This window comes from Pseudomonadota bacterium, from assembly GCA_018823285.1.
In the GTDB taxonomy this organism is placed as follows: Bacteria; Desulfobacterota; Desulfobulbia; order Desulfobulbales; family JAGXFP01; genus JAHJIQ01.
Genome location: JAHJIQ010000016.1, coordinates 1 through 56,042 on the forward strand (window position 1 = coordinate 1; position 56,042 = coordinate 56,042).

At 50.3% G+C, this 56,042-nt stretch carries 62 protein-coding genes and 3 tRNA genes (1 of these 65 running past the window's edge); 15 read left to right on the top strand and 50 right to left on the bottom strand.

The features are described from left to right. The 4 genes from KKG35_04880 to KKG35_04895 form a co-directional block, all read left to right on the top strand. Positions 1-585, top strand: a 585-nt coding sequence (locus KKG35_04880; protein ID MBU1737455.1) for a hypothetical protein, incomplete at its 5' end; no start/stop codon positions are given. Positions 586-604: 19 nt separating this feature from the next. After that, the gene (locus KKG35_04885; GenBank protein MBU1737456.1) at positions 605-2,716 is read left to right on the top strand and encodes an adenylate/guanylate cyclase domain-containing protein; all 2,112 of its coding nucleotides are present in this window, start codon (positions 605-607) and stop codon (positions 2,714-2,716) included. Between the two features lie 23 nt (positions 2,717-2,739). After that, on the top strand, positions 2,740-2,943 hold the full coding sequence (locus KKG35_04890; protein ID MBU1737457.1) for a SlyX family protein: 204 nt from the start codon (positions 2,740-2,742) through the stop codon (positions 2,941-2,943). Continuing rightward, complete coding sequence (locus tag KKG35_04895; GenBank protein ID MBU1737458.1) at positions 2,930-4,303, top strand: DEAD/DEAH box helicase; 1,374 nt, start codon at positions 2,930-2,932, stop codon at positions 4,301-4,303. The genes KKG35_04890 and KKG35_04895 overlap by 14 nt, the downstream gene beginning before the upstream one ends. Before the next feature lie 32 nt (positions 4,304-4,335). Here KKG35_04895 and KKG35_04900 read toward each other — a convergent pair whose 3' ends face one another. The 3 genes from KKG35_04900 to KKG35_04910 all read right to left on the bottom strand — a co-directional run bounded on the left by KKG35_04900 (position 4,336) and on the right by KKG35_04910 (position 8,314). After that, positions 4,336-6,879 (bottom strand): protein kinase, encoded by a 2,544-nt coding sequence (locus KKG35_04900; GenBank protein ID MBU1737459.1) that lies wholly within the window; start codon positions 6,877-6,879, stop codon positions 4,336-4,338. Positions 6,880-6,883: 4 nt separating this feature from the next. Next, positions 6,884-7,900 carry a hypothetical protein gene (locus KKG35_04905; GenBank protein MBU1737460.1) on the bottom strand — a complete coding sequence of 339 codons (1,017 nt, stop codon included), beginning with the start codon at positions 7,898-7,900 and terminating at the stop codon, positions 6,884-6,886. A gap of 183 nt (positions 7,901-8,083) precedes the next feature. Beyond that, the gene (locus tag KKG35_04910) at positions 8,084-8,314 is read right to left on the bottom strand and encodes an RNA-binding S4 domain-containing protein (protein MBU1737461.1); all 231 of its coding nucleotides are present in this window, start codon (positions 8,312-8,314) and stop codon (positions 8,084-8,086) included. A gap of 195 nt (positions 8,315-8,509) precedes the next feature. On the opposite strand from KKG35_04910, the gene KKG35_04915 reads away from it, so the two are divergent. Together KKG35_04915 and KKG35_04920 are read left to right on the top strand one after the other, a co-directional pair. Then, on the top strand, positions 8,510-9,343 hold the full coding sequence (locus KKG35_04915) for an alpha/beta hydrolase (protein ID MBU1737462.1): 834 nt from the start codon (positions 8,510-8,512) through the stop codon (positions 9,341-9,343). Between the two features lie 28 nt (positions 9,344-9,371). Further along, positions 9,372-9,590 carry a hypothetical protein gene (locus KKG35_04920; GenBank protein ID MBU1737463.1) on the top strand — a complete coding sequence of 73 codons (219 nt, stop codon included), beginning with the start codon at positions 9,372-9,374 and terminating at the stop codon, positions 9,588-9,590. A 92-nt stretch (positions 9,591-9,682) separates the two neighbouring features. Here KKG35_04920 and KKG35_04925 read toward each other — a convergent pair whose 3' ends face one another. The 13 genes from KKG35_04925 to KKG35_04985 form a co-directional block, all read right to left on the bottom strand. Next, positions 9,683-10,486, bottom strand: a complete 804-nt coding sequence (locus KKG35_04925; GenBank protein MBU1737464.1) for a hypothetical protein — start codon at positions 10,484-10,486, stop codon at positions 9,683-9,685. Next, positions 10,486-10,562: transfer RNA gene (locus KKG35_04930), tRNA-Arg, on the bottom strand. Before KKG35_04930 ends, KKG35_04925 begins: the two co-directional genes overlap by 1 nt. A 110-nt stretch (positions 10,563-10,672) precedes the next feature. Next, positions 10,673-11,194, bottom strand: coding sequence for a hypoxanthine phosphoribosyltransferase (hpt, locus tag KKG35_04935; protein ID MBU1737465.1), 522 nt, complete (start codon positions 11,192-11,194; stop codon positions 10,673-10,675). A 49-nt stretch (positions 11,195-11,243) separates the two neighbouring features. Beyond that, positions 11,244-12,737: an HDOD domain-containing protein gene (locus tag KKG35_04940; GenBank protein MBU1737466.1), complete on the bottom strand. Its 1,494-nt coding sequence runs from the start codon at positions 12,735-12,737 to the stop codon at positions 11,244-11,246. Between the two features lie 153 nt (positions 12,738-12,890). Further along, positions 12,891-14,297, bottom strand: coding sequence for a tRNA uridine-5-carboxymethylaminomethyl(34) synthesis GTPase MnmE (gene mnmE, locus KKG35_04945; GenBank protein ID MBU1737467.1), 1,407 nt, complete (start codon positions 14,295-14,297; stop codon positions 12,891-12,893). A gap of 15 nt (positions 14,298-14,312) precedes the next feature. Then, positions 14,313-15,080: a Jag N-terminal domain-containing protein gene (locus tag KKG35_04950; GenBank protein MBU1737468.1), complete on the bottom strand. Its 768-nt coding sequence runs from the start codon at positions 15,078-15,080 to the stop codon at positions 14,313-14,315. A gap of 77 nt (positions 15,081-15,157) precedes the next feature. Beyond that, positions 15,158-16,831 (bottom strand): membrane protein insertase YidC, encoded by a 1,674-nt coding sequence (gene yidC, locus KKG35_04955; protein ID MBU1737469.1) that lies wholly within the window; start codon positions 16,829-16,831, stop codon positions 15,158-15,160. A gap of 106 nt (positions 16,832-16,937) precedes the next feature. Then, positions 16,938-17,153, bottom strand: coding sequence for a membrane protein insertion efficiency factor YidD (yidD, locus tag KKG35_04960; protein MBU1737470.1), 216 nt, complete (start codon positions 17,151-17,153; stop codon positions 16,938-16,940). A 93-nt stretch (positions 17,154-17,246) separates the two neighbouring features. Beyond that, on the bottom strand, positions 17,247-17,594 hold the full coding sequence (gene rnpA, locus KKG35_04965; protein ID MBU1737471.1) for a ribonuclease P protein component: 348 nt from the start codon (positions 17,592-17,594) through the stop codon (positions 17,247-17,249). 61 nt (positions 17,595-17,655) lie between these two features. Further along, positions 17,656-17,793 carry a 50S ribosomal protein L34 gene (gene rpmH / locus KKG35_04970; GenBank protein ID MBU1737472.1) on the bottom strand — a complete coding sequence of 46 codons (138 nt, stop codon included), beginning with the start codon at positions 17,791-17,793 and terminating at the stop codon, positions 17,656-17,658. A 215-nt stretch (positions 17,794-18,008) separates the two neighbouring features. Continuing rightward, the gene (gene hemA, locus KKG35_04975; protein MBU1737473.1) at positions 18,009-19,307 is read right to left on the bottom strand and encodes a glutamyl-tRNA reductase; all 1,299 of its coding nucleotides are present in this window, start codon (positions 19,305-19,307) and stop codon (positions 18,009-18,011) included. After that, on the bottom strand, positions 19,297-20,115 hold the full coding sequence (gene ccsB, locus KKG35_04980; GenBank protein MBU1737474.1) for a c-type cytochrome biogenesis protein CcsB: 819 nt from the start codon (positions 20,113-20,115) through the stop codon (positions 19,297-19,299). The genes hemA and ccsB overlap by 11 nt, the downstream gene beginning before the upstream one ends. A 63-nt stretch (positions 20,116-20,178) precedes the next feature. Beyond that, complete coding sequence (locus KKG35_04985) at positions 20,179-20,877, bottom strand: bifunctional precorrin-2 dehydrogenase/sirohydrochlorin ferrochelatase (GenBank protein MBU1737475.1); 699 nt, start codon at positions 20,875-20,877, stop codon at positions 20,179-20,181. A 198-nt stretch (positions 20,878-21,075) separates the two neighbouring features. Between KKG35_04985 and KKG35_04990 the strand changes: the two genes are divergently transcribed. Then, positions 21,076-21,471, top strand: coding sequence for a secondary thiamine-phosphate synthase enzyme YjbQ (locus tag KKG35_04990; protein MBU1737476.1), 396 nt, complete (start codon positions 21,076-21,078; stop codon positions 21,469-21,471). 102 nt (positions 21,472-21,573) lie between these two features. On the opposite strand, the gene KKG35_04995 is transcribed toward KKG35_04990, so the two are convergent. Then, positions 21,574-22,305 carry a PilZ domain-containing protein gene (locus KKG35_04995; protein MBU1737477.1) on the bottom strand — a complete coding sequence of 244 codons (732 nt, stop codon included), beginning with the start codon at positions 22,303-22,305 and terminating at the stop codon, positions 21,574-21,576. A gap of 100 nt (positions 22,306-22,405) precedes the next feature. Between KKG35_04995 and KKG35_05000 the strand changes: the two genes are divergently transcribed. The 5 genes from KKG35_05000 to KKG35_05020 all read left to right on the top strand — a co-directional run bounded on the left by KKG35_05000 (position 22,406) and on the right by KKG35_05020 (position 26,286). Further along, entirely contained in the window at positions 22,406-22,675 is a 270-nt protein-coding gene (locus KKG35_05000; protein MBU1737478.1) for a hypothetical protein, read from the top strand. A gap of 61 nt (positions 22,676-22,736) precedes the next feature. Further along, a complete protein-coding gene (locus KKG35_05005) occupies positions 22,737-24,506 on the top strand; it encodes a UbiD family decarboxylase (GenBank protein ID MBU1737479.1) in 1,770 nt (589 codons plus the stop codon). Positions 24,507-24,625: 119 nt separating this feature from the next. Next, positions 24,626-25,066, top strand: a complete 441-nt coding sequence (locus KKG35_05010; protein ID MBU1737480.1) for a hypothetical protein — start codon at positions 24,626-24,628, stop codon at positions 25,064-25,066. A gap of 18 nt (positions 25,067-25,084) precedes the next feature. Further along, on the top strand, positions 25,085-25,792 hold the full coding sequence (locus KKG35_05015) for an rRNA pseudouridine synthase (GenBank protein ID MBU1737481.1): 708 nt from the start codon (positions 25,085-25,087) through the stop codon (positions 25,790-25,792). 212 nt (positions 25,793-26,004) lie between these two features. Continuing rightward, complete coding sequence (locus KKG35_05020) at positions 26,005-26,286, top strand: integration host factor subunit beta (protein MBU1737482.1); 282 nt, start codon at positions 26,005-26,007, stop codon at positions 26,284-26,286. A 17-nt stretch (positions 26,287-26,303) separates the two neighbouring features. Here KKG35_05020 and rimO read toward each other — a convergent pair whose 3' ends face one another. The 15 genes from rimO to KKG35_05095 form a co-directional block, all read right to left on the bottom strand. Then, entirely contained in the window at positions 26,304-27,656 is a 1,353-nt protein-coding gene (rimO, locus tag KKG35_05025) for a 30S ribosomal protein S12 methylthiotransferase RimO (GenBank protein MBU1737483.1), read from the bottom strand. 1 nt (position 27,657) lies between these two features. After that, positions 27,658-28,452, bottom strand: a complete 795-nt coding sequence (locus tag KKG35_05030) for a nucleoside phosphorylase (protein ID MBU1737484.1) — start codon at positions 28,450-28,452, stop codon at positions 27,658-27,660. 16 nt (positions 28,453-28,468) lie between these two features. Then, positions 28,469-28,810, bottom strand: a complete 342-nt coding sequence (atpE, locus tag KKG35_05035) for an ATP synthase F0 subunit C (GenBank protein ID MBU1737485.1) — start codon at positions 28,808-28,810, stop codon at positions 28,469-28,471. An 84-nt stretch (positions 28,811-28,894) separates the two neighbouring features. Then, positions 28,895-29,617: a F0F1 ATP synthase subunit A gene (gene atpB, locus KKG35_05040; GenBank protein ID MBU1737486.1), complete on the bottom strand. Its 723-nt coding sequence runs from the start codon at positions 29,615-29,617 to the stop codon at positions 28,895-28,897. A 6-nt stretch (positions 29,618-29,623) separates the two neighbouring features. Then, complete coding sequence (locus KKG35_05045; GenBank protein MBU1737487.1) at positions 29,624-30,103, bottom strand: ATP synthase subunit I; 480 nt, start codon at positions 30,101-30,103, stop codon at positions 29,624-29,626. Continuing rightward, the gene (locus KKG35_05050; protein MBU1737488.1) at positions 30,016-30,243 is read right to left on the bottom strand and encodes an AtpZ/AtpI family protein; all 228 of its coding nucleotides are present in this window, start codon (positions 30,241-30,243) and stop codon (positions 30,016-30,018) included. The genes KKG35_05045 and KKG35_05050 overlap by 88 nt, the downstream gene beginning before the upstream one ends. Positions 30,244-30,339: 96 nt before the next feature. Beyond that, a complete protein-coding gene (hemL, locus tag KKG35_05055) occupies positions 30,340-31,629 on the bottom strand; it encodes a glutamate-1-semialdehyde 2,1-aminomutase (protein MBU1737489.1) in 1,290 nt (429 codons plus the stop codon). 143 nt (positions 31,630-31,772) lie between these two features. After that, positions 31,773-32,444 carry an HAD hydrolase-like protein gene (locus KKG35_05060; GenBank protein ID MBU1737490.1) on the bottom strand — a complete coding sequence of 224 codons (672 nt, stop codon included), beginning with the start codon at positions 32,442-32,444 and terminating at the stop codon, positions 31,773-31,775. A gap of 15 nt (positions 32,445-32,459) precedes the next feature. Then, positions 32,460-32,711, bottom strand: coding sequence for a DUF1232 domain-containing protein (locus tag KKG35_05065; protein ID MBU1737491.1), 252 nt, complete (start codon positions 32,709-32,711; stop codon positions 32,460-32,462). Positions 32,712-32,722: 11 nt separating this feature from the next. Then, positions 32,723-33,640 carry a dihydroorotate dehydrogenase gene (locus tag KKG35_05070; protein MBU1737492.1) on the bottom strand — a complete coding sequence of 306 codons (918 nt, stop codon included), beginning with the start codon at positions 33,638-33,640 and terminating at the stop codon, positions 32,723-32,725. Then, positions 33,631-34,416: a dihydroorotate dehydrogenase electron transfer subunit gene (locus tag KKG35_05075; protein ID MBU1737493.1), complete on the bottom strand. Its 786-nt coding sequence runs from the start codon at positions 34,414-34,416 to the stop codon at positions 33,631-33,633. The genes KKG35_05070 and KKG35_05075 overlap by 10 nt, the downstream gene beginning before the upstream one ends. A gap of 73 nt (positions 34,417-34,489) precedes the next feature. Beyond that, positions 34,490-35,392, bottom strand: coding sequence for a ParB/RepB/Spo0J family partition protein (locus KKG35_05080; protein MBU1737494.1), 903 nt, complete (start codon positions 35,390-35,392; stop codon positions 34,490-34,492). A gap of 3 nt (positions 35,393-35,395) precedes the next feature. After that, positions 35,396-36,190 carry an AAA family ATPase gene (locus tag KKG35_05085; GenBank protein MBU1737495.1) on the bottom strand — a complete coding sequence of 265 codons (795 nt, stop codon included), beginning with the start codon at positions 36,188-36,190 and terminating at the stop codon, positions 35,396-35,398. Between the two features lie 601 nt (positions 36,191-36,791). After that, positions 36,792-36,867 (bottom strand) — tRNA-Phe (locus KKG35_05090). A 79-nt stretch (positions 36,868-36,946) separates the two neighbouring features. Beyond that, the gene (locus tag KKG35_05095; protein MBU1737496.1) at positions 36,947-38,080 is read right to left on the bottom strand and encodes a hypothetical protein; all 1,134 of its coding nucleotides are present in this window, start codon (positions 38,078-38,080) and stop codon (positions 36,947-36,949) included. 560 nt (positions 38,081-38,640) lie between these two features. On the opposite strand from KKG35_05095, the gene KKG35_05100 reads away from it, so the two are divergent. The 3 genes from KKG35_05100 to KKG35_05110 are packed head-to-tail and all read left to right on the top strand — an operon-like array spanning position 38,641 to position 40,279. Then, complete coding sequence (locus KKG35_05100) at positions 38,641-39,027, top strand: hypothetical protein (protein MBU1737497.1); 387 nt, start codon at positions 38,641-38,643, stop codon at positions 39,025-39,027. Next, complete coding sequence (locus KKG35_05105) at positions 39,024-39,668, top strand: protein-L-isoaspartate(D-aspartate) O-methyltransferase (GenBank protein ID MBU1737498.1); 645 nt, start codon at positions 39,024-39,026, stop codon at positions 39,666-39,668. The genes KKG35_05100 and KKG35_05105 overlap by 4 nt, the downstream gene beginning before the upstream one ends. A gap of 56 nt (positions 39,669-39,724) precedes the next feature. Beyond that, complete coding sequence (locus tag KKG35_05110) at positions 39,725-40,279, top strand: DedA family protein (GenBank protein MBU1737499.1); 555 nt, start codon at positions 39,725-39,727, stop codon at positions 40,277-40,279. Here the strand turns inward: KKG35_05110 and KKG35_05115 are convergent. From KKG35_05115 to KKG35_05200, 18 genes are all read right to left on the bottom strand, one after another. Then, a complete protein-coding gene (locus KKG35_05115; protein ID MBU1737500.1) occupies positions 40,263-41,579 on the bottom strand; it encodes an amidohydrolase in 1,317 nt (438 codons plus the stop codon). The two genes, KKG35_05110 and KKG35_05115, sit on opposite strands and share 17 nt — an antisense overlap. Positions 41,580-41,583: 4 nt before the next feature. Next, a complete protein-coding gene (locus KKG35_05120) occupies positions 41,584-41,898 on the bottom strand; it encodes a Smr/MutS family protein (GenBank protein MBU1737501.1) in 315 nt (104 codons plus the stop codon). Positions 41,899-41,911: 13 nt separating this feature from the next. Beyond that, positions 41,912-43,162, bottom strand: coding sequence for a nucleoside:proton symporter (locus KKG35_05125; protein ID MBU1737502.1), 1,251 nt, complete (start codon positions 43,160-43,162; stop codon positions 41,912-41,914). An 86-nt stretch (positions 43,163-43,248) separates the two neighbouring features. Then, positions 43,249-43,335 (bottom strand) — tRNA-Leu (locus KKG35_05130). Between the two features lie 281 nt (positions 43,336-43,616). Then, positions 43,617-44,264, bottom strand: a complete 648-nt coding sequence (locus tag KKG35_05135) for a lytic transglycosylase domain-containing protein (protein MBU1737503.1) — start codon at positions 44,262-44,264, stop codon at positions 43,617-43,619. A gap of 60 nt (positions 44,265-44,324) precedes the next feature. After that, a complete protein-coding gene (fsa, locus tag KKG35_05140; protein MBU1737504.1) occupies positions 44,325-44,963 on the bottom strand; it encodes a fructose-6-phosphate aldolase in 639 nt (212 codons plus the stop codon). Beyond that, positions 44,960-45,226 carry a TRASH domain protein gene (locus KKG35_05145; protein MBU1737505.1) on the bottom strand — a complete coding sequence of 89 codons (267 nt, stop codon included), beginning with the start codon at positions 45,224-45,226 and terminating at the stop codon, positions 44,960-44,962. Before KKG35_05145 ends, fsa begins: the two co-directional genes overlap by 4 nt. Continuing rightward, positions 45,223-45,762: a 2-amino-4-hydroxy-6-hydroxymethyldihydropteridine diphosphokinase gene (gene folK, locus KKG35_05150; protein ID MBU1737506.1), complete on the bottom strand. Its 540-nt coding sequence runs from the start codon at positions 45,760-45,762 to the stop codon at positions 45,223-45,225. The genes KKG35_05145 and folK overlap by 4 nt, the downstream gene beginning before the upstream one ends. Next, positions 45,762-46,922, bottom strand: a complete 1,161-nt coding sequence (locus tag KKG35_05155) for an LL-diaminopimelate aminotransferase (GenBank protein ID MBU1737507.1) — start codon at positions 46,920-46,922, stop codon at positions 45,762-45,764. The genes folK and KKG35_05155 overlap by 1 nt, the downstream gene beginning before the upstream one ends. A gap of 39 nt (positions 46,923-46,961) precedes the next feature. Next, positions 46,962-47,771, bottom strand: a complete 810-nt coding sequence (gene dapB / locus KKG35_05160; protein MBU1737508.1) for a 4-hydroxy-tetrahydrodipicolinate reductase — start codon at positions 47,769-47,771, stop codon at positions 46,962-46,964. Positions 47,772-47,798: 27 nt separating this feature from the next. After that, the gene (gene dapA / locus KKG35_05165) at positions 47,799-48,680 is read right to left on the bottom strand and encodes a 4-hydroxy-tetrahydrodipicolinate synthase (protein ID MBU1737509.1); all 882 of its coding nucleotides are present in this window, start codon (positions 48,678-48,680) and stop codon (positions 47,799-47,801) included. 116 nt (positions 48,681-48,796) lie between these two features. Continuing rightward, a complete protein-coding gene (dapF, locus tag KKG35_05170; protein ID MBU1737510.1) occupies positions 48,797-49,663 on the bottom strand; it encodes a diaminopimelate epimerase in 867 nt (288 codons plus the stop codon). A 13-nt stretch (positions 49,664-49,676) separates the two neighbouring features. Next, complete coding sequence (gene lysA, locus KKG35_05175) at positions 49,677-50,933, bottom strand: diaminopimelate decarboxylase (GenBank protein MBU1737511.1); 1,257 nt, start codon at positions 50,931-50,933, stop codon at positions 49,677-49,679. After that, complete coding sequence (locus KKG35_05180; GenBank protein MBU1737512.1) at positions 50,920-52,029, bottom strand: hypothetical protein; 1,110 nt, start codon at positions 52,027-52,029, stop codon at positions 50,920-50,922. The genes lysA and KKG35_05180 overlap by 14 nt, the downstream gene beginning before the upstream one ends. An 8-nt stretch (positions 52,030-52,037) precedes the next feature. Beyond that, positions 52,038-53,420 (bottom strand): argininosuccinate lyase, encoded by a 1,383-nt coding sequence (gene argH / locus KKG35_05185; protein ID MBU1737513.1) that lies wholly within the window; start codon positions 53,418-53,420, stop codon positions 52,038-52,040. Positions 53,421-53,423: 3 nt separating this feature from the next. Then, a complete protein-coding gene (locus KKG35_05190; GenBank protein ID MBU1737514.1) occupies positions 53,424-54,635 on the bottom strand; it encodes an argininosuccinate synthase in 1,212 nt (403 codons plus the stop codon). A gap of 25 nt (positions 54,636-54,660) precedes the next feature. After that, positions 54,661-55,572 (bottom strand): ornithine carbamoyltransferase, encoded by a 912-nt coding sequence (gene argF, locus KKG35_05195; GenBank protein ID MBU1737515.1) that lies wholly within the window; start codon positions 55,570-55,572, stop codon positions 54,661-54,663. Positions 55,573-55,880: 308 nt separating this feature from the next. Beyond that, on the bottom strand, positions 55,881-56,042 hold the 3' end of the coding sequence (locus KKG35_05200; GenBank protein MBU1737516.1) for an aspartate aminotransferase family protein. The gene runs 993 nt beyond the window's last position; 162 of the gene's 1,155 nt are visible here — the last part of the coding sequence; the start codon falls outside the window, past its right edge; its stop codon occupies positions 55,881-55,883.

The following is a 56,042-nucleotide window of genomic DNA, read 5'->3' on the forward strand; positions in this document are numbered from 1 at the left end:
CAGCCGTGGCTGATCATTGATGCGCGAGGGTTGGCCGAGAACGAGCAGGTGCAGCCGGCGATGTTCCCCAAAATCAAGAGCGAGACCGGTGAAACGGTGTATGAGCTGTCCCAGGTTGAAGAGGCGGCGCTACTGAATCGGGGCATGATGCGCTATGTGGTTTCCGATGAGCCTTCTTCCTCCCTTCATTCCGATCATCGCCTGATCGACCGGCTGCTTGCCGACGCCGGGATCCTGTTCGGGGTGGGCGAGGCAGGGGCCAGCACGATAGAGAGGTCTCTTTCTGAAATCTCGATCCCCGGGTTTACGCCCACGCCGGTAGAGACGCCGGCGCCTGAAACATCCACGAAACCGAAGATGAGAACGAAAAGAGGGCAATATATGGTGGTCGATGCCACCCAGGTTGAAGGACTGGCCAAGACCAATCTGGTGGTCAGCGCCCAGGATGCCATGGAACTGAAAGAGGAAGATGCCGCCTCCCAGATTTTGAAGAAATGCCGGGTGGTTGTGATCGCTTCAAGCCCCATTGGGGGAATTGAAGGACGGCTCCCCATACGTTTGGCCCTGCTGGAGGGTTCCCGGTGATGGTTTTGCTTTATTCATCATGAACGGAAAAAGACTTCTTCGCTTCCAGGTTCTCCTGACTTTTTTCTGCACCGCTTTGGTGATTGGCGGGGTCATTGCCTGTTACCTCGCAGGTCTGCTGGCCAGAGCCGATAATTTCCTCTATGATCTCAATGTTGTCTGGCGTGGGCCTGTCGCCACCAGCGATCGGGTGGTCCTGGTCCTGATGGATGAGGAGAGCGCGGTCAGGCTGAAACGGCATCGCGGGCAATGGTCCAGAAAAAAGCTGGCCATCGCTCTGGACAATCTTTGTGCAGCCGGAGCGGAGGTTGTCGGGCTCGACATGGTCATGTCCGCCCCGGATCTTGAACCTGATGCGGACGTGATGCTTGCCGCTTCGATTGCCAACTGCAATAACGTGGTCCTCGCCCGGGTCTCTTCCGCCGAGGGGGTCAGGGAAATCGTTCCCCACGCTCCTTTTCAGGAGGCGATGATCGGGGACGGATTCATTGATGTCCCCCTCGATGAAGACGGGGTTCTCCGCAAGATAAGGTTTTTAAATGCCAAACCGATGGCTGACGGGTCACTGCAGTTGCTGCCGTCTTTTGCTCTTGAACTGGCAAGGGTTTTTCTCAATCTTGATTTCAGCTTTGATTTTTCGGCCGGTGACCATTTTCTGATGGGCGCACCGACCGAGAATCAGCTTCGGCTGCCATATCCGGAGCTGCTGATTAATTTTTATGGTGATTTCAACTCTTTCAAGGTGATCTCTTTTGCCGATGCCGTCAACAATACCCTGAAACCGGAGGATGTGCGCGGCAGGATGGTGCTTGTCGGTTCGACCTTGAGCAGCCAGAAGGATTTTTTCACCACTCCTTATTCCCGGTTTCGTCGTGAAGCAGCTGGTCTGTCAGCCAAATTTGCGACCGTTGAGGAGGGGGTGATGGGTTCGGATGAACCGGGAGTCGCCTGCCATGCCCATGCCGTTGAAACCATTCTGAACAAGGCTTTTATCAAGCCGGTAAACGGCTCTCCAATCATCTGGTTTACATTGCTGACTGGTCTGGTGGGGCTTCTCTTTTACATCCCCAGGATCGGATTGCTGATCGAACTGGCCATCCTTTTCCTTTCCCTGGCCGCCATTGTTTTTGTTTCCCACCTGCTGTTCAGCAGGAGTCTGTTGCGGGTCGATAGCGCTTCATTTCTTGCCGTATTTCTCATTCAGTTTGTTACCGGTGTCGCCCTGCAGAGGTCTTTCGGCAAAAAAAAGAATGCGATGATCACTTCACTTTTCGGCAAATACGTCTCATCCGGGGTGGTCAACGAGTTGATCAAGGGCGATATCAGTTCTTCTTTGGAGGGTCACCGTGAAAACCTGACCATGCTTTTTTCCGATCTCCGGAATTTCACAACGCTCTCGGAAAGATTGGGAGCGAAGGATACCGGACTGCTTCTCAATGTCTATTTCGACACCATGATCCCGATTGTCTTTGCCCATCAGGGGACGCTCGATAAGCTGATGGGGGATGCGGTGATGGCTTTTTACGGCGCTCCCCTGCCGGTACCCGATCACCCGGCCCAGGCTGCCGCTACCGCCCTTGAGATGATTGAAAAGCTTGACCGGTTGGTGGAAAAAACAGATCTGCCCGGGATTGAAGGGCTTGCCATAGGAATCGGTCTGAATACCGGAGAAGTGACGGTTGGCAATCTCGGCAGCAATGTGTTCATGGATTATACGATCATCGGTGATGCGGTCAATCTTGCCTCCCGTCTTGAGGGGCTGAACAAGGTCTATGGGACAAGTATTCTGGTGACGGAATTCACGGCCCGTGAGCTTGATGACCGTTTTGTGGTAAGGGATCTGGATATTGTAAAGGTCAAGGGCAAGGAGAAGTCGGTTACAATCTTCGAACTTTGCGGCTGGCGTGACAGATTGAGTCAGGAGCGGTTGGCTGAGCTTGCCGTGTTTGCGGAAGGGGTGAGCGCCTACCGCAGTCAGCAGTGGGATGCGGCGGAGGAGCGATTCCGGGAGGTCTTGAAAATGAATCCCGGCGATGGTCCTGCCAGACTCTATCTTTCCAGAACGTCCGCCATGCGGGACAACCCTCCGCCCCCTGACTGGAACGGGGTGACGGCGTTCGACCATAAATAGAGAGAAAATTTCTTACGAATCTGATGACAGATAGAGAAAATCTTAACGAACAGCGGTTGGTGGAACTGGAGAGCCGGGTTGCTTTTCAGGACCGGATCATTGATGAACTGAACGGGGTTGTCGCCGCGCAGCAGGAACAGATTGACGGGATCGAGAAGGCTCTCAGCGCCCTTCAGTTACATGTGAAAACGGTCCTTTCCGATCCCGGTGGTGATGATGGCCGCTGAAGTGATCCTGACCGTCTCTGCGGAGTGTCTGCTGCAGCATGCGCCTCCCGCCCTCCTTTCGGTCCTGAAAAAAGAGTTGACCGTTGCCAATCCAAAATATCTTGATGCAAAAAAGTATGGCCGGTGGATCGGCAAAAAGCTGAAGCCGTTTCTTTACTTTTACAAAGAATCGGCTGGTGGTTTCAGATTTCCCCGCGGCTATGCCAACAAGGCGGTTCTCCATTGCCGGAAAATTCTTGGCAAAGACCCGGAGATCGTTGATCACCGTCGGCTTCTGCCGGAGGTGGATTTTGCTTTTCAGGGAACCCTTCGCCCTTATCAAAAGGAGGCGTTCAACGATACGGCAAAGCGGGATTTCGGGGTGATCGAATCTTCGACCGGCTCCGGAAAAACCGTGATCGGTCTTGCCCTGATCGCCCAGCGGAAACAGCCGACGCTGATCCTGGTCCACAGCAAGGAGCTGATGTATCAGTGGGCAAAGCAGATCGAATTATTCCTTGGTGTTGAGGCAGGGCTGATTGGAGACGGCCATTATGAGACGAGGCCGGTCACCGTTGCCATCGTCAATTCGGCGAGAAACCATCTGGAGGGACTTCCGGAAAAGTTCGGTCACCTCTGTGTCGATGAGTGTCACCGGGTCCCGGCCACTCTTTTCACCGAGGTGGTGACCGCCTTCGACTGTAAATATGCCCTCGGGCTTTCCGCCACCGCTTTTCGGCGCGACGGATTGACCGAGCTCATCCACCTCTATCTCGGGGATCGCAGTCACCGGGTCAACACCGAGGAACTGCAGCAGAGCGGCGCGGTGCTGAAGCCTGAATTCATCCAGAAAACCACCAGCTTTCGCTACGGGTATCGCGGCAATTACCATCATCTGCTGAAGGCATTGACCACCAATGAAGAGCGAAACCGCCTGATTTGCACCGATATTGTCATAGAAGCGGGCCGCGGCAAGGGTACCGTTCTGGTCGTGAGTGACCGGGTGGCTCATTGCGAGATGCTGGCGGAGATCCTGTCAGAAATTGCTCCTGATCTGAAGGTGGCGGTCCTGACCGGTAAAATGGTTTCGGACGAAAGAACCGATTTGATCCGGGCGATCCGGGAGGGAGAAGTGGAGGTGCTGGTCTCGACGGTGCAGCTCATCGGTGAAGGATTTGATTGTTCGGGCTTAAGGGCGCTGTTCCTGACCACGCCGATTAAATTTACCGGGCGGCTACTTCAGGTGGTAGGGCGGATTCTGCGGCCCGCTGAAGGCAAGTCGCCACGGGTCTATGATTACTATGATGATATCGGAGTCCTGAAGAAATCGGCCCAGGTCAGGAGGATGATCTTTGCCGACAAACAGGGGATACTGGTGTAAACCTGCCGCTTCCGGTTTCTGCGTGGAAAGATTTATTGCTTGTTGAATTCCCTTAAGCATTTCCTCGCTTCCACAACGACTTCTCCGATGGTCTCAAACCTTCTTGATTTGGCTTTCGACATTAAACGGGTCGCAAGTTTAATGCAGCATTCCGGGAGCCCGGGATCGACTTCCTGCAGAGGGGTGTATGAAACCGTGGAGATGGAATGCATCAGGGCGGCGACATTGCTGTTCCGGAAGGGTTTGGTTCCGGTCAGGAGTTCGTAGAGCACAACCCCGAGTGAGAACTGGTCTGAACTGCCGTCAACCTTTTTCCCGGCAACCTGCTCGGGCGACATGTAGTTGGGAGTGCCGAGGATCACCCCGGTCTGGGTTTTGGATGAGTCGAGGATCCTGGCAATCCCGAAGTCGGCCACTTTGACATGGCCGTCTTTTAACAGGATGATATTGGCCGGTTTGACATCGCGATGGACCACATGGTTTTTGTGGGCGTACTCCAGGGCCTCGGCCACCTTGATGATAATCTCCAGCACCTTGGGCACCGGCAGAAGATTGCCTGTTTTACAGTGTGCCGACAGATCTTGGCCGTTCAGCAGTTCCATGGCCATGTAGGTCATGTCGTGGTCTTCATCGATATCGTAGATGGTCACGATATTGGGATGGTTCAGTTTACCGGCGGCTTCCGCCTCCCTGAAAAATCGTGCCTTGACTTCCGCCAGATCAGCCTTGTCCACCTGGTCGTAGCGCAGGGTTTTAATCGCCACTGCGCGGTTTATTTTCGGGTCCCGGCCGAGATAGACCGTGCCGATGGCCCCCTGCCCGATTTCTTCAAGGATCTCATAGCGGCCAAGGGTCGGTTTTGCGTCACTGGTGGTGGTCATGGAAAGAGTCGTGCTGTTGGGTTTGGCAAACGAAGGGATTTTTGCCGTTACCTTCAGCCGTTCAATCTTTTCCTTGATGTCTTTAAAGGGGCCGCAGCGGTAGATATGCTCGTAGACGGCGATGGCCTTGTTGTGCATTCTTTTGCGCTCCAGATCAAGGCCGAGGTTATAGAGAAGGTCTTTGACCGATGGGTCGCTGACCGGGCATTTCATGAATTTCTCGAAGGCCAGATCGAGGAGGCCCTGGCTCTGGAACGAAAGGCCAAGGACCTTGTTTGCCTCATCATCGGTTGCCGTCCGGAACGGGTTGAAGAATTTACGGTTGATGATGATCAGGACGAGGCCGATTACCGCGAGAATTGTCGGGGAGGCGCTTTTAATCCAGATGCCCTGGGAAACGAAGAGAAGTGTGGCAAGTGCCTGCCAGGAAATGATGAAGATGATCAGAATGATGGTTCCCAGAGAAAGGTTGACCCTGGGAATGATAAAGATCAGGAAGAGCCCGAAATAGAGGAGCGCCCCTGTTTCCAGGGACCAGGTCCAGCCGGGTCTGGAAATGTGATTCCCGGCGAGAATCGCCGCGGTGGTGATGGCGGTCAGTTCCGCCGTGCTGATCTCTTCTCCCTCCGTGGTTTTGAAAAAAGTGGTCAGGCCCGGGGCGGTCAACCCGAGGACAACAGTTTTCCCGGCAAGCTCCTGCCGGCCGATTTTCCCTTCCTGAATCGCATGAAAGGGAAAAGTGACAAAACTCTCCGGTCTGTTTCCTGCCATGAGGAGCCGGTATTCACCGTTGACCGGGATGATCCGGTCGGCAAAATTCAGGGAATTTATTGATGCTTTATTGTATGTCCCCCTGATGTCCTGCAGTCTGCTGTCAAGGGCAGCCAATGACAGACGGAGGGCCATGGACGGATAGAGTTTCTCCTGCCAAGAGATAAACAGGTTTGCGCCTCTGACCGTACGGTCACGATCACCAATAAAATTGTCATGACCGAGACCCGCCGCACTCTCTGCCAGATCGGTGAAGGGTGCGCTGAACCCGGTAGCCTGAACCGGTGATTTTTCACCGTTGAACGGATTGCCAAGTTGAAATAATGAGTGGCCGGCAGACAGGGTTTCTTTTGGGTAGTCAATGGCATGTTTCTTGAGCCAGGCAGGGTTGGTAGAGTCATCAACCCATTCCCGGCTGCCGAAATAAAACTGCAGGGGCAGGATGATCTTTCCCCCTTTATGCACCGAATTCAAAAGCCGGGAGTCATTGTCGAGGCGATTTTCTGCTGCGGCAAGGCTTCTGCTCAGCTCCTGTCTCGTGTTCTTCGGCAGATCCAGCTTTTTGTCGGCCAGATACTCTTTGAGCCGGGCAATTTCCTTGATCCCTTCACCTGTTTCCCGGGCCGGATAATGGAGGTCAAGACCGATGGCCTTGACGTTCGTTTTCACCAGCCGGTCAATCGCCTCACTGATCACCGAGCGGGGCCAGGGCCAGCTTCCCAGCCTGCCGATACTGTCCTGGTCGATGGCGACCAGAACGACCTGGCCGCTCTTGTCAATCTTGTGAAAAGCGGCAAGACGGTCATAGATACTGTTTTCAGCCCTCTCCAAGAGGGGGGCTTCCGCGGTCAGCCCGACGATCATCAGCAGGGTAAGAAACGTGCAGCTGAACCAGCTCGATGTGAGAAGTGTCTTGATATGCATGGTGTCAGAACCGCAGGGTGACTCCAGCCATGGCGCTGAACGATTCCCAGTTGACTTCGTTGAGTTTCAAGATATAGATATCCCCGTCTTCTTCATAGAATTTGATTTGGCCATCTTCTGCTTGCCATTTTTGATAACCGAGGTCGATTTTAAACTGCAGGTTTTTTGCCCCTGTCATAAGGCCGAGGTTGATCAGAAGACCCTTGGCATCATCGGAATAGTGTCTGAAGCTCACCGGATGCTGGAAATATGGGATCAGATTCCAGTTGGCTTCAGCTTCATAGGTGCCGGAATGCAGTTCGATCGATGAATGAAGGGAAAAATTGGTGGTGGGTGCAAATTCCATGACCACACCAAGCCAGCCCCCATACCATTGAGTATCGAAAGTGCTGTCGAGTCCCGTAATGGGTCCTAGGGGGGCAGCAGATGGGTCTATGCCTGGTTCAGATATAGTCTGATATCCATCATGGATGGTCAGGTTCTGTTCATGGTAGGAATAGCCGATACAGGGGGTGATAGAGAAGTTTCCTTCCCTGGTTGTAAAAACCGGGCCGAGGCCGGCCGAAAAATCCCGGACATCACCTTCATCAGAGCGGTTATTGGAACGGGAAAACTCCTGGGTTCGGTTGTTACCATGGTAATCTGAATCTTGATTCTTTCCGGAGTGAATTTTCCCGTACCCGATAGTCCCCCTGAAACTCAAACCGAAGGGGATATTGTCATGTTTCAGGGTAACATTCCCATGGGTATTAAATTGATTGATTTCAAGATCTTCCCAGGTCAGTTCTGATCTGATATTTGTGTAGTTGAAATCACTGTTGTAACCAGCAAAGTTCCAATCGAGTTGATCAACTCTGTAACCGCTGCTTAACCCAAAATCAAACCCTGATGTGTTCAGTTTTGCTTCAGAGCGTTCAGGGGAACAAATTACTGAAAGAATAAAGATAATTAGGGTGATGCCACCTGCTTTATAATTTCTTCTGTATTGAAAATGATTTTGAGTTTCCATCGTGTGATCCACCCGTTGTAATTTTGTTTCTTTGTTCAGATATCATTTCAACAGAGATATTGCGGCCATAGTTGATCGACTCAATTTGGCAACAGCTCGAGATCGTTGTTGCTGCCTGCGAGTATACTGTTCTTAGCTCTGGAATCTCAAGTTGTTCCCTCCAGGTCGTTGCAAATCAGCGACTGTTCCCTGAATCTATTCGGCCATGGGTTTGCCGGTGTAATGCACGGTCAGCAACCGGCCGTCAAGACCGACCACATCGCCTTCCATCAGCTGTCTGCCCCGCCGGGTGTCTATTTCGCCATTCACCGCGACTTCGCCGTTCTGGATTCTGGCCTTTGCCTCCCCGCCGTTCTCCACAATCCCGGCCAGTTTCAGCAGCTGACCAAGCCGGATCACCTCACCGTCGACCTCAATTTTTTCCATAAGAATCCATAATGCTTATTAAATGATAAAGCTCAAGTTGACCAGTTTGTCTGCTCGTTTCGGTAAGCGAGTCTGCGTGAGATCTTGGACTTATACCCGAAGGGTGAAATAAGGAGGTTGCAGTTTGCGATCCCGACCCCTTATGGTATTACAAGATTAACAGCGTTTTCATTCAACTGACAATGATTAATTGCCATGAAACTGATCCTTATCCTTGCCTTTGGGGTTGCAATAGTTGCTCTGTTGATCCAGGGTCAGCACAGGATGATTTATCATCCAAGACCGTACCGAGCAAATGAAGTGGCGCCTGATAACTGCCGCTTTCTTGAATATGCGACCGGCCAGGGGAGACAGGTTTCATACTATATCCTCCCGCCGGAAAGAGAGGAAGAACTTCCGGACAGAATCTGGTTGATGTTCGGCGGCAATGCTTCCCTGGCCCTTGACTGGTTGGAGCTGATCCGCGATTTTCCCGACCGGCGGGCGGGCTTTATTCTCCTCGAGTACCCAGGCTACGGGCGGTGCCGGGGCCGGGTCAGTCCGGAAACCATGATGGAGTCTGCCGCCGGTGCGATATCCGCCCTTGCGACACATCTGAATGCGGGTGAGGGGGCGGTCAGGGAGCGGCTGAGTCTTGTCGGTCATTCCCTCGGGGCCGCGGCCGCCCTTCTTTTCGGGAGCCGGAACCGGGTCGACAGAATTGTCCTGATTGCCCCTTTTACCAGTCTCCGTGATATGGCGACTCTGGTGGTCGGCAAACCGCTGGATCGAACTCTGGTTCATCGTTTTGATAATCGTGCCCGGCTCGGAGAGGTTCTGGCTGTTCCTGAACCGCCGATTGTCACCATAATTCATGGGGATCGGGACAAGGTGATCCCGGTCCGGATGGGAAGAGAGCTTGCGGCGAGCAGTCCGGCGATCAGGTACTATGAGGAACGGAATGGAGATCATAATTATATTCTGGTGACGGCCAGGAAAGAGATCATTGCCGGTATGATCAATGCTCCGACCGGCCCGGAAAGAGAGTAGAACAGAAGCGATGCCGATGGAGAACATGATGGAACATGAGGTGACGGTTTTCAGGAGCTGCCTTTTATCAGAAGGCCAGAAGATCCATATTGCCGATGGACCCAGGCGCGGCGACTGGCTGGTTATCGGCGCTACTGAGAGGAAGGTGCAACTTCGCTGCCCGGTTTCCGGCCGCGAAGTGGAATGGGACCGGTTCTGCTATTTTGTCGAGACCAGAAGGCAGAAGGAATGGCCGGTCAAGGAGTAGGTCGGCAGTCAATTGAGGAGAGTGTTTCCCGGCATCAGCCCCTGTGAGACAAGGGAGCCGGAGTATCTTGGTGGTTTGTGGTCGGGCTGACCTTACTGGACGAATTTGCCGTCCATGAAGAAGCCTTCGAGTTTTGTTCCGTTCGGATCGGTATAGATTCCCTGCCCATGGCGTTTGCCTTCCCGATACTCACCTTCGTAGGTGGAGCCGTCGATTGAGGTATATTTTCCCATCCCGTGGCGGACATCGTTATGATAGTCACCTTCATAGGTGGAGCCGTCAACCTCCACATATATGCCTTTGCCTTCCCTTTTCCCGTTTTTCCACTGCCCGGTGTATGTCCAGCCGCTTGGGGACCTGTATGTGCCCGTGCCCTGGAAGACGTTGTTGTCCCACTCCCCGTCATAGGTCCAGCCTTCCGGTGAGGTGAATTTTCCCTGGCCATGGAACTTTCCTTTATACCAGTCACCCTCGTAGTGCCGGCCATCGGGAGCCGTCATGACCCCGGTGCCGTGTCGCTCGCCGCCCTTGAACCATCCTTCGTACTTCTCGCCGTCGGGATTGATGAGTTCTCCCAGACCTTCATATCGTGCGTTTTCCCAGTCGCCGGTGTAGCGTGTTCCATCGGGAGTGATAATGGAACCGGGACCATCGGTGCAATTGCCCCTGACACACCCGGAGTGTGCAGGATCTGCCGCTATGGACAGCAACATGATGAGGAGTGGGATCGGTAAAAAGGTCTGCATGGTTTTTCCCTTACAGGAGCACCGCAATGAACAAGACTCAATATCAACCATGGTACGCCCGGCAGGATTGTCGGCAAACGAAGCATGCCGACGGACCGACTTGATCATTCCTGTCAGAGCACCGCAATGAACATGACCAATATCAACCATGGCGCGCCCGGCAGGATTCGAACCTGCGACTCTCGGCTTCGAAGGCCGATGCTCTATCCAGCTGAGCTACGGGCGCATAACACAAAGAATGCGTATCGTTCTCCGACACGCATGTTGAGATAAACATTCATATTGCATTGGGCGTGAAATATCAAAGGGATTCAATATCAAATCTATCGATTCCGGTCAAGGGTCAACAAGTTCGTACACGGCAGGAAGTTGCCGGTACTGTCCGCCATAGTCGAGGCCGTACCCGACCAGGAATCCCCGCGAGAGAGCGAACCCTGTATAATCTATGGTCACCTCGCGGGTCCTCCGCTCGCTCTTGTCAATCAGGGAACAGAATTTCAGAGAGCGGGGATTTTTCAGGGCGAGGTGATTTTTCAACCAGGCCAGAGAGTTTCCGGTATCTACAATATCTTCAACGATCAGCAGATCGCGCCCGGAAACGCTGGTTTCAATATCTGTTACCAGTTCAATATTCCCTGAAGAAAGAGTCTTTTCCCCATAGCTTGCGATTTTGATAAAAGAAATCTCCAGCGGCAGCTGGATCTGTCGCGCCAGATCGGCGGTGAAGATAAATGCCCCGGTCAGAACCCCGACCAGCAGCAGGTTCCCATCAGCGTAATCCCGAGTGATTTCATGTCCCAGTTCGCCAACTCGGGCGGCAATCATCCCGGAATCGAGGATAATCTTTTTTTCAGTCATAGGATCGCTTTTTCCGGTTGCACAGGGAAGATTCCGGTGACGGCGGCAATCAGAAGAGATGCTCGCCGCTTACCTCGGCCCAGGTTCGGTCAAGCTCCTGGTTGAACTTCTCGATGAAGTCGGCCACATTGACATCGCCAAAAGTTTTCACCTCGGTTCGGAGAATGGTCCAGGCCGAAGACTGGAAAGGATCGGCCTTCTCTGTTTCCTGGATGATCGGGGGGATTCCCCGGGAAGTGGCAAAGAGATCGGCCAGATGAACCAGACTTGTCAGAACACTGCTGTCGCCGGCCCTTTCCGGATGGTGATGATATTGCATGACATCCATATAGGCCTGGGGCAGGCCGGTTTTCTCGGCAAGCCATTTCCCGGCGGAAGAATGATCGGCACCGACATATTCGCGTTCACCCTTCTGCAGATCGGCAAATTCATGGTTCTCAGCAATAAGCTGGGGATAGAAATCAGGTTCGTACTGGTCTAGAACCAGCATTCCAAGATCATGGAGAAGACCAGCCAGGTATACATCCGGACCGATATTGGTTATCCTGATGATATCTTTTAACATGACGGCAATCCCGGCGACGGTGACCGAATGGCGCCAGAAAGAGAGAGCGAGTTTTTTGTATCCACCGAAAGGACGAATTTGTTTGCTGTCTTCAATCGCTTCCCTGACAACCTCCTGAATGATATTGGGGCCTACGGAAACGATGGCGTGGGGAACAGTGATGATCTGGCATGATCTGCGATATAGAGATGAGTTGGCCACTTTCAGGATCCTGAAACTGAGGGCCGGGTCAAGATAGAGCAGGTCGGTCATCATCCGGGTGTTGATTGTGCCGCCCGAGAGGAACGGCTTGATTTTTGCCGCAACCAGAGGATTTACGGCGAGGGGCTGGTTCCCCTGGATTCGCCCCTGCAGGTGGGTTTTTGCCTGCCGGTCTTTTTTTTCCGGCATGGGGGGCGGGGCCGAGGGTTCCGGGTCTGGAGTGAGTGTTTCTTTGGCGGTCGGGGTTGGCGGTTTTGGGGATACAGGGGGCTGGTCCTGAGGGATGATCGGCTGAAGATGCCCGTTGCCCTCCTCTTTCCTAGCTGCGCGCTGGTTGGCCATGGCCAGTCTGGCCACCATGATTTCGCAGAATCGTTTATAAAACTTGAGCTGCAGGAAGACATTGGAGGTGTTGATGATTTCGGGTTCCACTTTGAGAATGAAGCTTTCAGTGGTGGTGATCACTCCGGCAGTTCTTCTGGCCTCTGAAACCAGGGCCATTTCTCCGAAACAGTCTCCGGTTGACAGGGTGGTGAGTTCAATGGTGTCGCCGCTGTCATTGATGTCCTTGAAAACAGAAACCTCTCCCTTCACCAGGATATAGAAGACTTTTTCAACGGTGTTCTCCTTGATGATCAGGGTGCCTTCCGGAGCTTTCAGCCAGGTGGAAACGGCAAGAAACTGGGTCAGTTCATGATCATCGAAATTTGAAAAAAAACTGATGTTTTTCAAAAACTCGATCTGTTTGCCCAGTTCGGTTGGCGATTTTTTAGCCATGATGCAGTCTCCAGCCTGCGTTGCAGGCTATGGATTTCCATGTGCAGAGAAGTGATGCTTTAAAAAATTATACAGATGGGATGTCAGGGCGTCAATCTGAACCTTGAGGCCGGAACCTCTAAGGTGAAATGGTGTTCTTCACTCCGGAGATGGTTATTTGCCGATGCAGAATTTCTCGAAGATCAGATCAAGGATGTCTTCGGTGGTGGTTTCTCCGACAATATCCCCAAGGCTGTCCAGTGCGGACTGTACTTCGATGGCGATCAGATCGGGCGGGAGGTTTTCGGAAAGCGCCCGCAGGAGCCTTCTGCTCGCCGCCAGAGCCTGATTCAGGGAGTTTCTTTGTCGTACGTTCGGGACACAGTCATGGCCCGGTTCCCATTTTTTCTGTTCCCCGGTGACCAGGGTGAAGATCGCCTCTTCCAGTTGAGGGAGCCCCGCGCCTGTTTTAGCGGAGATTTTCACGACCGGACGATTCTTGAAACTGGCATGATCAAGCGTTTCGCTATGATCCGGGACCAGGTCGATTTTGTTGATCACGATCAGCGCCTTCTGGGGGTCGATGCTTGCAATAAAGTCAAGATCCTCTGGGGGCAGTTTATTGGAACCGTCAAGAAGGAGCAGGATCAGGTCGGCATCCTGCTGTTTCTCTCTGGCTTTCCGGATGCCTATTTTTTCAACCGCTTCGGCGTTTTCCCTGATCCCGGCAGTATCAATAATCCGGACCGGGATACCCTTGATATCAAGATACTCTTCAATGATGTCGCGGGTTGTCCCCGGGATTTCAGTTACGATGGCGCGGTCTTCCTTGAGGAGACTGTTCAGAAGGCTCGATTTGCCGACGTTCGGGCGGCCGAGAATGACCACCGATATCCCCTCACGGTAGATTTTGCCGCGGTCTGCGGACTCGATCATTGCCTGAAGGGGCGTGAGCAGATAGGCGGTGATATTTTCCCGCATCGCGACGACGTTGATGATTTCCACATCTTCGTCGGGGAAGTCGATGGCCACTTCCAGGATCGCTCTGATCCCGGCAAGCGTTTCTCTGATCTTCAGGATTTTTTCATAGAGCCCCCCTCTGAGCTGGGAGACGGCTATCTGATGACCTTCACCGGTTTTTGCCTGCAGGAGTTCGACCACGGCTTCGGCCTGACTGAGATCAATGCGGCCGTTCAGGAAGGCCCTTTTGGTAAATTCTCCCGGTTCTGCCAGGCGAGCGCCTGTTTTGAGAACCAGGGCCAGGATATTCTGAAGGACGAGATAGCTGCTGTGGCACTGGATTTCCACAACATCTTCCCGGGTGTATGAGTTGGGCGCGGTCATGATCACGGCCATGACTTCATCCACGGGTCGATTGCTTGCCGGGTCGATGATCCAGCCGTAGGTAAGCTGATGACTTCTGGTTTCCCGGGTTGATTTCGGGTGGAAGATAGCCGAGAGCGCCGGTCGGGCACCGGTTCCACTGATCCGGATGATGCCGATTCCACCACCCCCCGGAGGGGTGGCGATTGCAGCAATCGTCGCGCTGTCACGTTCCGGGCTCTGCCGGGAGATGGTCATGAGAAGGGTCTCCTCTCAATGTTTCTTGCGGCGACCCTGACCTGGTAAGTAGATAAGAATTTTTTTGAAATGACCCTCTCCTATGCTGCGGCTGCGGATGGTGGTGTCATCCTGAAGGGCCATATGGACAATCCTTCTTTCGGCGGGATTAATTGCCGGAATACTTCTGGTCCGCCCAGTTGTTCTGACCTCTTCGGCCAGCTCAAGGGCTCTCGCTTCAAGATCCTGTCGGCGCTGTTGCCGATAATCGCCCGCATCAAGAGAAAACAGCACTTTACCTTCCACCATCCGGCTGATGATTTTTCTCATCAGATACTGAATGCTGTCCAGGACCTGGCCTTCCGCCCCGGTTATTTCCTCGATATGCTCGCCGGAGATATGCCCCCTGATCCGGTTCCCTTCACAGGAAACCTCTGCTTTACCTGGAAAACCCATGAGGGAAAGGATCTGTTCGAGGTCTGATTTTACCTTGTCAAGATGGCTTGGTGATATGTCGGCCGGGGTTTTCTCTTCAGTTTTTCGAGGTGGACGCCCGGATTTTTTCCCGCCGTTGTTTCTGTCCTGTGGCGGAGTTTTTTTTCTGTCATTTTTCCGGCCCTTTGCCTGCCCTTTCAGAGAAACGGCAATGCATGCCTTTTTCCTGCCGAACATGCCGAAAATACCGTTTGAACCGGGGGATACAACCTCAATATCAAGCTGGTCCTGTTTTACATTAAGCTTCTCGCAGGCTTTGGCGATCGCCTGTGGGACATCATTCCCTGTAAATTCCATTGTTGAGGACATCTCTTCTCTCCCTTTTGGTGATTGGTCCGGAGCATTCATTTCCCGATCGTTTACGGTGATCAAACGCCCGAGATTGCCTACTGGCGGTTGATCATGTGTTGCTGGGCCATCTGCAACATGTTGTTGACGAAAAAATACAGGACCAGGCCGGACGCAAAATTTATAAAAAGAAAGGTGAATATAACCGGCATCAGCATCATGACTTTTGCTGTTTCAGGGTTTGTTGCCGGGGTCGGGGTCATTTTCTGCTGCAGGAACATGGAGCCGCCCATCAGCAGTGTGAGAAGCGGCAGCCCGCCGAGGTATGGAATGTCAAAGCCGATTGACAATCTTTCCGGGGCGGAGAGATCAGTAATCCACAACATAAAAGGCGCATGCCGGAGTTCTATTGCCTGCATCAGCACTCTGTAGAGAGCGAAAAACACGGGAATCTGCAGGATCATCGGCATGCAGCCTCCCAGGGGATTGATCTTGTGGGTCTTGTAGAGCCGCATCTGTTCCTGGGCCTGCTTCTCCTTGTCGTCTTTGTATTTCTCCCGTATTTTGGCTAACTGGGGCTGCATTTTCTGCATGTTTTTCATGGACTTCATGCCTTTATGGCTGAGCGGCCAGAAAACCACTTTGATCAAAACGGTGACCAGAATGATCGCCACACCATAATTGTGGATGATGCCGTAGAGCATGTTCATCAACAGAAGCAAGGGTTTGGCGACGAATCCGAACCAGCCGAAATTAATGGCCCGGTTGAACTCGTGTCCTTCATGTTCAAGAACGGACATCTTCTTCGGGCCGAAAAAGATGGTGTATTTGTACTGTTTGCTGGCGCCGGAAGGAATGATGTCGGAACTGCCGGAAAGAACATTGTTCACCGCAGTGCCATCGGTAACTGATAGTCTGACCGTTTGCACCTTTTCGGCAGAGTCGTTTTGCGGAGCTGCGGCAAGAAGAAAGTAGCTGTCTTCATAGCCGGTCCAGGCGATATTGCCCTGCAAAGTTTTCGGGCCGTCTTCCTTAAGGTCTTTGACCTTCACTTCCTCAAGGGAGCCGCCAACCAGCACCGCCGGTCCGCTGAACAGGTAGCTTGAATTGGCTGACTCGGGCGAAAACGGGTTGCTGGTCAGCGCAAGATACGGTGAACCCTGAAGTGCCGAGTCGGATGTGTTCGCAACGTCTACGCTGAGATCAAGAAGATAGCTGTTGTCTGAAAAATTCACGGTCTTGGTGATGGTCAGCCCGGCTGCAACCCGGGTCGTCATCACCAGAGATTTCAGGCCCGAAGGTGCTGTTTCAAGAATCTGGGAATCTGATTCATAAAACGGAACTTCGACGACTCGAGAGGGATCGGTTCCCCAGGAAAAGAAAAGGGGCAGTTCAATGCCATCCCCCTTCGTTACAAGTTCTTTGGGTCCGGAATCCTTTTTGTTGTTTTCACGATACTCTTTCAGCCTGAAGCTTTTGATGGTCCCGCCGTTTTCTGTGAAGACGGCATCGTAAAGGGCGGTTGAAATTCTAATGTCGCGAGAAGCACGTTGCGGGGCAAGGTTTTCGGGGGTGGTGTTTTTTACATCAAGGCTTTCAACCGATCTGACCTGTTGCGGAGCTGATTCCGTCGATGCCGGGATGGATGATTCGGTCTGAAGCTGAGAGGGAGTGTTCTGGAGAGTTTGCTGCTGGGGTGGAAAAAGAAGCTGATATCCGAACAGAACAGCCATTGACAGCATGATGGCCAGTAAAGCGTTTTTGTTATCCATGTGTTTCTTCCTCCCGGCAGCAGCCGGCTCCGAACGCTAGTGAATGCGGCCAGGTTCTTGTTTTGTCATTAGTCACAGGACCATTAACGTGAAGTTTTCAGTTGGGTCAGCGTCTGACCGGGTCGTAACCGCCTCTGTTGAACGGGTGGCAACGAAGAATTCTCCTGATGGCAAGATATATTCCCCGGCTGGATCCATGGAGTTCTATGGCATCAATTGCGTATTGAGAACAGGTTGGGAAAAAGCGACAGCTTTGCGGCAAAAGGGGTGATATGGCGATCTGATAAAGCCTCACCAGGGAAATGCATATTGTTCTGGTCATACTTGATGTAACGTCCTGAAATTATTTGTTTAATAGAAATAAATTTGTGTCTGCGGGGGGGCTGAAGCTCTGGAAACTTAAGGGGTTGGAAGATCAGGAGCTGGAACGGCGATCTTTCATGATGGTATCAATGAAATGACTGACCATTTCCGGACTGTCCGCATTGAATGGTTCCCGGACAGCAAAGACTATATCTGAACCCGGTCCGATGAAATTGCGGTGTAACCGGAAAAACTCTCTGATAACCCTTTTGATTCTGTTTCTGACTGTTGCTTTTCTGATCCCGTGGACACTTATGCCCAGGCGGTTTTCCTGTCTGCCATTTGGGGTGTAGATAATGGTAAGACCTTTCCCCTTGATCCTTCTGCCTTTGTCATAAACACTTCTGTATTCCCAGGGTTTTCTCAACAGGAACGATTTAGGAAGCGAATATGACTCCATTGACTGCAATAAAGGATCGATTTATGGACAGGTAAACCACCCGGAAAAGAGTGGTGGCTTATCAGACGGCGAGTCTGTAGCGACCTTTTGCCCGTCTGCTGCTGATGACAGCTCTGCCGGATTTGGTTTTCATTCTGGCGCGGAATCCGTGAGTGCGGTGTCTTTTAAGATTGCTCGGCTGAAAAGTTCTCTTGCTCATGATACACTTCCTTTAATATGTTCCTTTTTATTCCCAGGCCACGATCCTCAAGGAACGTTCTGTCGTATGTGTCTGAACCTGTGGCCAAAATGCCGGGTCTTGAGAGTGAGAAAGAGATGCCCCGGCCACCAAAACCAGCTAACATACCCACTTGCATGCATGATGTCAATAAAAACAGGGGAAGGATTTCGGAGAATTCTGCCGGGGGACAGCTTCTACAGACTCTCGGGATCATCCGTATCGCTGTCATCCAGAGCGAAGAGCTGGCGAACTAATGCCAAACGTTCTGACTTGTTTTCTTCATGCCCTTCCGATTTGAGATAGAGAATCGGGTTGTGAAGTAATTTGCCGATAATGGCATTGCCAAGTTTCTTAATGGATTCAATGGTTTCAGGAGAAGGGTCATCCATTTTGGCAAGTGTTCGAGCAACCTCTGATTCCCAGATCAGGCCGGCTTTTTTTCGGAGCGCCACAATGGTCGGCGTTATTTCCATGCCATCCAGCCATTGCCTGAATTTCATGGTCTCTTCGGCTACTATCCTTTCGCCCTTCGCCGCTTCCTTGTCCCTTTCCGCCTTATTGATGTCGACCACATGCTTGAGATCGTCGATATCGTACAGATAAACGTTGTCGAGATCATTGATTTCGGGATCAAGATCACGAGGGACGGCAATATCGATCAGAAAGAGAGGCCGGTTCATCCGTTGTTTCATCACCGGTTTTACCTGATCGCGGAGAAGTACCAGATCAGTTGCTCCCGTCGAACTGATCAGGATATCCACGTCCTCCAGCTTGGTCAGGAGTTCATCGAGACCTGCAGCGCTGCCGTTAAAACGCTTGGCAAGCTTGACGGCGTTTTCAAAGGTCCGGTTCACGACGACAACGTGATCTATTCCCTGGTTGATAAGATGTTCGGCGGCAAGTTCGGCCATTTCCCCTGCCCCGAGCAGCATCACGGTTTTCCCTTTCAGTTCTCCCAGGATCTTTTTCGCAAGTTCCACGGCGGCGAAGCTGATCGATACCGCACTGCCGCCGATATTGGTTTCGGTCCTGATTCGTTTGGCCACCGAGAAGGACTTATGGAGAAAGCGGTTGAGGATGGCGCCGGTACAATTTTTTTCCGAGGCTATCTTATAGGCCTGTTTCAGTTGTCCGAGGATTTGAGGTTCGCCGACGATCATTGAATCAAGGCTTGCGCCGACCCGGAAAAGATGTCTGACCGCATCATCTCCGGTGTGCAGATAACTGTATTTTTCCGATTCATCTTCAGAAAGCCCGGAATTACCGAAAAGAAAGCGGCGCATTGCCCTGCCGGTCTGATCGGGATGTTTACTGACGGAAATTATTTCAACCCGATTGCAGGTTGAAAGCATACAGCATTCAACACATCCCTCCAGAGACATCAACTCCTTCAGGGGGAGAGGGTTGTCGCCGGAAAAGGCCATTTTTTCACGGATCTCTACCGGTGCGGTTTTATGGTTTAAACCGAGAATAAGAATGTTTTCAGCTTGCATATGAGTGAAGCCCGCCGACGATAAGAAAATTAACGCCCCAGAGAGTGAAGAGGGCAGCCAGAAATCCGATGATAGCCATGATGGCGGCCCGTCTCCTCCGCCAGCCTGCGGTGAAACGCAAGTGCAGAATCGCCGCGTAGAGAAACCAGGTGATCAGGGACCAGGTTTCTTTGGGGTCCCATTGCCAGTATGAACCCCAGGCTTGTTTGGCCCAGATCGAACCGGTGATGATTCCGAGGGTCAACAGCGGAAAACCGGTCGCCAGACTGTAACGGTTGAGGTTGTCAAGGGCTTCCAGAGAAGGAAGCCTGCTGTAAAAAAGACCGAATCGCTTGTTTTTAATTTCTCTTTCCTGCAGCAGATACATGATGCCGCCACTGAAGGCGAGAGCCAGAAAACCGTTGGCAAGGATTGCGATACTTGCATGCACGGGAAGCCAGAGACTCTGCAGCGCAGGGGGCAGTTCGGAAAACTGCTGGGAAGAAAGCGCGGCAACCAGCATCAGTGCGGTGATGACCGGGCTGACAAACACTCCGAAATTTTTCACCTTGTATCGCCAGCGATAGGAAAGATAACCCCAGGTCACAGCCAGGGCAAAAAAGGAAACCGCTTCATGATTACTGGTTATGGGGGTGTGTCCTGAAATAATATAACGGCCGATGGTGTAGCCGAGATGGGCGATTCCGGCAACGATCATGCTGTATCTGGCAAGGAGTCTCAGCCGCTCATTCTGGTTGAAGAAAAAAACCGTATACGTGGCGGTCGTGAACAGGTAGATCAGAAAGGTGAGCTGGAAAAGTAAGGTCATTTTGTAGCTCCTGCAAAGGAGGATTTTAGCAAGACTGAAGCTGCCGGGTTTTTATGGGCCGTATTAATTGCTTTTAGCGCATCCTGAACATTCTATCATGTTTTTTATCCGGTTTAAACACTCCTGATCAATAACGTCCCCCAGAACATTTTCCAGATGGTCCCTGATCAAATCCCAGTTCCCATTTTTAATCCAGATCGGGAAATTATCATGAAGGATGTCATTGAAAACATCCCTGTTGCTCTCATGGGCTTGACCGCGGCTTAAGACAACCGGTCGCAATAATCCGAGAATGTCGGCAAGCACCCCGTACTCCGGACCGATCTCTTTTTCCAGTTTCTTGCGAAGCAGCCGGGCCAGGGCGGGACTTTTTCCTCCGGTGGAAACAGAAACGGCAAGCTCGTTGCGGCTGACAGTTGCCGGCAGAATAAAATTACATCTCTCGGGAACATCGGCAACGTTCACCAGAATCCCTTTTTCTTCTGCCTCGTTGTATACTTCTGCCTGGGCATTTTCGTCGTCGGTTGCCGCGATCACCAGAAAGGCGCCGTCAAGATCACCTTTCAGATAGTTTTTTTTCTTACAGCCGATGAGCCCCTCTCTCACCAGAGTTTCCAGTTCATCGGTCAATTCAGGACTGATGACCACAACCTGGCCGCCGCATTCAAGCAGCCCTTTGACTTTCCGTGCGGCGACCTTTCCTCCGCCGATAACCACGCAGCGGCGTCCTGATATCTTGAGGTTTATCGGAAAATAATTCATAATATCAGTGCATTACGGTTAAATTGGTCGTCTGTCAAATAGTTTGTCTAGTGCGGCCCGGGATGTTTAATAGCATAGATGTTTCTGCTTCTCAACCATGAGAGACAAGCGGGCAGCAAAAATGCATGAAAAAACACTTTTGCTGCAGTAGATTATGCAGCAAAAGTTACATGGAAAAGAAGATCTCGGAGGCACAGGATGCAAACAGGTAAATTCAATATCGGCACCTCGTCGCAAATGGTATTTGTTGATATCACCGCCGAGATCAGTCAAGCGATCTCGGGTTCCGGGATTACAGACGGGCTCTGCTGTATTTACAATCCCCATACAACAGCGGGGCTCACCATCAACGAAGGGGCGGATCCGGATGTTCAGGACGACATGGTCGGAGCGCTGCAGAAGATCGTACCGATGAATTATCCTTACCGACATATGGAGGGAAACTCTCCGGCCCATATCATGGCTTCCTTAATGGGAAGTTCGGTGATGGTTATTATTGAAAAGGGCAAGCCGGTGCTGGGCACCTGGCAGAAGATATTTTTCTGTGAGTTCGACGGGCCGAGGACCCGGAAAATTTTCTGGAAGATTCTCTGATGGAGGCCACCGGAACCTCAGGGTGATCAGAACACTTGGAGTTGTCATGCAGCTTGAGATTACGACAGAGAAATCCGACCAGACCGGTTTTCGGTGGTGTCGTCATTTTCTGAGATGTGCCAGTTCCAGCTGGCGAACATATTTAAGGAGTGCTTCCTCTTCTTTTTTATCCGGGAAAAACATGATTCCGGCATAATGGAGGTTCAACTCTTCGGCAAAGGCGATTCTGACAACCTCAGCATCTTTTACTTTCAGACAGTTTTCATCACCCGGAGGTGAGCCGGATTTTTCTTTTCCTTCGCGGATACAGATATTCTGCAATTTGTCACCGACATCAAACACCTGGACTCTCTTGCGGAAAATCATAATTCCGCTGCCGCTGATATCCTTTGCTGCAAACCCGCTTTTATTTTCTCCCCGATGGGTCATTGAGACCATCACTCCGCTGGGCAGCTCGACCCGGAAATGATTTCGCCGCTGCAGCTTGAACAGCTCGACCGGAAAGCTGGTAATGATGGAATCTTTTGTTCTGGCAAGGATCTGAACGGCATAGTGGTTCATCAGGTTGCTCTCATCCCTGAAATTGACCACAATTTTGCCGCTGATTTTTGCAGGCCAGTCAACGGGCAGGTCAATGATCAGCTTTTCGCTGTCAAAATCTACCAGAACGGTGTTCCCTGACTGATAGTCCTTCCGGATCAGGGAGATAAACCTTCGTGTTTCCTTGAGTCGTTGCAGTGAGTATTCGATAATCCTGCGGGACCTGGTTTTCTGGTATCCCAGTTCGTCCTGGACCCAGCCGATCATGATTATGTTTGATTTGTTATCGGCCATCTGCTAAACGTTCAGTTTTCGCTCTCTGCATTAATTGAGTATATCGCCTGTGATTTATTCACAAGTTTCAACATTTACATGAAATTAAAGGGGCTCTGTCATGACCGATGACCTTCAAGCTTCCGGTAGTACTCCTGCAACCGATATCGCATTTGGCTTCAACCGGGAAACTGATGAAGCCTCTCTGCAAATGTTTATCACCAGATTTGCAGATCGGGAGCTGCTCACGGTGCTTTTACCCAGGCTGAATGATACCGATATTATAGATATTGTCGACCTTCTTTCCGGTCAGATGAAAAAACATCTTTCAGAAAAAGAGTATCACCGTCTGTTTTTGGCCGACAAAGGGCCTCTGGCGGATAGTATTTGACCATAATAGCAGACAATTTCCACATCTGTATAGATAAACGTAGAGGGAATTCAATATGGGCATGAAAACAATCAGAGATCTTCGTGCGTTCCTTGATGTTCTCCGTAAAGAAGGAGAACTGCTTGAAGTTGAGGTTGCAGTAGACCCGTATCTTGAAATCGCCGAAATTCATCGCCGGGTCATTGCTCTGAACGGACCGGCGTTACTCTTCAAAAATGTTCGCGGAAGCAGTTTCCCGGTCGTCACCAATCTGTTCGGTTCAAAGCGCCGTCTGGAGCTTGCATTTGGCCGGCGCCCCCTTGATTTTGTTGCCGATCTGGTCCGGACGATGGAAGATCTTTCTCCTTCTCTGGGCAAGCTCTGGTCCATGCGGGCAATTATCCGGCAGGCGACCAGGATAGGATTGAAAACGGTCAAAGACGCTCCGATTCTGGAATCAAGAATGTCTCCACCAAGGCTTACCGAGCTGCCGATGCTTACCTCCTGGGAAACCGATGGTGGTCCTTTTGTCACCCTGCCGCTTGTTTATACCGAGCACCCCGAGGGGCGCGGTCATAATCTCGGGATGTACCGGATTCACCGTTTTGATGATGAAACCACCGGTATTCATTGGCAGATCCATAAAGGCGGCGGGTTTCACTACCATGAAGCGGAAAAGAGAAATCAGAGTCTGCCTGTATCGCTCTTTATCGGCGGCCCCCCGGCCCTGATGATGGCGGCGATTGCCCCTTTGCCTGAGAACATTCCTGAACTGATGCTTGCTTCTCTTCTGATGGGGGAGAAGCTGCCCATGGTCAAGGATCCGCTGGGTGGGCATTCCATTCCTGCTTTTGTTGAATTCGCCGCCAAAGGCACTGTGCCGCCACATATGCGCAGGCCGGAAGGCCCTTTCGGGGATCACTACGGATACAATTCTCTCCAGCACCCCTACCCTGTTTTTCATGTTGACCGGTTGTATCATCGCCGGGATGCCATCTATCCTGCAACTGTTGTCGGGCGGCCCAGACAGGAAGATTTTTATATTGGTGATTTCCTTCAGGATCTCCTGTCGCCTCTTTTTCCTCTGGTGATGAGCGGAGTAAAGCAGTTGAAGACTTTCGGCGAGGCTGGTTTTCACTGTCTGGCAGCAGCTCGGGTCAATGATCGCTACCCGCGGGAGGCGTTTGCGAGTGGCCTGCGGATCCTCGGGGAAGGCCAATTGTCTCTAACCAAGTTTCTGATTCTGACCGATGGTGATCTGGATGTTGGAGATTTCACGAAACTCTGGGTTCATGTGCTGGAGAGGGTCAACTGGCAGACCGATCTTTTTGTCTTTGCCAATGTTTCCCAGGATACCCTTGATTACACCGGGCCTTCGGTTAATAAGGGTTCAAAGGCAATGCTGATGGGTCTTGGCAAGGAGCCACTCCGGCCCTTGCCGCAATCATTCACGGGTGAATTGCCCTCAGGCTGCAGTAATCCGGAAGTCTATCTGCCGGGGACCCTTGTTGTTCAGGGGGGCAGCTATAAATATGATCCTGAGCTTGCTGGAAGGCTTGCTGCGCATGATTCATTGGCCGACTGGCCGTTTGTTCTGCTGGTCGACAGTACTCGGGCAGCAACGTCAAGTCTCCAGGAGTTCATCTGGACCCTGTTTACCCGCTTTGAACCTGCCGCGGATATTTATGCAGCTTCTTCTTCGGTCAACAGGTTTCATGTCGGTCTCAAGCCACCGCTGGTCATTGATTGCCGGATGAAGCCGTGGTATCCGCATATTCTTGAGGTTGACGACGCGACCCGGAGTAAAGTCGATGCCAAGTTTCTGGATATTATGCCTCCCAGATGGAGATGAGCGGGTGTTTGATACGCTGGAGTCGGCGGCCTGCCGTTTTCCGCAGAATTTGTTAATGCTTGACGCTTCCTGTGCCGAAAGATAGAATGAATACAGATAAACAAGCACAGGTAATTGAGATGAAAATTAATGAACTGCAACATGGGCAGCTGATCCGAGGAAGGTCTGGAAAGTCAGGGGATACCGGGAGTACTATAGACTTCAGGTCTCTGCTGGAAAGCAAGCTCCATGCCCCTGTTTCAGCTGATCCGGTCAGCGGTGTTGTCCCGATTAGTCCGATGCCTGAAGAAGGGATGGCATCGCTACGTCTTGATGGCCTTGCGGTGACCGAATCAGCCATAGAGCATCTGGAACAATACAGTGCCGCCCTTTCCGACACCACTCTTTCTCCCCGTGATCTTGAACCATTCGTTTCGTCACTTGAAGAAGAAACTCTCGCCCTTCTTGAAATACGGAGTCATTTTTCTGAAGATGACACTCTGGCCATATTACTTGATCGTGTTGCTACAGTTACTTATCTTGAAACGGTTAAATTCCGGCGTGGTGATTATTCCTTCTGATTTTTTCCCTGACGTCCCATGAATGAGAGGCTGCAAAAGATCCTTGCCTCGGCAGGTATTTGTTCGCGTCGTCAGGCCGAAAAATATATCCTTTCCGGCCGGGTTGCGGTTGATGGAGAGGTTGTAACCTCTCTCGGCACCAAAGCTGATCCAGGCCTTCAGAACATCGAGTTTGACGGCCACCCTCTTTCATCTCCAGATAAAATCTGTATCCTGTTGCACAAACCCAGAGGTTTTGTCACGACCATGAGTGATCCTCAGGGGCGACCCACCGTAACGACACTTCTCAAAGGTCTTAAATCCAGGGTGTACCCAGTCGGCAGACTTGATCTTGATACTTCCGGAGCCCTTCTTCTAACCAACGATGGAGACCTTGCCCAGCGGCTTCTACACCCGAGCAACGAGATCAATAGAACCTATGATGCACTTGTCAGGGGGGTTCCTGCCGGAAAAGATCTGCAGCGCCTTGCGAGAGGCATCATGCTCGAAGGAAGAAAAACCTGGCCTGCTGATCTTGAAGTACTTCATCAGACCCCGCATGAAACTCTGATCCGAATTGTTATTCATGAGGGCCGGAAACGACAGGTTCGGAAAATTTTTGCCGCGATCGGTCACCCGGTCAAGGAGCTTAAAAGGGTGGCTTATGGGGGTTTGTGGCTTGAGAATATTCCGGAGGGCAAGTACCGGCTGCTGACCCAAAATGACATCCGAAAACTGTTTATTTGAAAAAACTCTTTACATTCGATTACTTACAAGTATATAGTAAAAAATTGGAGATTATCTCTGTCAGGAGATACCAAGTTTTTTCAAATAGTTAGGTGTTGTTCGAAGAGACGGGAGACTTTTCGGATGATATTTGGTTACTTTCTGTTGTCCTGTATTCTTTACTGGGCAACGGGAGTAAAATATTTGGTAAGGACTCATAAGGGTAAGGAGACATGAACAAGTCGCAAATGATCGAAGCGCTGGCACAGGAGGTAGACCTGCCTCTTCGCGAGGCAAGTCCGATCACCAACACGATTCTCGAAACCATGATTGAAGCATTGGCGGTAGGCGACAGTATCGAGATTCGCGGGTTCGGCAGTTTTGTGGTCAAGGAGTATGAATCTTACACCGGCCGCAATCCGAAAACGGGTGACAGCATTAAGGTCCCGCCGAAGAAACTGCCTTTCTTCAAAGTGGGCAAGGAATTGAAGGAAAAAGTAAATACAGGCGTTTGAGAGGCCCGTCCTTTTGTTCACCCTGTTTCTGTAGAGGAGACTATTTCGCCCACCAGATCATAATGGTGGGCGTCGGTGATTAAGACGTCCGCAATATCACCCGCCTGACATACACCTGCGTTTATGTAGACACAGCCATCTATGTCGGCGGCCTGATATTTTGTTCTTCCCTCGATAAGCAAGTCACTTTCTCTGCTGATCCCTTCAACAATGACAGGCTGGATAGTACCGACCAGTTTCCGGTTCAAAGACAGTGATATATCCGCTTGCAGCGCCATTAGTTCAGCTTTTCGCTGTTCTTTCTCTTTTTCAGTGCATTGATTTGCAAATCCAGATGCTTCGCAACCTTCTTCATTTGAGTAGGTGAAGACACCCACATTTTGCAGATGCTGCTCGCCCATGAAACTCATCAACTCTGTAACATCTTCATTGTTTTCGCCAGGAAAACCCACCATAAATGTTGTTCGAATAGCCGCATCGGGAAGTTTCTTTCGCACCTTGCTGATGAGTTTTTCGGCATCTTGCCTGGTATACGGCCGGTTCATGGCCTTCAGGATCTTGTTGCTGATATGCTGCAGTGGTATGTCAAAATAGGGTAGGATCCTTGGATTTTCTGCCACCAGATCGAGAAGTTCATCCTTTACTCGCATTGGGTAAAGGTACAGCAACCTGATCCAGGGAATGGACGTTTTGTCGAGCAGACCCCGAAGCAGATCAATCAGTCCTTCCCTGTCTTTGCCGAGATCCAGACCATAGGCTGTCAGGTCTTGGGCAATCAGGGTCAGCTCTTTAATTCCTCCTTTTTCGAGAAGAGTCGCTTCGGCAAGCAGATCACTTAATGTTCTACTGCGTAGAGGGCCTCGAATTTTTGGGATCAGGCAGTATGAACAACGATTTGAACACCCCTCTGTCACCTTGAGATAGGCCCGGTGTGAAGGGGTGGATATAGTCCGCGGGGTATTGCTGTTCATCAGAAAATCAGTTGCTGGAAGTTGCATGACTGACTCCTGAAGGTCGCCAAGTGCAGATAGCTCACTGACTATATTCGGGAACCCATCAACTCCTATGAAGAGATCCACTTCCGGCAACTCTTTTTTAAGTTCTTTGCCGTATCTCTGGACCATGCAGCCGGTCACCACCAGTTTCTGCTGCGGCGCACCCTTCTTGATTTCAGTCAGGGCCAGAATTGCATCAATCCCTTCTTCTACTGCAGGCTGGATGAAACCGCAGGTGTTGACCAGAAGGATATCAGCACCTTCCGGATCAGCAGTAAGGACATACCCTGCTTCCATCAGGCAGCCGGTCATTACCTCTGAATCCACAAGATTTTTTGGACACCCGAGGCTCTGGATAAATACCTTCTTCGTCATCTCACACCTGATTCAAGAATTGAGCTGCATCAAGCAGTTTTGTAGAAATGTGTTTGTTCATTTTTCTGAAAGCTTCTTGGTGAAAGCCGGCGACCCATTTTTCTCCCCACAAATTATCAGAGACAAGAAAAGCGGCAGCTAGATCAATATTCCTAAACTCGGCAACTCTTGCCAGAGCGGTAAACTCCATGTCAACTCCCATAATCTGCTTTGCTGATAATTCAGCAAGCTTGTCCGTTGTTTCACGGTAAACCCCATCCGTACTCCATACCGGACCTGATGAGTATGATATCCCGTTTGCGGTGAAATATGTCTCAAGATCCATTCTCAAAGTCTCCGAGCTTGCAGGATTTTCTCTGCCCGGATAGTAGCTTGAGGTGCCTTCCCCTGGGATTCCCCAGGTTGGCAGAAGAAGTGTGCCGATTTCAATGTCCTTACAGAGAGAACCGCACCAGCCATAGACCAGAACTTTTCTGGCGCCGAGTGCGATCAGTTTTTCCAGGGCCATGACTGCCATTGGTGCTCCAATTGCCGGACCTGCCACAAAAAAAGCACCAGAGTGGTCATCTGCTACGGTATACAATCTGCTGTTGAAGAAGAAGTGAGAAGTGGCGTTTCTGTTTTCGAGTATAGCCGAGATCCTGTATATATCGCCGGGGTTTATATATATTATGCCGGAAGCAGGCAGGAGGGGTTCATTTTTCTCCCGTACAGGGTTTATCAATGGTTTTTCTGTCATGGGTATTAGATAAACAAAAAAAGGCTGCAGGACAAGCCTGCAGCCTTTAAAAGGCAATATGATTTTTCAGTTCTTATCCAAGCAGCGGATTAGCGAACAGCAGGATCAGAGAAATGACCAGACCGTAAATGGTCAGCGATTCGATCAGAGCGAGACCGATGATCATGGTAACGGTAATTTTTCCTGAAGCCTCAGGATTACGTGCGATACCGGAGCAGGCACCGCCGATACCGGAACCCATACCGATACCGCAACCAAGAGCCGCAACACCAACTGAAAGGGCGGCAGCAATACAGATAACGGCGATGTTCACGTTACCTGCAGCGGCTGAACCACCTTCAGAAGCCATTGCCACAGTGGCAGCGGCCATGACCATGAGTACAGACAGAACAGAGCTTACACTTAATTTCTTCATCTTTCAGTTACTCCTTCGTATAGTTTTTAATAGTTGGCCTTCTTTCCAAATCAAATTTTTAAGCAATTTCAAAAGATCATTTCATTAATGCGCGTGTTCCATTGAAGCCGAGAAGTAAAGAATCGACAACAGCACAAATACCAATGCCTGGACCAATGAAACGAATACACCAAGACACAGAATTGGCAGTGGCGCGAAATATGCGCCAGCCAGAATGAACAGAATTCCCAGCAGAGTCTCTTTGGCCATGATGTTGCCGAAGAGCCGGATTGAAAGTGACAGGATACGGGCCAGATGGCTGATAATCTCAATGGGAGCAATCAGCGGGATAAGCCACCAGACCGGACCCAGAAAGTGTTTATAGTAGTTGAGGCCGTGAAATTTGAATCCGAGTATATGAGTTGTACAGAAAACGATGAGGGTGCACCCCAGAGTAATATTCAGGTTTGAGGTAGGTGACATAAAGCCAGGCATCAGACCTATCAGATTGGCAACCAGTATATAAAAAGCGAAGGTTGCAAGCATTGGAAACATCATTCTGGCGCCTTCCTTGCCCATGTTTTCAGCCATGAATCCTTCCATTCCGCTGATAATGGCCTCCCAGAAATTCTGTCCTTTACCGGGGATCATTTCCAGTTTACCGATGGTAAGTTTTGGCATGACGATCAGAAAGATCATTACGAGCCAGGTGTAGGTCATGTGCGGTGAAACGAGTTTTGACAGAACCGTATCACCGACGGGACCGTGTGGCACCGGCAAGTGGAGTGCTTCCAGGATAACTGATATGAATAATATCGGATGTTCCATCTTTATTTATGATGCCTCCCTGGTATGAATTGTCTTTTTTAATACATTTACTGCCAGTGTTATAATACTCACGAGGACAGTCGATAGTCCGAACAACAGTCCGATAAAATGCACCAGTCCTTCACTGATAAGAAAATACAGGAGGAGGGCAAGGACCGTCAGTCGTAAATAATATTTTATCAGAAACCTGCTTTTTACCGCATTCAGAGGACCTTGTAACAACCTGGTCAGGTCTCGCTGTAGAAACCAGAAGCTGACGTTGGCAAGAATTCCACCCAGAAAAATCGAGCGGGTGATTTGAAAACCAAACAACGGAAAACTTGCCGCTGTCATTATCGCCAGAATACTCCAGCTTATGAGCTGAATGCTCTGCAGTGCCGAATCGCCTTCCTTCTCATTCATTTCAAATCTTTTCTGGTGGCCATTCTGTAGAGATTCAGAAATGCTGCCGCTACTCCGAAGCCCAGAAAGATCAAAGTCAGCCATGGTGAAGTCCGACCGTCAAACACCTTATGGTCAAGGTAATAACCAAATCCGACGCCGATGAAGATTGAAAAGGCAACTGTCATGCCGATGGTGCTGAAGTCGGCCAACAGCTTCATGATTTCCTTTCTGTTACCTGACATTGGCTGCCTTTCTATCAGCCATCATCTATACCATGGACTGAATAACGGTTCATTTTTTAGCATGGCTCCAAATCAAAGTCAACGGTTTTAGAGTCATTACTTCATTTTTCTGAATACGGATTCAGCCTTTTCCAGTGTAATTTCAAGGTCTTGTTTTGAGTGGGCAGCTGAAATGAACATTCCTTCAAATTGTGCTGGAGCCAGGTAAATACCAGCGGCAAGCATCTCGCGATAGTAAAGTCCGTACCGGTCGGTATCTGATTTCATGGCGGTATCGAAATCTGTTACCGGCCCTGCTGTGAAGAAAAGTGTCAACACTGATCCGGCCTGGTTCATGCAGACATTGTCACCCAGATGAATTTTGGCAATTTTAAGAAGTTCTGTGCCGAAAGAGAGGGATTTCTTGTCAAGCTCCTCATAAAAACCAGGCTTGGCAAGTTCGGTAAGCGTTGCTTTACCGGCTGCCATTGCCAAGGGGTTTCCTGATAAAGTACCAGCCTGATATACAGGCCCGTTTGGCGCGATCATATCCATAATTTCTTTTCTGCCTCCGTATGCACCCACAGGCAATCCGCCGCCAATGATTTTTCCGAGACAAGTCAGGTCAGGAGTAATCCCGAATTTAGCCTGTGCTCCACCAAGGCTTGCCCGAAACCCGGTTATCACTTCGTCAAAGATGAGAAGGATTCCCAATTCCGCTGTCAGGTCACGAAGTTTTTGAAGAAATCCCGGTGCAGGGGAGACCACGCCCATATTGCCGGCGATCGGTTCGATGATCACACAGGCGATATCGAGATCCTTGTTCCGCAGGGTCCTTTCCAGTTCATCTGGATTGTTGTAAGGGATTGACAAGGTGTTTTTGACGATGTCTTCCGGTACACCAGGGCTCCCGGGAATTCCGAGGGTCACAACTCCTGAACCTGCTTTTACCAGAAAAGAGTCAGCGTGGCCGTGATATCCGCCGTTGAATTTAACAATAACTTTACGGCCTGTAAATCCGCGGGCAAGTCTAATGGCGCTCATGGTGGCTTCGGTGCCCGAACTGACAAACCTTACCATTTCTACGGAAGGAACGGCTGCGATTACCATCTCGGCCAGATCAATTTCCAGAGCGCAGGGGGCTCCGAAACTGGTTCCTTTTTCCATCGCCTTGCTGATTGCTTCAATTACCGCCGGATGGTTATGGCCCAAGATCATCGGTCCCCACGAACCGATGAAATCCGTGTAGCTGTTTCCGTCAACATCGTAAACTTTAGCGCCTGAAGCCTTGTCAATAAATATTGGGTCACAACCTACCGATTTACATGCCCTGACCGGGCTGTCTACACCCCCCGGGATTAGGGTTTGTGCCTTGGTAAACATTTTCTTTGATGTATCTGTGTTCATCTTTTATGCCTCCTGGATATGTAGCTTCAACAGTCGTATGATTTTCAGTTTCGATTTTTGAAAGACCGAATATAGCATGGGCTATGAATTTATGTCAAAGTTTAGGGGGAATATTATCGGTATGTTCCCAATTGGGAATAAGGCTATTCTGGTATCAATTCGTTAAAAAATATAATTGATTTAAAGCGTTTTGATTTCTTCGGGAGAGATTTACTGCTTGGTCGTGCAACATATATGAGTGAAATGATACCGTAAATTTCAGCTGATATCAGCACCTTTTCCGTGTCATCAGCCAGAAGTGTTCTCGCAGGGTCATAGACAACGTGTTTGTGTAGCAGTTTCCAGAACAAGGGATCTTCTTTGGCCAGCCCAACCTCTTGCGAGCAAATGATCTGATCAAAGTAGCCGCTGAGCGCGGTTTTGTTCATTTTAATAGCCAGGGTTTTACTGTGGGCATTTGTGACCATGGTTACAGTTTTGCCAACTTTCCGACAAAACAACATAAAATCAATAACATATGGGTGGACGCAGATCAGGTGGTCTACTTTGATTTTGAGTGCCGGAATATCCAAATCGAGTTCGGTTGACCAGAAATCAAGATCGGTCCAGGCGAGAGTTCCTTCACAATTTTTGTATTTCTGCAGTAGTAATTTTCTTGCCTGGATAACAGATATACCTTCTTTTTCAGCAAATCGCTCCGGGACAAAATGCTCCCAGAAGTAATCATCAAAATGCTTGTCCAGTAGAGTGCCATCCATGTCCAGGAACACATGATCTATGTTTTGCCAAAAGGTGTTCAACTCGTTTTGAATCATTGATTCACTCTGATTTTATCTGTTAAAACGGCTACGCAGAATTTGTTTAAGTTCTAACGGCATAAAAAGGTAGGCAAGCCAGGTGAAGAGTGAGAGGAAACTCAGGTCATCAAGTAGACCGAGAAAAGGCAAGGTGTCGAGAATCAAGTCGGCAGGGAACAGCAGATAAACGACCCCCAGTAATACGAGCAGCTTGCTGTACCAAGAGGATCGGTGAGCAAAAATAAGTTTAAGCAGATATAATATCTTTCCTGGAGTCGATAACATGAACAGGGCAACTATATTTCCAGGGAACCGATCAGTTCACTCACATTTGAATAATTCATATCCTCAATATACTGTGAGATGCCGGCAATTATTTCTTCGCAGGTTCCTGGGTTAACAAAGTTTGCAGTGCCAACCTGAACAGCAGTTGCTCCGGCGATCAGAAATTCGATTGCATCTTCTGCACACATGATTCCGCCTATGCCAATAACCGGAATCTTCACAGTTTTTGCCACCTGCCAGACCATTCTTAAGGCAATAGGTTTAATCGCCGGTCCTGAAAGACCACCGATGATGTTTGCTAGTTTTGGTTTTCGACTCCGGTGGTCAATGGCCATTCCTATCAGGGTATTGATCAGGGAAACAGCGTCAGCTCCGCTCTCTTCAGCCGCTTTGGCAGTATTAGTGATATCGGTGACATTAGGAGAAAGTTTAATGATTACAGGAAGATCTGTGCTTTTTTTGACCGCCGCTGTTACTTCTTTTACCATGACCGGATCAGTGCCAAATGCAACGCCGCCTTTTTTAACGTTGGGACAGGAAATATTCACTTCAATGCCTGATAATCCGTCAACATCGTTCAGAAAGCAGGCCAGTTCCCGGTACTCATCAACCGTGTCACCAAGAATATTTACAATGATCGAAGCACCGGTTTCTCGCAAGAAGGGCATTTTCTCGGATTTGAATTTTTCCGCCCCAACGTTTTCCAGTCCAATAGCATTGAGCATCCCTGAGCTTGTTTCGACAATTCTGGGAGGAGGGTTTCCTGCTCTCGGTTCCATGGAAATGCCCTTCACGATGATTCCGCCAAGCCTGTGCAGGTTGACATAGTCTGAAAACTCACTCCCATAACCGAATGTTCCTGATGCAGTGAGTACCGGATTTTGTAATTTAATACCGCCAACATCTACTTTCAGATTATTTATTTCCATGAGATTGCTCCTGAATCAAATACCGGGCCATCTTTGCAGACATGGAGATACTGTCTGTCATTATTTCCGCTGCTTTTTACCGCGCAACCAAGACAGGCAGAGATGCCGCATGCCATTAATGTTTCAAGAGAGACCTGGCAGGACCACGCCGAAGATGTTGAGTGTTTGACTACAGTATGCATCATGGGATGAGGCCCGCAGGTGAAGACAGACCATTTTTTCGATGTGTCCAGCTCGGTAAGCAAAAGGTCTGTAACTAGTCCGTGATAACCTATACTGCCATCATCGGTCGCGCACACTGGTTTGATACCAAGTGTTTCGAAATCTTTGCTGATAATGGTAAGATCCACCGCTTTGGCGGCCCCAAGCAGCACCTTGATTTCCGGGAATAATTCAGATTGCCGGCTGAGCCGTTTGGCGAGAAAGAAAAGTGGGGCAACTCCCATTCCGCCACCAACGAGGCATATATTTGTCGGCTTATCAGGTATGGAAAATCCCTTTCCAAGAGGGCCAATAATATCTAATTCATCACCCTGCTTTTTGTTGGCCAGGAAACGTGTTCCTTTCCCAATTTTCTTAAAAAGTATCTGGATTCGATCAGCGGAAGTTGTCTGATGGATTGAAAATGGACGGCGCAATAAGGGGTTGTTTTTATCCGAGGATTTGACCATTAAAAATTGGCCTGGAAGGGCACTGGTGGCAATCTCAGGTGCCGAAATAGTCAGACGGCATATATCCTTAGTGATTGCCTCGTTGCGGAGTATTTCACCCTTAATATTGTATGATGACACGAATGGGCCTGGAGTAGATGGTTATTCTTCAGAGAGTGGTTTTCAGCCAGACAATTGCTCAGGAAATTGTCTGATTGCCCGTAATTAGACTGACAAGTCTTTCCAGATCATCCATGGAGAAGTATTCAATTTCCACCTTCCCTCTACTGCCATTCTGGATAATGCGACTTTTGGTGTCAAGATGTCTGACGAGATCATTTTCCAGTGCTTTACAGTATGATTCAGGGATTAGATCTTCTGAGGATTTTGCAGAATTTTGGTTCAGGTTCTTTCGCTGAATACCTGGTTTTAGTTTTCTCGCTAAAGCTTCTGCCTGTCTGACAGAAAGTCCGTTACTGAGAATTTCTTCACACAGAGAGCGCATTGTGTGTTCATCCGGACAAGAAAGAAGGACTCGGGCATGTCCCGATGAAATTCTCCCTGACGCAAGTTCTGATTTTGCAAATTCAGGGAGTTGCAATAACCTGAGGGCGTTGGCTATTGTTGACCTCTGCTTCCCGACTTTTTTTGCGACTGACTCCTGCGTTTCCCCGAACTCGCTCATCAGGCGCTGGTAAGCTTCCGCCTCATCAAGTGGTGAAAGATCCTGCCTTTGGATGTTTTCAATAATTGCCAGTTCAAGTCGATCTGAATGTTCAATTTCCCTGATAATCACGGGTACTTTTTCAAGACCGGCAATGGTGGCTGCCTGGAGTCGTCTTTCACCAGCAACCAACTCATAGTCGCCATCATCTTTCTTTCTTACTATTAATGGCTGGAGAACTCCTTTTTCTTTTATGGAATCGGCAAGCTGCCGCAGAGCCTCCTGGTCCATTTCCTTTCGAGGTTGATATGGATTGGGAACAATCCTGTCAATGGCGCATGAAATCAGAGTTCCGGTTGCGGTGTCATTGATATTATCGTTGCCATCTGAAGGGAGAAGCGCGTTCAGTCCTTTTCCTAAAGCAGAATGTTTTACCATTTTTCAGTTTCCCCCTGTTTTTACTTTTTTCAAAAACTCCTTGCCAAGATTCATATAGCTAACCGCCCCTGCAGAGTCAGGGTCATACATGGTAACAGGTTTACCATGACTGGGACTTTCGCTTAATTTGACATTCCTGGGTATGACCGTGTCGTATGCGCGCTCCTTGAAATGGTCACGAATTTCCTTGGCCACTTGAAAAGTCAGCCTGTTGCGACGATCAAACATCGTAAGTAATAATCCTTCTATAACCAGCCTTGAGTTGTAAGAGTTTTTCACCAAGCGAATTGTTCTGACAAGCTGGCTGAGACCCTCAAGGGCGAAATACTCGCATTGCATTGGAATGATAACCGAATCAGATGCAGTAAGTGCATTCAAGGTTAGTAGGCCGAGGGAAGGGGGGCAGTCAATAAATATGAAATCATATGATGCTGCCAGTGGCTTAAGAGCTTTGGCGAGGTACTGCTCTCTTTGTGGTGAAGATATCAATTCAATTTCAACCCCGATTAGATCAATATGAGTTGGAATGATATGTAAATTTTCATTTTCGGCTATTGTACATATTGTATTTCTCGGGTCGGTCTCTCCGAGAAAGCAATGGTAGAGATGGTGCTCTTTTTCTTTTGCGTTAATCCCTAGCCCACTTGAGGCATTTCCTTGGGGGTCAGAGTCTACAAGAAGGACTTTTTGTCCAAGTGATGCCAGGGCTGCGGAAAGGTTTATGGCTGTAGTTGTTTTGCCGACCCCGCCCTTTTGGTTTGCTAAAGCGATTATTTTCCCACCATTGTTTTTTTTCATAAAATGCCTTTTAGGATTATTCCTTTATGTTCAAAGAGAAGAGTGGAGAAGGGGTTTTTGCGCTTAGGCTTTTTACTGGTTCATTACTATATTCTTTTTACAGCATTCTCAAGATCAAGCAAACTAATAACCTGTTTTCGGACGATATTTTTGCCTATAATGTTTCACGTGAAACATTGTTTGTGTATTTTTTAACTTGATAAAGGTTTTGCTCAAGCCCTGTGCGACAAATTAGGTTGGCAAATTGCGCCCCGACAATATGTTTCACCTCGGCAATCTTTGCTCAAGGGCCGGGCATTTTTTTACAAGTGAGATTTTTATGTTTTCCTTTGGTGAATTGTTTTTTTCTCTATGGCGGCCGTATGCATTAAAAAGATTAGATTGTGTGAGTGTTTTGAAACAAAATGCAAAATGTCCACCTTTCATGCTGGCGACTTTCAGGGTGCGTGGTGGTGTTTGGAAATTGTTGTTTATCGGAAGGCAATGGATAAAAGAGGCGTTTCACGTGAAACACTTTTCTGCGGGAGAGGGGGGCGAGGTTGGTGAAATAAAAAAACCGACAGGCCAGTTGATGGGGTCTGTCGGTTTTTTTTATTATGTATGGTGCCGAGACCAGGAATCGAACCAGGGACACACGGATTTTCAGTCCGTTGCTCTACCGACTGAGCTATCTCGGCAAAATCGTGGGCGGTACATTATTAAAAGCAGATGGGGTTGTCAAGGTTTTTCCTGATTGAAGGCGATTTTGAGAGATTTTTATGCTGGAAGATCTGGAGGGGTGTCGTCATCGTCTTCCTCATCCATGAGTAACTCTATTTCCGGAATACCTTCCTGGTCATCTCCATCTGCAGCGGCTATCTGGATCATTGGCCCGTCGTTAACATCTTCAAGGTCTTGATCATCAAGCATGTCAAGATCAAGGTCGTCGGATGATTCGACATCAAGATCAGAGGGGACTGAGTCCATCAATGATGAGAGGTCAACTTCTTCGTCAATGTTTTCTGCTTCAAGTTCAATATTATCAGCTCCGCTGTCGTCAACAAGATCGGAGACGTCTATGTCTTCAAGGGAAAGGGCAGGGGCGTCATCTTCTGGGCTATCCATGTCGATGGCAGGAAATTCTCCAGTCAGATCTTCTATTTCGACATCGGAGTCATCAATCTCCTGATCATCAGCAGTGAGTTCGGCTACAAGTTCATCTCCGAGCTCCAGATCGTCATCGTCGGTCTCTAAGGCCGGGAATTCGTCGGTTAGATCTTCTACAGAAACTCCTTCTGAATGTGCTGCTTCACCGGGAGTATCATCATCACTGAGATCTAGTGCCTCTGAGTCCAGATCAAGGCTGGTATCTTCTATTGAAACATCAGATAAATCAAGCTCTTCAGAAGTTTCAGTGTCTTCTTCATCAAGATCAATGTCAGCATCATCGATGGTGTTATCCAGGTCGATATCACTTAATTCAAACTGCTCTTCGCCATCTTCAGCAATGTCAAGATCAAGGCCTGTGTCATCCAGGTGAGGAGTTTCGGAGAGGTCGAGACCGACGCTTTCATCTGCATCATCAAGGTCAGTGCCGAAACTGTCGGTAAGGTCAAGTTCCAGTTCTCCGTCGTCAAAAGAGATGCTTTCGGTGTCGTCAAGTTCCGAGTTGTCAAGAACCTGGGTTGAATCGAGTTGTGAAAGATCAATGGGCATGATCTCTCCGAGTTCGATGGAGACATCTTCATCACTGCTAATTTCAAAGCTGTCATCCATGGACATGATGAGTGAGTCATCAGCTCCGGCAATTGGGGAGGGAAAGCTCCCGGAACGGGTTTCATCAAAATTAATGTGCTCGTGACTTATCGGAGGAAGCACTTGAGAATCAGAAAAACTTTCGTCATCGGCCATGTCGGGAGTCTGGATAACAGGTGCCAGAAAAAAACCTGCAGTTGTATCGGTACAGGACCCCTGTAATTCTGCAGCGATGAGTGAAAGATCGTGAGTGCACTTGGCACATGAATTGAGATCATCAAAGGAAATGAAACTACATTTCGGACAACGCATTTTCGATCCCCCGGGTCGTTAACCCATTGAATTTACATAAATATTTGTTAAATACAGCAAGTCTCTGATGATGCAGGTAATCCGAATAAACACGTTCAAACTAGCCGATTTTACTAGGTTTTTTTATATCTTATATTATCTAAGTATATGTAATTCAATAAAATTTCAACTAATTTCCTAATTTTTTCAGTTATTTATATAATAAAGAAAAAGACTCAGCAAGGTTGCCCCCCTGTTTATAAAACATTTATGATTAGTATCGCTTTGCACTTTCATTTCGAATATATGTAACTTTGATAAAGTTTGCAGGCTGATTGAAGCGGATCCGTTCACCCTTCACTCCCTCTGCATATTAGGGTTGCTTTGATTCTTCCCCATACTCTTTTCAATTAACGAGGACTGTTTTGGACTATAAAACTTTGTGCGTGAATTTATTTATTTTATTGCTTGTGCTGGGCTGTTCTACGGGTGTGAAAGTGAGGCACCTGTCGTCAGATGTTTGTCTTGTAGTTCCGGAAAGCACCACGCGGCAGGAAGTCATTGCATTTCTGGGTCAGCCGGACAGTCAGTGGGTGAACAGTGATAAAGTAGAGATATGGACGTATCGTACAATCAGGAAAAGTTTTCTGCGTAAAATGCCTTTTTTTGGTAAATCCCTTGGAAGTGTGGATTATGAGGTGGTAACCGTAACGTTTACGGGTGATCAGGTCAGGACCTGTTATTACCGCAATTTGAATGAACAGGAATATAATCAGTTCAGTGTAGATAAGGGTTTGCAAGTTCCAGAGTGAAGGATTTCAGTAAAGCCAGAGAGAGAATGGTGCAAGAACAGCTTCTGGTCCGCAATATCTGTGACCAGCGCGTTTTGAGTGCCATGGGCTCGGTTCCTCGGCATCTTTTTGTTGAGGATGCGCTGCAGGCACAGGCCTACGGGGATTTCCCCTTGCCGATAGGTGAAGGGCAGACAATTTCCCAACCCTATATCGTCGCCTTGATGACTCAGATGCTTGAATTGAAAGGAACTGAGAGGGTCCTGGAAATCGGTACAGGATGCGGATATCAGACGGCTGTTCTTTCACAGTTGTGCGACAGGGTCTATTCCGTGGAGAGAATTAAGAAGCTTTTGGCCCGTGCCAGAATCAATCTTGACAAGGCATTGTGTTTTAATACCTTGTGTCGGGTTGCCGACGGTACTATGGGCTGGTCGCAGCATGCCCCGTATGATGCTGTTATTGTGACTGCCGGTGGACCGGATATTCCCGAGGCACTTATAGCCCAGCTGGGTGATCCGGGGATAATGGTCATACCGGTCGGTGACAGGGTGAGCCAGCAATTGATGCTGGTTAAAAAAGAAAAGGGTGAGGTCTTTGTTCATCCCGGGGAGCATGTGCGTTTTGTCAGTCTAATAGGAGCCCAGGGATGGCAGATGTGAAGGGGATAGTGTCTGGAGGAAACCGGGGCCCGTTGAGACGGCTTTACGACTGGACCATGGATTGGCTCAAGACGCCATATGGGGTATGGGTCCTGTTTCTGGTTGCGGTGGCAGAGTCTTCTTTTTTTCCCATCCCCCCTGATGTGTTTTTGATGGCTCTCTGTATCAGTTCTCCGGAACGTTCTTTCAGGTACGGAGCGATATGTACAGCTGGTTCTGTCCTGGGCGGAATACTGGGGTATGCACTGGGTTTCTGGTTTATGGATCTGGTGGGGGCGAGAATTATTGAAATTTATGGGCTGGGGGGCAAGTATGAGCTGGTTCAGGGGCTTTATCAGAAATATGATGCCTGGGCGGTAGGTGCTGCAGGTTTCACGCCTCTGCCATATAAACTTTTTACCATAACCGCCGGCGCTTTCAGGATAGATTTTTCAACCTTTGTGATTGTCTCTTTTTTTGCCCGTTCAGCCAGGTTTGCCATGGTAGCGGGTCTGATTTATTTTTTCGGTGCCCCCATACGATCGTTCATAGAACGATACCTGAATATTCTGACGATTATCTTCCTTGTTTTGCTGGTCCTGGGGTTTGCTGCGGTCAAATGGCTGTTGTGACCTTTGTTGCCATTTCTTGGACAATATTCATGATCTGATGCAGATCAGTATCCGGGAAAACCCTATCCTCCATAACGATCCGACCGTTGATTATCGAGGTGACGACGTCTGAGCCGGATGCAGCATAAACCATCAGGGAAGCGAGATCGTACTGTGGGGTAAGATGGGGTTTATCGAGATCAACGATGATCAGATCACCCTTCATTCCCGCAGTGAGGATGCCTGTATCATTCAGGCCGAGAAGGTTTGCCCCATCTCTGGTTGCCATATCAATAACCCTGGCAGCAGGAAGCACTGTCGGCTCATGGCTCACCGCCTTATGTAGCTTTGCCGCTGAATCAATTTCCGCAAAAAGATCAAGATTGTTATTGCTGGCTGCGCCGTCTGTTCCCAGGCCGACTCGTATCCCGGCGGCAATAAATTTTGCGACCGGAGCAATGCCGGACCCGAGTTTCATATTGCTTTCCGGACAGGTAACGATCGAGGCACCGCTTTCAGCGATGAGTTGTATATCATTGTTGTTCAGCCAGACGCAATGGACGCAGACGGTATCCTGATCGAGGATGTCAAGATCTGCAAGAAAACGGACCGGACTTGCAGAATGCTGTTTTCTGGACTGAATCACTTCAGCCTCTGTTTCAGACACGTGGATAAACAGTCGGCAACCGGTATCACGGGCGAGCTCTTTGGCTTTAATTATCGTCGTGGCGCTGCAGGTATAGGGGGAATGACAAAAGATCGCCGGAGTGATGAGATCGTGGCCCTGCCAGCTCCTTATATAATCGGCGGCTACAGTGATGTTCTCGAGTGGGTTTGGAGCGTCCGGGGAAGGAAAGTCAATCACTCCCTGGGCTGCGACGGACCGCAGACCTGCATCACTGAACGCCCTAGCGGCATCACTTTCAAAAAAATAGCCGTCGGCAACTGTAGTGGTACCGCTCATGATCATTTCTGCAGCGGCCAGACGTGAACACCAGTAAACCATTTCCGGCGATACAAATCTTGCCTCTGCAGGGAATATGTGATTCTGCAGCCAGTCTGTAAGGGGAAGATCGTCGGCAAGACCTCGGAAAAGGGTCATTGCGCAGTGGTTGTGGGCGTTGATCAAACCCGGCATAACGAGAGCACCCCCAGCATCGATGACCCGCTTAGCCTGCCACCTGCTGTCCAATTCTGCCATGGGTCCGTTGGAAAAGATCCTGTCCTGCTTTAATGCGACATAGCATAATGAGTTGTCAGCAGGGGAAGTGTTATTTTGCGGCAGGGTCCGACAGTTGCTGATGATAAGGTCAAGATCCATGAATTTATTCCCTGGTGATGATTCCTGTCGGCGAGGTTGATATATTCAGATCGACTATCGTTGCTCCCCAGGACCCACCATCTTCTCCGGCAAGTTTGTATGCTTGAACGATCTCAAGTTTTTCAAGAGTAAGATGTACCAGATCGCGAAGGGTTCCTGTTCCTTTACCATGAATGATCCGGATCTGATTGATGCCTTGCTCGTGGCAGGCTTCAAGATAGTCGATTACGACGTCTTTTGCATCCCGGGGTTGGAAGGTATGGAGGTCAAGGACGCCGTCAATTTCAATTTCTACTGGGTCGGAATCATTCAATTGCATAAAGGTTATGATTTCAAGGAGTTAAAATACCAACAACAGCGCCGGTCATACAGGTGGCAATAGTCCCGGCAAGGAGAGATTTCATGCTGAGAGAAACGATATCTTGTCGTCGTTCGGGCGCCATGCTTACCATCCCCCCGATCATTATGCCCAGACTGCCGAAGTTGGCGAAGCCGCACATTGCATAGGTCATGATCAGAATACTTCTTGGCTGCAGGGTACCGGGGGATAGGTTCGCTAGTTCGAGATAGGCAAGAAATTCGTTCAGGATAGTTTTAATGCCCATCAGCGAACCGGCAGTTCTTGCTTCATTCCATGGTATCCCGATCAGCCAGGTCACTGGTGCCATGAATGTTCCAAGCATTCTCTGAAGAGAAAGGGGTGAGCCGGAAATGTCGGGTAAAAATCCGAGAATCTGGTTGAGCAGATGAACCAGTGCCACAAGAACCACAAGCATTGCCAGAACATGAATGAGAAGATGCACCCCGCTGGCAGTCCCGGTGGTGATCGCATCCATCGAGCTTGAAACTTGAATGGGCTGTGAGGGTTTCCCGGCAGTAAGGTTTCCGCTATTGGGGATAATAATCCGGGAAACGGTGATTGCAGCAGGGGCGCTGATGATTGAGGCAACCAGTATGTGCCCCATGGCGCCTCCTGGAATGATGTCCTGAAGGATGGTTGCATAAAGAACCATGACTGTTCCGGCAATGGTAGCCATCCCACATGTCATGAGAGTAAACAATTCGCTTCTGGTCATTGTTTGGAGGTACGGGCGGATCAATAGAGGCGCTTCGATCATTCCGATAAAGATGTTAGCCGCAGCTCCAACTCCCAGAGCTCCTCCTATACGGAGAGTTTTCTGCAGGATTCCGGAAAAAATCCCAACAATTGCCGGGAGAATCTTCCAGTAAAAAAGCAGGGAAGAGAGGGCGCTGATCACCAGAATGAGTGGCAAAGCCTGAAAGGCCAATATGAAACTTGACCCCGGTTGTTTTTCAATAAAGGGCAGTGCCCCTCCACCAAGATAGCCGAAGACAAAAGAGGATCCTGCATTTGTTGCCTCCTGCAATGAGGTGACTATTTTGTTTAAGAGTTCGAAAAGCTTGAGACTGAAAGGAAGTTTAAGAAGAATGACGGCCAGCAGGATCTGGAGGGTTAAACCGATAAGTGCATCACCGAACCGCACCTTTTGCCGGTTTTCACTGATCAGCCAGCAGCTAAGGGTAAGGACAATGAGTCCGAAGAAGCTTTGCAGGGAAGGCATGTCAGGAGCCGGTTTTTTTCCGTTTAAACAACAAGAGCCCGGATCAAGCCTGAGGCAAGACCTGAGCCCTTTTTAATAAAAAAGTATGGTGCCGGAGGTCGGAATCGAACCGACATGGAGTTGCCCCCGCGGGATTTTGAGTCCCGTGCGTCTACCAGTTTCACCACTCCGGCATTATTCTGGAAGCGTAGAGTACAGGCAAGGAATATAGAAGAGTTTGATAAGGGATGTCAAGGAAAAGCATTTGGGTGTAATCCGGGTCGTCCTGCATTTGATTGTTTCGCCTGGTGGGGAGAAACCAGGAACAATTTTTGAAATTTGTAGAAATAATCAAATCCTGACCATAGGGTAAGGCCGACAGAGGTCATGGCAACTGCAACAAGAACCTTGTCGGCAAGAGGATAATACGTGCTTGTTTGGAAGGTGAGCGGTCACTGTCAGGGGAGGTGGCTCATTAACTGGTGCGATCGTAAAAGTATTTTGCCCATCTTTTGGATGGTGAGGAATTGGATTTATATTCACGATAGAAGTACTGGACTTTCTGAACATAGTCCAGGGTCTCCCGGTATTTCGGGACTCTCCCAAGCCTGCTTACTGTGCCAGGTCCTGCATTGTAGGCTGCCAGGGACATCCTCAGGTTGCCATTGAACATTCCCAGCATTTTTCGTAAGTATCTCGTGCCACCATAAATATTCTGCTTGGGATCGAAAGGATCAAGAACCTGCATGTCATCGGCAGTAAGCGGCATCAACTGCATCAGTCCAAGAGCGCCTTTCCGTGATACGGCCAGATAGTCGAAATTGGATTCTGCCCGGATAAGTGCTTTCACAAGCCTGGGGTCAACGTGATGCCGACTTGCGGCACTCCGTATCAGCTGATCATAGGAATCAGGGTTGGGTTCCCAGTCTCCGGATCGGCCGGGAATCATAACCTGGCCGGTCCGGGTAAATGCGGAAAGCTTGGGTCGAAGCCTGACAACGGGTTCAAACTTTGGATCGTCAGGAATGTTTGAAAAGTGAACTACTCCATTGTCATCTACAAAGGTGTAGATGGTGGCATGGGCAGTGAGTGCTGTCAGGAGAGTTGCAAGTACGATTAACATCGTAATAACAACGGCTCTGTTCATCATAATTTGATTATACTATATGCATATTGATATGGTTTATCTTTTTTTCCAGTCGGCAAGAAAATTTTCAATTCCGATGTCGGTGAGCGGGTGCTTTGCCAACTGGGCGATAACCTTGAAAGGAATGGTTGCAATATCAGCGCCGATCAGGGCCGATTCCACGACATGTACCGGGTTTCTGATACTGGCGACGATGACTTCGCTGGTGAAGCCGTAATTGTCATTGATGGCCATGATATCGCTGATCAGATCCATTCCGTTCAAGGAGATATCGTCGAGTCTGCCGACAAAAGGACTGATATAGGCAGCGCCGGCTTTTGCTGCCAGAAGCGCTTGAGATGCGGAGAAGACCAGGGTGACGTTGGTCCGGATCCCTTCGGCGGCAAACAACCGGACCGCTTTCAAACCGTCGGTGGTCATCGGGACCTTGATCACAATGTTGTCATTTATTTTGGCAAGCTTCTTGCCTTCTGCGACCATGCCGACGGCATCAAGACTGACTACCTCGGCGCTGATCGGACCGTCAACAATCGAGCAGATCTCTTTTAAAACCTCCTCAAAGACCCTTCCTTCCCTGGCAATCAGGGTTGGATTGGTAGTCACTCCGTCAACCATCCCCATATCAACAGCCTGTTTGATCTCATCTATATTGGCAGTATCGATAAAAAACTTCATTTTTGATCTCCTTGTTGAGTAGCGGTATATTTTTTACGGCATTCTTGACTGCAAAAATAATGGACCGTGGCACCGAACTTTTCGGTAACGGCCTGTTTCATTGGTATATAAGTGTGGCAGACAGGATCTTCGACCAGAACATCCTGGGCCGGAAGCTCTCCGCCTCGGGGCTTTGAGGCAACACCTTTTTTCCTGCTACCGGTCAGCAACCGGTAAAGAATATAAAAAAGCAGGGTGAGTATGACTATCCTGATCGGGGTCATTTGGGAGTCACCTCTTTTTCCCAGGCAGTCCTGTAGATCACGTCTCTGCCGGCAAAAGGAAGCGCGCGTAGCATCGCAGAGGAGGAAAGATGCAATGCCGGATGCCGGTGGTCCGGCGCGATGTCTGCAAGTGGAGCAAGAACAAAATGTCTCTTGTGCATTTCCGGGTGGGGAAGAATGAGTCTTTCTTCTGCAATGACCAGATCATCGTAATACAAAAGATCCAGATCAATGGTTCTGTCAACGGTCAACTCCCGATTCCGGCCGAGTGTGTTCTCTATACCCATGGTTGCCTCAAGCAACGTCTGCGGATCAAGGTTTGTCTCAATGGCCCCGACAGCATTCGTAAACCATTGTTCAGAAAAGTCCTGGCACTCGACATGGAGATCAGTTTTTCTGACCGGTTTTGACATGTATGGGGCAGAAAGAGTCAGAGGGGTTATTCCTTTGACATTGCCTAGTAGCTTCCAGGCCTTTTCAAGATACTGGCGTCCATCCCCAATGTTGGAACCCAGGGCGATAAAAACCAGCGACATCAGAAGCCGATTTCCCGGATACGGTCGATGGCTTCCTGCAGTCTTTCTTTTGAAACAGTGAGAGCGATGCGAAAATATCCTTCTCCAGGTCCCCCGAAACCGTTGCCCGGGGTGGTCACGATGCCCGCGTTTTCCAGCAGGTGCGCGACAGTTCCGGCAGAGTCATACCCTTTCGGAGTTTCGACCCAGACATAGAAGGTGGCCTTGGGGCATTCTGCCTTCAATCCCAATTTGGCCAGCCCGTTTAAGACAACGTCTCTTCGCTCGGTGTAGATTGTCTGCATCCTGGCAAGCCATGACGCATCATCGCGCATGGCTTCAATTCCTGCCACCTGGATTGCCTCAAAGATCCCGGAATCGATATTGCTCTTGATCTGTCCGAGCCCGCCGATAATTGAGGCATTCCCTGCAGCCCAGCCGATACGCCAGCCGGTCATGTTGTAGGTTTTTGACAGGGAGTGAAACTCGATTCCGACCTCCATGGCCCCGGGTATTTCCAGGAAGCTCAGAGGAACATAGCCGTCAAAGGACATTTCCGAATAGGCGAAATCATGGCAGATCATGATGTTGTGGGCATTGGCAAAGGCAACGACTTTTTCGAAGAATTCCCGGGTGGCGACAGCGGCTGTCGGATTATTCGGGTAATTCAGGAACATCATTTTGGCCTTTGTCAAAACGTCGGCGGGGATCGCATCGAGATCAGGGAGAAAACCGTTCTCCTTGCGCAGAGGCATCTCATAAGGGACTCCACCGGCAAACAGGGTCGCGATCTTGTAGACCGGATACGCCGGACTGGGAACCAGAACAACATCTCCCGGGTTGATAAAAGCCAGAGGGATATGAGCGATTCCTTCCTTGGAGCCGATGAGTGAAACCACTTCCTTGACCGGATCAAGCTTTATACCGCAACGTTTGTTGTACCAGGCACTGACCGCCTCCCTGAACCTGTTCATCCCGGAATAACTCGGGTATCGGTGATATGCTGGAATCTTTGCCGCCTCGGCCAGCTTGCTGATAATGTGGTCCGGGGTGGGCAAGTCGGGGTCACCGACGCCAAGATCGATAACGTCAACCCCTCTTGCTTTGACGGCATCTTTTTTTCTGTCCAGTTCGGCAAAAAGATACGGCGGGAGCTGCTTCAGTCTGTCTGCTTTTTCTATCGTGATCATTTGTTTTTGAAATTCCTTGCTAAGAGAAGATTAAAGGTCTTGAAGATTCAGGACGTCAAACATGGTGTACATGCCATTCTGCTTGCCGGCGATCCAGGCTGCGGCGAGTGCGGCACCGCGGGCGAAATTGTCACGGTTGTGTGCCCGGTGCGTGATTTCAAGCCGTTCGCCGGCTCCGGCATAATAGACGGTATGTTCACCAACAATATCACCGGCCCGGATGGTCTGAATACCGATCTCCTTGTCGCCTCTCTCGCCGATGATGCCATGCCTTTCAAAAACCCCGACCTTGTTCAGATCGCGCTTTACGCCTTCGGCAACCATTTCGCCCAGTTTCAGGGCGGTGCCGCTGGGGGCGTCTTTCTTCATCCGGTGATGAGCTTCAACGATTTCGATATCGTATGCGTCGCCAAGGATCGAAGCGACTTTCCTGGCCACCTTGAACAATACATTCACTCCGACAGCCATATTCGGGGACTGGACGCAAGGGAAGTTTGCGGAGAGGGTTTTCAGCTCGGCAAGATTCTCCTGACTGAGTCCGGTGGTCCCAATCACCATCGCTTTCCCATGCTCGGCTGCGATACGGGCAAATTTCATGGTGGCTTCGTGAAAGGTGAAATCAATGATCACATCTCCCTGGTCGATGATTTTCAGAAGATCGTCTGAAAGGGAGGCGCCCACCGGACCGACCCCGGCCAGTTCACCAAGATCTTTGCCGATCTCGGGGTTGCCCGGTTGTTCAAAACCACCGACCAGCTGGAGATCCGGGTGCTGGTCGACCATAAATGAGATGCGTCTGCCCATTCTGCCGGCAGCGCCGGCCACAATGACTTTCGTCATGATTTGCTCCTGGTTCATTAGAGAGATTCAAATTAGTCCGTAGGCTGTGAGGGCCTGCTTCAGCTTGTCAAGAGTGTCCGGCGCCATGGTATAAAGAGGCAGACGAGGGTTAGCCGCCTTGATCTTGCCCATCAGGGCTAGAGCAGTCTTGGCAGGGACCGGATTGGTATCGAAGAACATCGCTTTAATCAGGGGGACCATTTTGTAGTGCAGTTTCCGTGCACCATCATAGTCACCGGCCAGCGCGGCATTCATCATCGCCGACATGTCTGCCGGGGCAACGTTCGAGGTCACGGAGATAACCCCTTTACCCCCGATGGCGACAGTGGCCATCGATGTCGGGTCATCTCCCGAGAGGACAATAAAGTCCGGGGGGCAGAGTCTGATCACATCACTGATCTGGTTCAAGTCCCCGGTCGCCTCCTTGATTCCGACAATATTCGGGATCTGGGCGCAACGGGCAACGGTTGACGGAAGCATGTTGATGCTGGTCCGGCTGGGCACGTTGTACATGATAATCGGAATATCAACCGCTTCGGCAACTGCCTTGAAATGCTGGTACAAACCTTCCTGGGAAGGTTTATTGTAATAAGGGGTGATGATCAGAGCACCATCGGCACCTGCCTGTTTGGCATGGCGGGTCAGTTCAATTGTTTCAGACGTGGAGTTGGAACCGGTTCCGGCAATCACCGGCACCCGCCGGTTCACAACCTTGATGGTATGCTCAACCACTTCGTGGTGTTCCTCGTGGGACAGGGTTGCCGATTCACCGGTGGTGCCGCAGGGTACGATCCCGTGGGTGCCTCCTGCAATCTGGAATTCAATAAGGTCGGCCAGTTCCTGTTTATCAACCTTGCCTTCGGTAAACGGGGTAACGATGGCTACATAGGCTCCTTTGAACTGGGTCATGATATTCTCCTGATCATAAATTAAATAATATAATGGAAAGCGACCTGTCTTTATTACGAGACTGGTCGCTAAAAAGCAAATAAAACCTTCAGAGATTTCAACAATACAACCGCGACTTACAGGGCTTCCGGCAGAATCTTCCCTTCATAGATGAAGCTTGCCGGACCCTCCAGAAAAACTTCGGAAATTCTCTGTTCGTGTTGAACTGCGACAATCCCCTGCTGCAGACCGGGATCAACATCGAGCAGGGTAAAATGAATGATCAGCTGTTCTCCGCCGGAAGTCCGGACCTTTACCGGTGAAGTAACATGCCCGTGCAGGGCGGCGATCAGGGCAGAAGCCACCGCACCGGTGCCGCAGGCCTGGGTTTCGTTTTCCACACCTCTTTCATAGGTCCTGACGTAAAGTTCTTCTTTCGGCAACTGCACAAAGTTTACATTTGTGCCTGCAGGCTCGAACAACTTGTGGTGTCGAATAAGCCGCCCCATCTCAACAACAGGGGATTTACTGTTGTCATCAACAAAATACACGGCATGGGGAACTCCGGTATTAATCGAGTGAACTTCTACCTGTTGGCCGGCAACGTCAATTGAACGGGCCATGATGATGTCAGATGGCGGGGTGAGACGGATTTTGACCGAGAGGCCCGACATTTCGGCAGAAATCAAACCTGCAATGGTTTCAAACTTCATGGAGGCCGGGGCGATATCCCTGCTGAACGCGAAGCGGGCGGCACAGCGAGCACCGTTGCCGCACATTTCAGCCTCGCTGCCGTCAGCGTTGTAAAAATGCCAGCGGAAATCCGCCTGGTCCGAATTTTCGATCAGAATCAGCCCATCGGCGCCGACGGAAAACTGTCGCCTGCACACCCTTCGGGCCAGGTGTGACATTTCATCTTTTCTGATTGTGCCGTTCCGGTTGTCAATGAGAATAAAATCATTGCCGGTGCCGCTCATCTTGGTGAATGGGATCGGGAATTCCATGGTACCTGCACGATTATTTGAGAAAATCCGGGATAGCTTCATCCCGGATAAGGGTTTCGTATGACTCACGGCGGCGGATGGTATGGAAGGTTTCACCATCCACCAGAATCTCGGCAGCCCGAGGCCTTGAGTTGTAATTGGATGACATGCTGAACCCGTAGGCTCCTGCGCTCATCACGGCCAGCAGATCTCCCTGCTCACAGACCGGGACCTGTTGGTCGCGGGCCAGGAAATCGCCGGTTTCGCAGATTGGACCGACCACATCAGCCACCTGATAATCTGTCTTTGCTGCATCAACCGCGAGAATTGCATGATACGCACCGTAAAGACTGGGGCGGGCAAGGTCATTCATCCCGGCATCAACGATCACAAATTTTTTGGTGGGCCCCTCTTTGGTATATTGGACCCTGGTAACCATAATTCCCGCGTTCCCAACTATAACGCGACCGGGCTCCAGGATCAAGGTGCAGTTGAGGTTGCCAAGTTCTTCCCGGATCGCTTTCGCGTATTCTTCCGGATGAGGAGGTTCCTCCAGATTGTACTGAATTCCAAGGCCGCCCCCCAGATCGAGATGAGTGATCTCGATTCCCTGTTCAAACAATGTGCTTATAAAGACTTTCAGCTTGCGCAGTGACTCGATGAACGGGGCCACGGTAGTCAACTGGGAGCCGATGTGGCAGCTGACCCCCTGAATCCTGATGTTGTTTAGCCCTCGGGCTTTCACATAGACCTTGACCGCATCCTGAATGGGAATACCGAACTTGTTTTTGGCAAGCCCCGTGGAAATGTAGGCATGGGTTTTCGGGTCTACATCAGGGTTGACCCTGAAGGAAACCGGGGCGGTAACCCCCAGAGAGGCTGCAACTTCCTGCAGAGCGTCAAGCTCCTGCTCCGATTCAACATTGAACTGGAGAATTTTTTCTTTCAGACCGTATGCCAGTTCCTCCCTGGTTTTACCAACCCCGGAAAAAACAATCTTTTTCGGATCAATGCCTGCCTTTAACGCCCTGAAGAGCTCGCCACCGGAGACAATGTCTGCGCCGCCGCCAAGGGTTGCGAACAGGCGGAGAATGGCCAGGTTGGAACAGGATTTTACCGCGAAGCAGCTGAGATGAGGCATGCCCTGAAATGGTTCGTCAAATGCCTTGAAATGATGGCGAAGGGTGGCGGCGCTGTAAAGATAGAAAGGTGTGCCCATTTCCGCGGCGATTTTTTTTACCGGCACCGACTCGCAGTGCAGTTCGTGATGCTGAAAGTTAAAGTGATTCATTGTTCTGTCTTTCCCGTTTAATTTTTACTTCCCAGGAGAAGGGACTCAAGTTTGGTGGGTTTGCAGTATCAAATGACTTGACCGTATAATTCCAGGTGGAGCCAGGTTCCGGCAGGTGGTGGTCGGTAAAACTTGTTGCAGGAGTTTTTACCGAGCCGATTTCTATATAATCAAGGTCCTGCTCTTCTTTTGCCTCCCGACCAGGTTCCGGAGCGCGGTAGGCGTTTCTTCTGAACACAAGGTATCCGGCGAGATCCTCTGCAAAAACCGGGTCCCAGAAGAGGCTGGTTCCATCGGAGGTTCTGATTGCTTTCAGACCACGGGGAGCGGGGGGCGGAGTCAAATCCGACGGGGTGGCCTCAACCAACTCGCTGAAACGGCCGCCACCGCCTTCTGCGTGAGTGGCCATAACCAGGTAGCGGTAGCGGGTGCCGTTCACGACCCGCCGATCGTGATATTCCGTGCCCGACATCGGTTCACCGAGCGGTACAGGCTGCCCATCACCGGAAGTCCGATAAATTCTGTAGGCGATTGTTCCGGTCTGGGTCTGGCCGTCAATGTCAGTATTGACGGCCTGCCAGGAGAGAGAAACTATCCCGTCCCCGGCATTGGCTGTGAATCCGGCAGGTGACGCCAGGGGGATCCGCCAGACCTGGCTGACGGGGTCGGACGGCAGACTGACCACATTCCATCCCATGCTGGAAAAAACCCGGTAATAATAGCGGTGGCCCGGTTGCAGTTCCAGGTCACGAAAGCTCGCCCGGCGACCGGCGGCATCAGCAGGCAGGGTGCCACCGGTAATTCTGGCCGCCTTGCTGTAGGCGATCGGGCATTCACGGCAGGATTCATCTGCCCGGTATACCGCTTTTTCAACGAGAAAATGGGACAGACTTTTCAGGCGCCCGCCCTGTTCCGTGCGGTCCGGCCAACTCCAGCTGAGAGTGATTCCGGTGTCATCCGCCTGGGCGCGAAGATCGGTGATCCTGGCCGGAACAACCGACTGCGGAGGGACCGGTCTGGTTTTTCTGCCGCAGCTCCCGAGCAAAAGCCCGGCAGACAGGATCAGCAGCCAGGCTATGGTTCGACATCGGCGCATCTGTTTATTTACAGGCCCAGAGATTTTTCGGCATCGGCCACTGCCTTTTCAACCCGGCTTGTTGAAGTGCCTCCCGTGGATGTTCTGCTGTTTACAGAGCCCTCGACAGTCAGGAGGACGAAAATATCTTCATCGATATCTGCAGAAAAAACTCTCAGTTCATCAAGGGTGAGATCAGTCAGGTCCTTTCCCTGGTCAATACAGTAGGCGACACTCTTGCCGACGATGGAATGGGCTTCACGGAAGGGGATGTTTTTGCCCACCAGATAGTCGGCCATATCCGTTGCCGTCATGTACCCGCCGCCACTGACGGCATTTGCCAGCCGGGCGGTGTTGAATTCGGTATGATTCAGCATTTCGGCGGTAATTGAAAGACAGGCGCTCACCGTGTCGATGGTGTCAAAAAGAGGCTCCTTGTCTTCCTGCAGGTCACGGTTATAGGTGAGCGGCAGCCCTTTCATGATGGTCAGCAGGGAGACCAGATTACCGGTGACCCTCCCGGTTTTCCCTCGCACCAGCTCCGGGATGTCCGGGTTTTTCTTCTGCGGCATGATGCTGCTGCCGGTGCAGTAGCTGTCGGCAAGCCTCACAAAGGAAAATTCTTCACTGGACCAGAGAACAAGTTCCTCGGACAAACGGCTCAGGTGAATTTGGATAAGCGCTGCCGCCGAGGCAAATTCAATGGCAAAATCCCGGTCGCCGACGGTGTCCATGCTGTTGGCGGTGACGGCCGGAAAGCCAAGTTCTGCTGCCACTGATTCCCGGTCAATGGGTAGACCTGTTCCCGCCAGTGCGGCAGAACCGAGGGGCATGATATTCACCCGTTTCAGGCAATCGGCGAGTCGCTGCCGGTCACGGCCGAACATTTCGAAATAGGCGAGAAGATGATGGGAAAGAAGGACGGGTTGCGCCCTCTGGAGGTGGGTGTAGCCCGGCATGATCACGCCAAGATTTTTCCTGGCCAGTTGCACAAATGCCTTCTGTAGAGCGATGAGCAGGTCGGTCTGCTCGGCAATTACATCTCGTAGATAGAGGCGGATATCAAGAGCCACCTGATCGTTTCTGCTTCTGGCGGTATGCAGTTTCATCCCTGCCGGGCCAATTTTTTCCACCAGCGCTTTTTCGATATTCATGTGAATATCTTCGAGTTCAGGGCGGAAGGTGAACCTGCCTTCTTCGATCTCCTTTTCGATTTCCTGCAGGCCGGCTATGATCCGACTGCTCTCTTCGTTACTGATCAATCCTTGTCTGCCGAGCATCCGGGCGTGGGCAATACTGCCCATGATGTCATGCCGGTAGAGGCGGGCGTCATAATCAATCGATGCGGTAAAGGATTCAACGGAGGCGGCGGTTCGCGATGAAAAACGTCCTCCCCAGAGCTTGTCGGACATGGCTTAACCTATGTTTTTTTGGATCAGGGCATTGATGGTGAGCCGCAGGGCGTTCAGGCGAATAAAGCCGCCGGCGTCCGATTGGGTGTAAACATTGTCCTCTTCAAAAGTTGCAAAGCTTTCCTGGTAGAGAGAGTTGATCGATTTGCGGCCTACGGGAATGCAGTTTCCCTTGTACAGTTTCAGCCGTACAACCCCGTTGACCATTGTCTGGCATTCATCCATGGTCTTCTGCAGGAGCCTCATTTCCGGCGAGAACCAGAAACCGTTATAGATGAGCTCGGAGTACCTGGGCACCAGACTGTCCCGGATCTTCATGACCTCCCGGTCAAGGGTGATGGTTTCAAGATCGCGGTGGGCGGCTCGGAGAATGGTGCCGCCGGGTGTTTCGTAAACTCCGCGGGATTTCATGCCGACGAAGCGATTTTCCACCAGATCAAGGCGGCCGATTCCGTTCTCGCCGCCCAGTCGGTTCAGCCGGGCCAGCAGATCAGCCGGTGAAAGCTTCTCCCCATCAATGGCCACCGGGCTGCCGGCAGCAAAGTCAATCTCGATGTAGGTCGGTTTATCCGGAGCGGCCTCGGGTGAGCAGCTGAGCTTGAACATGCTCTCCTCCGGTTCATTCCAAGGGTCTTCGAGCAGCCCTCCTTCAAAACTGATGTGCAGCAGATTTTCATCGGAACTGTATGGGTTTTTTTTGGTTGTCGGAACCGGGATCCCGTGTTTCTCTGCGTAAGCCATCAGCTTGGTCCGGGAGTTAAGGTCCCAGGTGCGCCATGGGGCAATGATCTTCAACTTCGGGTTCAATGCCATATAGGTGAGTTCAAAACGCACCTGATCGTTTCCCTTGCCGGTGGCGCCATGGCTCACCGCATCACCATTTTCCAGTTCGGCGATTCGGACCTGTTCCTTGGCAATAATCGGTCTCGCCAGAGAGGTGCCGAGCAGATAAGATCCCTCGTAAATGGCATTGGCCCGGAAAGCGGGGAAAACATAATCGCGGACAAACTCTTCCCTGAGGTCGGAAATGATGACTTTTTCCGCTCCGGTGGCAAGCCCTTTTTCACGGACCTTGTCCCAATCCTCATGCTGCCCGACGTCAGCGGCATAGGCGATGACGGAACACCTGTATTCTTCTTTCAGCCATTTGAGGATAACCGAGGTATCCAGGCCACCTGAATACGCCAGAACGATTTTTTTGATGTCAGCAGCCATTCTGTCTCCGAAAGTAGTCTTGAGCTTATGATAAATGTAGGGCGAGGATTGCCTTGTGGATGTGCATTTTGTTTTCAGCCTGGTCAAAGGCCACGCATTGCGGGCCTTCAAGAACTTCATCGGTGATCTCTTCTCCCCGGTGGGCGGGCAGGCAGTGAAGGACGATGGTGTCCTTTTTTGCCTCCTGCAGCAGAGTGTTGTTCACCTGGTATTTCTGAAATGTCTTGAGCCGGGCCTCGTATTCGCTCTCCTGGCCCATGCTGGCCCAGACATCGGCATTGATTACATCGGCATCTCTGACCGCGTGGACCGGGTCGCGCATCAATTCGATCCTGCCAAGACCTTCAGCCTGAGCCGCAGCAAGGATTTCCTGATCGGGTTCATAGCCTTCCGGGCAGGCAAGGCTGAGGTTGAAACCGAGTCGCCCTGCTGCCTGGATCCATGAGTTGGCCATGTTGTTGCCGTCTCCCACCCAGGCAATGTTCAGGTCTTCGATCTTCCCTTTCTTCTCGATCACCGTCATGACATCGCTCAGGATCTGACAGGGATGGTGTTTGTCGGTCAGGGCGTTGATCACCGGGATTGATGAGTACTTGGCCAGTTCGTCGACGATCTCCTGGCCGAAGGTTCTGACCACCAGGCCGTCAACATATCGGTCCATGACCCGGGCCATGTCTTTCAGGGGTTCGTTGCGGGCCAGCTGGGTATCCTTACTGGCAAGATAGATCACCTGGCCGCCAAGACCGTACATGGCGGCCTCGAAAGAAACTCTGGTTCGGGTTGAAGGTTTCTCGAACACCATGCCGATGATTTTTCCTGCCAGTTGTTGGTGGCGGATTCCCGCCGTGCTTTCTCCTTTCAGTTGCAGCGCGAGGTCAAGATACTCGGTCAGCTGTGTCTTGTCGAAGTCCCAGAGTGATAGAAGATGTCGGGTCATAAGCGTATTCTCTGCTTGGCTTTCTGCAAAATCAGGGCAATGCATGAGCCGGCGGCCAGTTTAAAAGTTTGATGAATCTTGCTGCCGGCCCGGAACAAATTGTGAGACCGACAAAATAATATGGGCCCAATCATTGAGCTGCAGGGCCGGATGTGCAGCGTGATTGAGCCGACTGTTGATCGAAATAGATTTTTTCCCGACAATACGAAGCCCCTTGTTCGCCGGGAAACATGTACCATTACAAAAAAAGAAACGAATTTGCAAAGCTTTTGTAATGGAAGAACACGAGGTTGAAGGACGGTCGGGGGTTAGTGATTTTCAGAAAAGATCACGTCCAGCTCATGGTGGAGGATGTCGATGTCCGCATGGCTGATGATCAGCGGTGGCAGGAAACGCAATGCCTTGTTGCCGGCGAAATTGGCCAGGATCCGTCGTGCGAACAACTTGTTGATGATCTCCGTTCCTTTGCA

Excerpts from the sequence above, each read along its gene's own strand:
- yidD (MBU1737470.1), bottom strand. The coding sequence starts at position 17,153 with ATGACCAGAACAATATGCATTTCCCTGGTGAGGCTTTATCAGATCGCC.
- KKG35_05135 (MBU1737503.1), bottom strand. The coding sequence starts at position 44,264 with ATGTTAATCGTACTTGCAACTCTCCTGACAGCACTCACTGCCCATGCC.
- dapA (MBU1737509.1), bottom strand. The coding sequence starts at position 48,680 with ATGACCCAGTTCAAAGGAGCCTATGTAGCCATCGTTACCCCGTTTACC.
- folK (MBU1737506.1), bottom strand. The coding sequence starts at position 45,762 with ATGTCGCTGGTTTTTATCGCCCTGGGTTCCAACATTGGGGATGGACGC.
- atpE (MBU1737485.1), bottom strand. The coding sequence starts at position 28,810 with ATGAAGAAATTAAGTGTAAGCTCTGTTCTGTCTGTACTCATGGTCATG.
- KKG35_04940 (MBU1737466.1), bottom strand. The coding sequence starts at position 12,737 with ATGGCTAAAAAATCGCCAACCGAACTGGGCAAACAGATCGAGTTTTTG.
- KKG35_04900 (MBU1737459.1), bottom strand. The coding sequence starts at position 6,879 with ATGCATATCAAGACACTTCTCACATCGAGCTGGTTCAGCTGCACGTTT.
- KKG35_05180 (MBU1737512.1), bottom strand. The coding sequence starts at position 52,029 with ATGCGCCGATGTCGAACCATAGCCTGGCTGCTGATCCTGTCTGCCGGG.
- hemA (MBU1737473.1), bottom strand. The coding sequence starts at position 19,307 with ATGCAAGCTGAAAACATTCTTATTCTCGGTTTAAACCATAAAACCGCA.
- KKG35_05070 (MBU1737492.1), bottom strand. The coding sequence starts at position 33,640 with ATGGAAATAAATAATCTGAAAGTAGATGTTGGCGGTATTAAATTACAA.
- KKG35_05120 (MBU1737501.1), bottom strand. The coding sequence starts at position 41,898 with ATGCAATTGAATGATTCCGACCCAGTAGAAATTGAAATTGACGGCGTC.
- KKG35_05110 (MBU1737499.1), top strand. The coding sequence starts at position 39,725 with ATGGATTGGCTCAAGACGCCATATGGGGTATGGGTCCTGTTTCTGGTT.
- argF (MBU1737515.1), bottom strand. The coding sequence starts at position 55,572 with ATGACCCGACATCTTCTATCACTCTGGGACTTCGACAAGACACAGCTG.
- KKG35_04925 (MBU1737464.1), bottom strand. The coding sequence starts at position 10,486 with ATGGTTGATATTGGTCATGTTCATTGCGGTGCTCTGACAGGAATGATC.
- atpB (MBU1737486.1), bottom strand. The coding sequence starts at position 29,617 with ATGGAACATCCGATATTATTCATATCAGTTATCCTGGAAGCACTCCAC.
- rnpA (MBU1737471.1), bottom strand. The coding sequence starts at position 17,594 with ATGGAGTCATATTCGCTTCCTAAATCGTTCCTGTTGAGAAAACCCTGG.
- KKG35_04985 (MBU1737475.1), bottom strand. The coding sequence starts at position 20,877 with ATGAATTATTTTCCGATAAACCTCAAGATATCAGGACGCCGCTGCGTG.
- argH (MBU1737513.1), bottom strand. The coding sequence starts at position 53,420 with ATGTCCGACAAGCTCTGGGGAGGACGTTTTTCATCGCGAACCGCCGCC.
- KKG35_05000 (MBU1737478.1), top strand. The coding sequence starts at position 22,406 with ATGACCGATGACCTTCAAGCTTCCGGTAGTACTCCTGCAACCGATATC.
- KKG35_05005 (MBU1737479.1), top strand. The coding sequence starts at position 22,737 with ATGAAAACAATCAGAGATCTTCGTGCGTTCCTTGATGTTCTCCGTAAA.
- ccsB (MBU1737474.1), bottom strand. The coding sequence starts at position 20,115 with ATGACCTTACTTTTCCAGCTCACCTTTCTGATCTACCTGTTCACGACC.
- KKG35_05095 (MBU1737496.1), bottom strand. The coding sequence starts at position 38,080 with ATGGCCGATGACGAAAGTTTTTCTGATTCTCAAGTGCTTCCTCCGATA.
- KKG35_05190 (MBU1737514.1), bottom strand. The coding sequence starts at position 54,635 with ATGGCTGCTGACATCAAAAAAATCGTTCTGGCGTATTCAGGTGGCCTG.
- KKG35_04890 (MBU1737457.1), top strand. The coding sequence starts at position 2,740 with ATGACAGATAGAGAAAATCTTAACGAACAGCGGTTGGTGGAACTGGAG.
- KKG35_04995 (MBU1737477.1), bottom strand. The coding sequence starts at position 22,305 with ATGGCCGATAACAAATCAAACATAATCATGATCGGCTGGGTCCAGGAC.
- dapF (MBU1737510.1), bottom strand. The coding sequence starts at position 49,663 with ATGGAATTCCCGATCCCATTCACCAAGATGAGCGGCACCGGCAATGAT.
- KKG35_05010 (MBU1737480.1), top strand. The coding sequence starts at position 24,626 with ATGAAAATTAATGAACTGCAACATGGGCAGCTGATCCGAGGAAGGTCT.
- KKG35_04895 (MBU1737458.1), top strand. The coding sequence starts at position 2,930 with ATGATGGCCGCTGAAGTGATCCTGACCGTCTCTGCGGAGTGTCTGCTG.
- KKG35_04920 (MBU1737463.1), top strand. The coding sequence starts at position 9,372 with ATGGAACATGAGGTGACGGTTTTCAGGAGCTGCCTTTTATCAGAAGGC.
- KKG35_05050 (MBU1737488.1), bottom strand. The coding sequence starts at position 30,243 with ATGTCAGGTAACAGAAAGGAAATCATGAAGCTGTTGGCCGACTTCAGC.
- KKG35_05145 (MBU1737505.1), bottom strand. The coding sequence starts at position 45,226 with ATGACCCCGATCAGGATAGTCATACTCACCCTGCTTTTTTATATTCTT.
- KKG35_04885 (MBU1737456.1), top strand. The coding sequence starts at position 605 with ATGAACGGAAAAAGACTTCTTCGCTTCCAGGTTCTCCTGACTTTTTTC.
- KKG35_05125 (MBU1737502.1), bottom strand. The coding sequence starts at position 43,162 with ATGCCTTCCCTGCAAAGCTTCTTCGGACTCATTGTCCTTACCCTTAGC.
- KKG35_05015 (MBU1737481.1), top strand. The coding sequence starts at position 25,085 with ATGAATGAGAGGCTGCAAAAGATCCTTGCCTCGGCAGGTATTTGTTCG.
- KKG35_05065 (MBU1737491.1), bottom strand. The coding sequence starts at position 32,711 with ATGTTATCGACTCCAGGAAAGATATTATATCTGCTTAAACTTATTTTT.
- rpmH (MBU1737472.1), bottom strand. The coding sequence starts at position 17,793 with ATGAGCAAGAGAACTTTTCAGCCGAGCAATCTTAAAAGACACCGCACT.
- hemL (MBU1737489.1), bottom strand. The coding sequence starts at position 31,629 with ATGAACACAGATACATCAAAGAAAATGTTTACCAAGGCACAAACCCTA.
- KKG35_05080 (MBU1737494.1), bottom strand. The coding sequence starts at position 35,392 with ATGGTAAAACATTCTGCTTTAGGAAAAGGACTGAACGCGCTTCTCCCT.
- KKG35_04910 (MBU1737461.1), bottom strand. The coding sequence starts at position 8,314 with ATGGAAAAAATTGAGGTCGACGGTGAGGTGATCCGGCTTGGTCAGCTG.
- rimO (MBU1737483.1), bottom strand. The coding sequence starts at position 27,656 with ATGACGAAGAAGGTATTTATCCAGAGCCTCGGGTGTCCAAAAAATCTT.
- mnmE (MBU1737467.1), bottom strand. The coding sequence starts at position 14,297 with ATGACCATCTCCCGGCAGAGCCCGGAACGTGACAGCGCGACGATTGCT.
- KKG35_04990 (MBU1737476.1), top strand. The coding sequence starts at position 21,076 with ATGCAAACAGGTAAATTCAATATCGGCACCTCGTCGCAAATGGTATTT.
- dapB (MBU1737508.1), bottom strand. The coding sequence starts at position 47,771 with ATGACGAAAGTCATTGTGGCCGGCGCTGCCGGCAGAATGGGCAGACGC.
- KKG35_05060 (MBU1737490.1), bottom strand. The coding sequence starts at position 32,444 with ATGATTCAAAACGAGTTGAACACCTTTTGGCAAAACATAGATCATGTG.
- KKG35_05045 (MBU1737487.1), bottom strand. The coding sequence starts at position 30,103 with ATGGCTGACTTTGATCTTTCTGGGCTTCGGAGTAGCGGCAGCATTTCT.
- fsa (MBU1737504.1), bottom strand. The coding sequence starts at position 44,963 with ATGAAGTTTTTTATCGATACTGCCAATATAGATGAGATCAAACAGGCT.
- KKG35_04950 (MBU1737468.1), bottom strand. The coding sequence starts at position 15,080 with ATGTCCTCAACAATGGAATTTACAGGGAATGATGTCCCACAGGCGATC.
- KKG35_05115 (MBU1737500.1), bottom strand. The coding sequence starts at position 41,579 with ATGGATCTTGACCTTATCATCAGCAACTGTCGGACCCTGCCGCAAAAT.
- hpt (MBU1737465.1), bottom strand. The coding sequence starts at position 11,194 with ATGACTGAAAAAAAGATTATCCTCGATTCCGGGATGATTGCCGCCCGA.
- lysA (MBU1737511.1), bottom strand. The coding sequence starts at position 50,933 with ATGAATCACTTTAACTTTCAGCATCACGAACTGCACTGCGAGTCGGTG.
- KKG35_05085 (MBU1737495.1), bottom strand. The coding sequence starts at position 36,190 with ATGAAAAAAAACAATGGTGGGAAAATAATCGCTTTAGCAAACCAAAAG.
- KKG35_04915 (MBU1737462.1), top strand. The coding sequence starts at position 8,510 with ATGAAACTGATCCTTATCCTTGCCTTTGGGGTTGCAATAGTTGCTCTG.
- yidC (MBU1737469.1), bottom strand. The coding sequence starts at position 16,831 with ATGGATAACAAAAACGCTTTACTGGCCATCATGCTGTCAATGGCTGTT.
- KKG35_05020 (MBU1737482.1), top strand. The coding sequence starts at position 26,005 with ATGAACAAGTCGCAAATGATCGAAGCGCTGGCACAGGAGGTAGACCTG.